Origin of the sequence: Streptomyces sp. RKAG293 (genome assembly GCF_023701745.1) — a bacterium.
In the GTDB taxonomy this organism is placed as follows: Bacteria; Actinomycetota; Actinomycetes; order Streptomycetales; family Streptomycetaceae; genus Actinacidiphila.
Genome location: NZ_JAJOZB010000001.1, coordinates 7,068,543 through 7,125,241, shown reverse-complemented (window position 1 = coordinate 7,125,241; position 56,699 = coordinate 7,068,543). Strand labels below are relative to the sequence as shown.

The 56,699-nt window shown below is 72.7% G+C and carries 51 protein-coding genes, 1 tRNA gene and 1 pseudogene (2 of these 53 cut by a window edge); 30 read left to right on the top strand and 23 right to left on the bottom strand.

The window, feature by feature from the left end; genetic code table 11:
- Nucleotides 1–15: the 5' end (the start) of a chorismate mutase gene (locus tag LNW72_RS31555; RefSeq protein WP_250978472.1), read on the bottom strand. 360 nt of this gene lie to the left of the window's left edge; only the first 15 of its 375 coding nucleotides appear in the window; it begins with the start codon at nt 13–15; its stop codon lies off the left edge, out of view.
- Nucleotides 16–175: 160 nt separating this feature from the next.
- Here LNW72_RS31555 and LNW72_RS31550 point away from each other — a divergent pair.
- From LNW72_RS31550 to LNW72_RS31535, 4 genes and pseudogenes are all read left to right on the top strand, one after another.
- A pseudogene (locus LNW72_RS31550) lies at nt 176–304 on the top strand (Fe-S-binding domain-containing protein); the annotation flags it as partial.
- A 6-nt stretch (nt 305–310) separates the two neighbouring features.
- Nucleotides 311–1,183 (top strand): formate dehydrogenase accessory sulfurtransferase FdhD, encoded by an 873-nt coding sequence (fdhD, locus tag LNW72_RS31545; RefSeq protein ID WP_250978471.1) that lies wholly within the window; start codon nt 311–313, stop codon nt 1,181–1,183.
- A gap of 98 nt (nt 1,184–1,281) precedes the next feature.
- The gene (locus LNW72_RS31540; RefSeq protein ID WP_250978470.1) at nt 1,282–2,133 is read left to right on the top strand and encodes a thioesterase family protein; all 852 of its coding nucleotides are present in this window, start codon (nt 1,282–1,284) and stop codon (nt 2,131–2,133) included.
- Between the two features lie 8 nt (nt 2,134–2,141).
- Nucleotides 2,142–2,513: a hypothetical protein gene (locus LNW72_RS31535; protein ID WP_250978469.1), complete on the top strand. Its 372-nt coding sequence runs from the start codon at nt 2,142–2,144 to the stop codon at nt 2,511–2,513.
- On the opposite strand, the gene LNW72_RS31530 is transcribed toward LNW72_RS31535, so the two are convergent.
- Nucleotides 2,417–3,511: a bile acid:sodium symporter family protein gene (locus LNW72_RS31530; RefSeq protein WP_250978468.1), complete on the bottom strand. Its 1,095-nt coding sequence runs from the start codon at nt 3,509–3,511 to the stop codon at nt 2,417–2,419. The genes LNW72_RS31535 and LNW72_RS31530 overlap by 97 nt on opposite strands.
- A gap of 132 nt (nt 3,512–3,643) precedes the next feature.
- On the opposite strand from LNW72_RS31530, the gene LNW72_RS31525 reads away from it, so the two are divergent.
- Nucleotides 3,644–4,525 carry a LysR substrate-binding domain-containing protein gene (locus LNW72_RS31525; RefSeq protein WP_250978467.1) on the top strand — a complete coding sequence of 294 codons (882 nt, stop codon included), beginning with the start codon at nt 3,644–3,646 and terminating at the stop codon, nt 4,523–4,525.
- 28 nt (nt 4,526–4,553) lie between these two features.
- Here LNW72_RS31525 and LNW72_RS31520 read toward each other — a convergent pair whose 3' ends face one another.
- On the bottom strand, nt 4,554–5,531 hold the full coding sequence (locus tag LNW72_RS31520; protein ID WP_250978466.1) for an Lrp/AsnC family transcriptional regulator: 978 nt from the start codon (nt 5,529–5,531) through the stop codon (nt 4,554–4,556).
- Nucleotides 5,532–5,671: 140 nt separating this feature from the next.
- Here LNW72_RS31520 and LNW72_RS31515 point away from each other — a divergent pair, with 140 nt between their 5' ends.
- The 6 genes from LNW72_RS31515 (at nt 5,672) to LNW72_RS31490 (ending at nt 15,227) form a co-directional block, all read left to right on the top strand.
- Nucleotides 5,672–7,228: an MFS transporter gene (locus tag LNW72_RS31515; RefSeq protein WP_250978465.1), complete on the top strand. Its 1,557-nt coding sequence runs from the start codon at nt 5,672–5,674 to the stop codon at nt 7,226–7,228.
- 214 nt (nt 7,229–7,442) lie between these two features.
- On the top strand, nt 7,443–9,266 hold the full coding sequence (locus LNW72_RS31510) for a long-chain fatty acid--CoA ligase (protein WP_250978464.1): 1,824 nt from the start codon (nt 7,443–7,445) through the stop codon (nt 9,264–9,266).
- Nucleotides 9,267–9,414: 148 nt separating this feature from the next.
- Nucleotides 9,415–10,671, top strand: coding sequence for an ABC transporter substrate-binding protein (locus tag LNW72_RS31505; protein ID WP_250978463.1), 1,257 nt, complete (start codon nt 9,415–9,417; stop codon nt 10,669–10,671).
- 82 nt (nt 10,672–10,753) lie between these two features.
- Nucleotides 10,754–13,510: an ATP-binding cassette domain-containing protein gene (locus LNW72_RS31500; protein WP_250978462.1), complete on the top strand. Its 2,757-nt coding sequence runs from the start codon at nt 10,754–10,756 to the stop codon at nt 13,508–13,510.
- Nucleotides 13,500–14,273, top strand: a complete 774-nt coding sequence (locus LNW72_RS31495) for an ABC transporter ATP-binding protein (protein ID WP_250978461.1) — start codon at nt 13,500–13,502, stop codon at nt 14,271–14,273. The genes LNW72_RS31500 and LNW72_RS31495 overlap by 11 nt, the downstream gene beginning before the upstream one ends.
- Before the next feature lie 168 nt (nt 14,274–14,441).
- On the top strand, nt 14,442–15,227 hold the full coding sequence (locus LNW72_RS31490) for an aldo/keto reductase (protein ID WP_250980395.1): 786 nt from the start codon (nt 14,442–14,444) through the stop codon (nt 15,225–15,227).
- 72 nt (nt 15,228–15,299) lie between these two features.
- On the opposite strand, the gene LNW72_RS31485 is transcribed toward LNW72_RS31490, so the two are convergent.
- From LNW72_RS31485 to sph, 4 genes are all read right to left on the bottom strand, one after another.
- Nucleotides 15,300–15,995: a hypothetical protein gene (locus LNW72_RS31485; RefSeq protein ID WP_250978460.1), complete on the bottom strand. Its 696-nt coding sequence runs from the start codon at nt 15,993–15,995 to the stop codon at nt 15,300–15,302.
- 88 nt (nt 15,996–16,083) lie between these two features.
- Nucleotides 16,084–17,895 (bottom strand): hypothetical protein, encoded by a 1,812-nt coding sequence (locus LNW72_RS31480; protein WP_250978459.1) that lies wholly within the window; start codon nt 17,893–17,895, stop codon nt 16,084–16,086.
- Nucleotides 17,892–18,953 carry a MoxR family ATPase gene (locus LNW72_RS31475; protein WP_250978458.1) on the bottom strand — a complete coding sequence of 354 codons (1,062 nt, stop codon included), beginning with the start codon at nt 18,951–18,953 and terminating at the stop codon, nt 17,892–17,894. The genes LNW72_RS31480 and LNW72_RS31475 overlap by 4 nt, the downstream gene beginning before the upstream one ends.
- A gap of 153 nt (nt 18,954–19,106) precedes the next feature.
- On the bottom strand, nt 19,107–20,111 hold the full coding sequence (gene sph / locus LNW72_RS31470; RefSeq protein WP_250978457.1) for a sphingomyelin phosphodiesterase: 1,005 nt from the start codon (nt 20,109–20,111) through the stop codon (nt 19,107–19,109).
- Nucleotides 20,112–20,238: 127 nt separating this feature from the next.
- Here sph and LNW72_RS31465 point away from each other — a divergent pair, with 127 nt between their 5' ends.
- The 3 genes from LNW72_RS31465 (at nt 20,239) to LNW72_RS31455 (ending at nt 22,603) form a co-directional block, all read left to right on the top strand.
- Nucleotides 20,239–21,072 carry a hypothetical protein gene (locus tag LNW72_RS31465; protein WP_250978456.1) on the top strand — a complete coding sequence of 278 codons (834 nt, stop codon included), beginning with the start codon at nt 20,239–20,241 and terminating at the stop codon, nt 21,070–21,072.
- A 72-nt stretch (nt 21,073–21,144) separates the two neighbouring features.
- Nucleotides 21,145–21,849, top strand: coding sequence for a triacylglycerol lipase (locus LNW72_RS31460; protein WP_250978455.1), 705 nt, complete (start codon nt 21,145–21,147; stop codon nt 21,847–21,849).
- 22 nt (nt 21,850–21,871) lie between these two features.
- Nucleotides 21,872–22,603, top strand: a complete 732-nt coding sequence (locus tag LNW72_RS31455) for a class I SAM-dependent methyltransferase (RefSeq protein ID WP_250978454.1) — start codon at nt 21,872–21,874, stop codon at nt 22,601–22,603.
- Between the two features lie 88 nt (nt 22,604–22,691).
- Here LNW72_RS31455 and LNW72_RS31450 read toward each other — a convergent pair whose 3' ends face one another.
- Entirely contained in the window at nt 22,692–23,408 is a 717-nt protein-coding gene (locus tag LNW72_RS31450; RefSeq protein ID WP_250978453.1) for a Clp protease N-terminal domain-containing protein, read from the bottom strand.
- A gap of 139 nt (nt 23,409–23,547) precedes the next feature.
- On the opposite strand from LNW72_RS31450, the gene LNW72_RS31445 reads away from it, so the two are divergent.
- The 8 genes from LNW72_RS31445 to LNW72_RS31410 all read left to right on the top strand — a co-directional run bounded on the left by LNW72_RS31445 (nt 23,548) and on the right by LNW72_RS31410 (nt 29,498).
- Nucleotides 23,548–24,006, top strand: coding sequence for a hypothetical protein (locus LNW72_RS31445; protein ID WP_250978452.1), 459 nt, complete (start codon nt 23,548–23,550; stop codon nt 24,004–24,006).
- Nucleotides 24,007–24,067: 61 nt separating this feature from the next.
- Nucleotides 24,068–25,342, top strand: a complete 1,275-nt coding sequence (locus LNW72_RS31440; protein ID WP_308402060.1) for a histidine kinase — start codon at nt 24,068–24,070, stop codon at nt 25,340–25,342.
- Nucleotides 25,339–25,986 (top strand): response regulator transcription factor, encoded by a 648-nt coding sequence (locus tag LNW72_RS31435; protein WP_250978451.1) that lies wholly within the window; start codon nt 25,339–25,341, stop codon nt 25,984–25,986. The genes LNW72_RS31440 and LNW72_RS31435 overlap by 4 nt, the downstream gene beginning before the upstream one ends.
- Before the next feature lie 100 nt (nt 25,987–26,086).
- Nucleotides 26,087–26,590 carry a GNAT family N-acetyltransferase gene (locus LNW72_RS31430; RefSeq protein WP_250978450.1) on the top strand — a complete coding sequence of 168 codons (504 nt, stop codon included), beginning with the start codon at nt 26,087–26,089 and terminating at the stop codon, nt 26,588–26,590.
- 67 nt (nt 26,591–26,657) lie between these two features.
- Nucleotides 26,658–27,239, top strand: a complete 582-nt coding sequence (locus LNW72_RS31425) for a TetR/AcrR family transcriptional regulator (protein ID WP_250978449.1) — start codon at nt 26,658–26,660, stop codon at nt 27,237–27,239.
- 83 nt (nt 27,240–27,322) lie between these two features.
- Nucleotides 27,323–27,922 (top strand): MFS transporter, encoded by a 600-nt coding sequence (locus LNW72_RS31420; protein ID WP_250978448.1) that lies wholly within the window; start codon nt 27,323–27,325, stop codon nt 27,920–27,922.
- Nucleotides 27,919–28,740, top strand: a complete 822-nt coding sequence (locus LNW72_RS31415) for an MFS transporter (RefSeq protein ID WP_250978447.1) — start codon at nt 27,919–27,921, stop codon at nt 28,738–28,740. The genes LNW72_RS31420 and LNW72_RS31415 overlap by 4 nt, the downstream gene beginning before the upstream one ends.
- Nucleotides 28,737–29,498 carry an SDR family NAD(P)-dependent oxidoreductase gene (locus tag LNW72_RS31410; RefSeq protein WP_250978446.1) on the top strand — a complete coding sequence of 254 codons (762 nt, stop codon included), beginning with the start codon at nt 28,737–28,739 and terminating at the stop codon, nt 29,496–29,498. Before LNW72_RS31415 ends, LNW72_RS31410 begins: the two co-directional genes overlap by 4 nt.
- 354 nt (nt 29,499–29,852) lie before the next feature.
- On the opposite strand, the gene LNW72_RS31405 is transcribed toward LNW72_RS31410, so the two are convergent.
- Together LNW72_RS31405 and LNW72_RS31400 are read right to left on the bottom strand one after the other, a co-directional pair.
- A tRNA-Trp gene (locus LNW72_RS31405) sits at nt 29,853–29,926 on the bottom strand.
- Complete coding sequence (locus tag LNW72_RS31400; protein ID WP_250978445.1) at nt 29,917–32,007, bottom strand: phage holin family protein; 2,091 nt, start codon at nt 32,005–32,007, stop codon at nt 29,917–29,919. Before LNW72_RS31400 ends, LNW72_RS31405 begins: the two co-directional genes overlap by 10 nt.
- 282 nt (nt 32,008–32,289) lie before the next feature.
- Between LNW72_RS31400 and LNW72_RS31395 the strand changes: the two genes are divergently transcribed.
- Both LNW72_RS31395 and LNW72_RS31390 read left to right on the top strand, forming a co-directional pair.
- Nucleotides 32,290–33,063: an MBL fold metallo-hydrolase gene (locus LNW72_RS31395; RefSeq protein ID WP_250978444.1), complete on the top strand. Its 774-nt coding sequence runs from the start codon at nt 32,290–32,292 to the stop codon at nt 33,061–33,063.
- A complete protein-coding gene (locus tag LNW72_RS31390; protein WP_250978443.1) occupies nt 33,060–33,698 on the top strand; it encodes a VTT domain-containing protein in 639 nt (212 codons plus the stop codon). The genes LNW72_RS31395 and LNW72_RS31390 overlap by 4 nt, the downstream gene beginning before the upstream one ends.
- Before the next feature lie 24 nt (nt 33,699–33,722).
- Here the strand turns inward: LNW72_RS31390 and LNW72_RS31385 are convergent, their stop codons facing one another.
- The 3 genes from LNW72_RS31385 to LNW72_RS31375 all read right to left on the bottom strand — a co-directional run bounded on the left by LNW72_RS31385 (nt 33,723) and on the right by LNW72_RS31375 (nt 36,840).
- Nucleotides 33,723–34,718 carry an MBL fold metallo-hydrolase gene (locus LNW72_RS31385; protein ID WP_374117361.1) on the bottom strand — a complete coding sequence of 332 codons (996 nt, stop codon included), beginning with the start codon at nt 34,716–34,718 and terminating at the stop codon, nt 33,723–33,725.
- Nucleotides 34,719–34,791: 73 nt separating this feature from the next.
- On the bottom strand, nt 34,792–35,967 hold the full coding sequence (locus LNW72_RS31380; RefSeq protein WP_250978441.1) for an aminotransferase class I/II-fold pyridoxal phosphate-dependent enzyme: 1,176 nt from the start codon (nt 35,965–35,967) through the stop codon (nt 34,792–34,794).
- A 216-nt stretch (nt 35,968–36,183) separates the two neighbouring features.
- Entirely contained in the window at nt 36,184–36,840 is a 657-nt protein-coding gene (locus tag LNW72_RS31375) for an HAD family hydrolase (RefSeq protein WP_250978440.1), read from the bottom strand.
- A 60-nt stretch (nt 36,841–36,900) separates the two neighbouring features.
- Between LNW72_RS31375 and LNW72_RS31370 the strand changes: the two genes are divergently transcribed.
- Entirely contained in the window at nt 36,901–38,388 is a 1,488-nt protein-coding gene (locus LNW72_RS31370; protein ID WP_250978439.1) for a bifunctional phosphatase PAP2/diacylglycerol kinase family protein, read from the top strand.
- Nucleotides 38,389–38,491: 103 nt separating this feature from the next.
- Here LNW72_RS31370 and LNW72_RS31365 read toward each other — a convergent pair whose 3' ends face one another.
- Nucleotides 38,492–38,944, bottom strand: a complete 453-nt coding sequence (locus LNW72_RS31365) for an SseB family protein (RefSeq protein ID WP_250978438.1) — start codon at nt 38,942–38,944, stop codon at nt 38,492–38,494.
- 117 nt (nt 38,945–39,061) lie between these two features.
- Between LNW72_RS31365 and LNW72_RS31360 the strand changes: the two genes are divergently transcribed.
- Nucleotides 39,062–39,664: a GNAT family N-acetyltransferase gene (locus LNW72_RS31360; protein WP_250978437.1), complete on the top strand. Its 603-nt coding sequence runs from the start codon at nt 39,062–39,064 to the stop codon at nt 39,662–39,664.
- 48 nt (nt 39,665–39,712) lie between these two features.
- Here LNW72_RS31360 and LNW72_RS31355 read toward each other — a convergent pair whose 3' ends face one another.
- Together LNW72_RS31355 and LNW72_RS31350 are read right to left on the bottom strand one after the other, a co-directional pair.
- A complete protein-coding gene (locus tag LNW72_RS31355) occupies nt 39,713–40,780 on the bottom strand; it encodes an RNA ligase (ATP) (RefSeq protein WP_250978436.1) in 1,068 nt (355 codons plus the stop codon).
- A 111-nt stretch (nt 40,781–40,891) separates the two neighbouring features.
- The gene (locus LNW72_RS31350; RefSeq protein ID WP_250978435.1) at nt 40,892–42,283 is read right to left on the bottom strand and encodes a M48 family metallopeptidase; all 1,392 of its coding nucleotides are present in this window, start codon (nt 42,281–42,283) and stop codon (nt 40,892–40,894) included.
- 163 nt (nt 42,284–42,446) lie between these two features.
- Here LNW72_RS31350 and LNW72_RS31345 point away from each other — a divergent pair, with 163 nt between their 5' ends.
- Nucleotides 42,447–43,481, top strand: a complete 1,035-nt coding sequence (locus tag LNW72_RS31345) for a ketopantoate reductase family protein (protein ID WP_250978434.1) — start codon at nt 42,447–42,449, stop codon at nt 43,479–43,481.
- A 16-nt stretch (nt 43,482–43,497) separates the two neighbouring features.
- Here LNW72_RS31345 and LNW72_RS31340 read toward each other — a convergent pair whose 3' ends face one another.
- Together LNW72_RS31340 and LNW72_RS31335 are read right to left on the bottom strand one after the other, a co-directional pair.
- Nucleotides 43,498–45,540, bottom strand: coding sequence for a DUF5107 domain-containing protein (locus LNW72_RS31340; protein WP_250978433.1), 2,043 nt, complete (start codon nt 45,538–45,540; stop codon nt 43,498–43,500).
- 127 nt (nt 45,541–45,667) lie between these two features.
- The gene (locus LNW72_RS31335; RefSeq protein ID WP_250978432.1) at nt 45,668–45,844 is read right to left on the bottom strand and encodes a hypothetical protein; all 177 of its coding nucleotides are present in this window, start codon (nt 45,842–45,844) and stop codon (nt 45,668–45,670) included.
- Here LNW72_RS31335 and LNW72_RS31330 point away from each other — a divergent pair.
- Nucleotides 45,843–46,256 (top strand): ankyrin repeat domain-containing protein, encoded by a 414-nt coding sequence (locus LNW72_RS31330; RefSeq protein WP_250978431.1) that lies wholly within the window; start codon nt 45,843–45,845, stop codon nt 46,254–46,256. The two genes, LNW72_RS31335 and LNW72_RS31330, sit on opposite strands and share 2 nt — an antisense overlap.
- A gap of 96 nt (nt 46,257–46,352) precedes the next feature.
- On the opposite strand, the gene alc is transcribed toward LNW72_RS31330, so the two are convergent.
- From alc to LNW72_RS31310, 4 genes are all read right to left on the bottom strand, one after another.
- On the bottom strand, nt 46,353–47,501 hold the full coding sequence (gene alc, locus LNW72_RS31325) for an allantoicase (protein ID WP_250980393.1): 1,149 nt from the start codon (nt 47,499–47,501) through the stop codon (nt 46,353–46,355).
- 78 nt (nt 47,502–47,579) lie between these two features.
- Complete coding sequence (locus LNW72_RS31320) at nt 47,580–48,503, bottom strand: LysR family transcriptional regulator (RefSeq protein ID WP_250978430.1); 924 nt, start codon at nt 48,501–48,503, stop codon at nt 47,580–47,582.
- 43 nt (nt 48,504–48,546) lie between these two features.
- Nucleotides 48,547–49,959 carry a DEAD/DEAH box helicase gene (locus LNW72_RS31315; RefSeq protein ID WP_250978429.1) on the bottom strand — a complete coding sequence of 471 codons (1,413 nt, stop codon included), beginning with the start codon at nt 49,957–49,959 and terminating at the stop codon, nt 48,547–48,549.
- A 158-nt stretch (nt 49,960–50,117) separates the two neighbouring features.
- Nucleotides 50,118–50,321, bottom strand: coding sequence for a cold-shock protein (locus LNW72_RS31310; protein ID WP_069779708.1), 204 nt, complete (start codon nt 50,319–50,321; stop codon nt 50,118–50,120).
- A 344-nt stretch (nt 50,322–50,665) separates the two neighbouring features.
- Between LNW72_RS31310 and LNW72_RS31305 the strand changes: the two genes are divergently transcribed.
- Complete coding sequence (locus LNW72_RS31305) at nt 50,666–51,700, top strand: esterase family protein (RefSeq protein ID WP_250978428.1); 1,035 nt, start codon at nt 50,666–50,668, stop codon at nt 51,698–51,700.
- Nucleotides 51,701–51,716: 16 nt separating this feature from the next.
- Here LNW72_RS31305 and LNW72_RS31300 read toward each other — a convergent pair whose 3' ends face one another.
- Nucleotides 51,717–52,679, bottom strand: a complete 963-nt coding sequence (locus LNW72_RS31300; RefSeq protein WP_198359525.1) for a helix-turn-helix domain-containing protein — start codon at nt 52,677–52,679, stop codon at nt 51,717–51,719.
- Nucleotides 52,680–52,776: 97 nt separating this feature from the next.
- On the opposite strand from LNW72_RS31300, the gene LNW72_RS31295 reads away from it, so the two are divergent.
- Nucleotides 52,777–56,699 carry the 5' portion of a S8 family serine peptidase gene (locus tag LNW72_RS31295; protein ID WP_285369840.1) on the top strand. The gene runs 271 nt beyond the window's last position, so only the first 3,923 of its 4,194 coding nucleotides appear in the window; it begins with the start codon at nt 52,777–52,779; its stop codon lies beyond the right edge, outside the window.

Below are 56,699 nucleotides of genomic sequence, written 5' to 3'. Positions count from 1 at the left end.
CGGCTGCTCACTCATGTCGTCTCTCGCGTTTCCGGGTCGGTCCCTGCCGGCCCGGTCGACCTGAGCGGCGAGCCCGGCCAGACATTCGGGCCCGGGAAATCGGTTTCGTCCGCAGTCTACTGAGTACATCCTGCGACATACGTCGTCGAGGCCGCCGACGCGATCACCCTGGCACCGGTCTGACCAGGCGGTCAAGGTGACCTCGCCGCACGACGACCCGGTCACCCATGGCAACCTCTGTATCAAGGGCCGATTCGGATATCGGTTCGTCGGACGCATCCAGCACGTACAGAACCGGGACTGATCAGCTATGGGACGGGTCACCGAGCGCCGCCGCGTACTCCGCATCAGGGACGGCGTGGCAGGACACCGCGCCGACACCCTGGTGGCGGAGGAGCCACTGGAGATCCGGCTGAACGGCAAGGCGCTGGCCATCACCATGCGCACCCCGGGCGACGACTTCGCACTCGCCGTGGGGTTCCTGGCGAGTGAGGGCGTGATCGGGCGCGCCGACGAGATCGCGAACATCGTGTACTGCGCGGGTGCGACGCTGGGGGTCCCCCCAGCGGTAGCTGGGGGAGGCGCCAACACGTACAACATCGTCGACGTCCGGCTGGCCGAGGGCGTCACCGTCCCCGACATCACGCTGGAGCGGAACGTCTACACCACGTCCTCGTGCGGCCTGTGCGGCAAGGCCAGCCTGGACGCCGTGCGCACCAACGCCCTCTGGAAGATCGGCGACACTCCCCCGGTCCGTATCGGCACGGATCTGCTGGCCGTCCTCCCCGACCGGCTCAGGGCGGCCCAGCAGGTCTTCGAGCGGACCGGGGGGCTGCACGCGGCGGCGCTCTTCACGGCGGACGGGGAGATGGTGGACGTCCGGGAGGACGTCGGCCGGCACAACGCCGTCGACAAGCTCGTCGGCCGGGCCCTGCAGCAGGACCTGCTGCCGCTCTCGGAGTCGATCCTGCTGGTCTCCGGCCGAGCTTCCTTCGAGCTGGCCCAGAAGGCGGTGATGGCCGGCATCCCGGTGCTGGCCGCGGTCTCCGCGCCGTCGTCGCTGGCGGTGGACCTGGCGGCCGAGTCGGGGCTGACCCTCGTCGGCTTCCTGCGCGGCTCCTCCATGAACGTGTACGCGGGCGAGCACCGGATCATCCTGCGGACCGCGGCCGACGGAGACTGAGGCCGTCCGCGCACACGGGCGGGGACCGGCCGGCGGGGTGCGCCCCCTGCGCCGGCCGGTCTCCGAAGTACCGGAGGTCCTGTCGTACGCTGCGCGGTGTGACAGACCGTGAGACTGATCAGGGGTACGAATTCGACCGCGGAACCGCTGTGGTGGCGCGGTCCGGGGAGCCGTCCGTCTTCGATGCCGAGCTCGACGGCGGCTGGCGGATCGGCAAGGGCATCAACGGGGGTCTGCTGCTGGCGCTCGCGGCCCGCGCGCTGGCCGCCGAACTCGGCGGCGGGGAGGACGGGCACAGCGACCCGTTCTCCATCACCGCCTACTACCTGTCCACGTCGACCGCGGGCCCGGCGGAACTGCGCACCGAGACCCTGCGGCGCGGCCGCACCGTCTCCACGGGCACCGTCTCGCTGCTGCAGGGCGGCGAGGAGCGGCTGCGGGCCATCGCCACGTACGGCGATCTGGAGCGCCACGCGGCCGGTGACATCCGCACCAGCGCCACTCCCCCGAACCTTCCGCCGCCCGAGAAGTGCGTCGGCGCCGAACTGGCGCCGCCGTCCTTCGTCGAGCAGGCGGAACTGCTCAGCCGGCTCGATCTGCGGCTCGACCCGGACACCGTCGGCTGGGCGATGGGCGCACCGTCCGGCCGGGGCGTCATCCAGGGCTGGCTGCGGATGCCGGACGGGCGCGAGCCCGACCCGCTGCTGCTGCTCCTGGCGGCGGACGCGCTGCCCCCGACCAGCTTCGACCTGGGCATCGGCGGCTGGGCCCCGACCCTGGAACTGACCGTGCACGTACGGGCGAAGCCCGCCCCGGGCTGGCTGCGCATCGTCCACTCGACGCGCAACTTCGCGGACGGCTACATGGAGGAGGACGCCGAAGTGTGGGACTCCTCGGGCCGGTTGGTCGCCCAGTCCAGACAACTCGCCCGCGTCCGCACCCAGCGCTAGGGGATCCGGTGTTCACACTGACCGTGGTGCTGACGGTCCTGCTGCTGTGTGAGGTCGTCCCCTCCGCGGTCGTCGCGCTGTTCCGTGCGAGAGTCGGCCTCGTCCGGCTCGATGAACTGACCCGGCTGGGCGTGCTCCAGGGGCAGTTCCTGTGGGTCGTGTCCCTGCTGGGTGTGCTGCATCTGTTCGCCACGGTCGCGGTGATCGTCGGCCTGTGGGTGCCGGCGCTCGGGGTGGCGGGCGCGGCCGTCGAAGCGGTCATCTTCGGCTGGGTGCTGTCGCGTCAGCTCCGGGCGGGCGACCGGGGGCGCTCGCTGGGCGCGTATCTGCTCTTCCTGGCGATGGCCCTGGCGGTGCTGGTCGTGAACCTCCTGCGCTGACCCTGCGGGGAGACCGGGTCCGGGTCCGGGCCGCCGTCCCGCCGCGCCCAGCGTTTGGCGATCACCGCGCAGACCATCAGCTGCATCTGGTGGAAGAGCATCAGCGGCAGGATCGTCAGGCCCGCCTGCGCGCCGAACAGCACGGTGGCCATCGGCAGTCCCGACGCGAGGCTCTTCTTCGATCCGGCGAAGACGATGGTGACGCGGTCCGCGCGGTCGAAGCCGAGCCGGCGGGCGCCGTACGACGTCAGGGCGAGCATCACCGCGAGGAGCACGGCCTCCACGACGAGCAGTTCCAGCAGCCGCACGGGAGTGACCTGGTGCCAGATGCCCTGGGCCATCCCCGCGCTGAACGCGGTGTAGACGACCAGCAGGATCGAACCCCGGTCGACGTAGCCCAGGGCCTTCTTGTGCCGGGTCAGGAAGCCGGTGGTCCAGCGGCGCAGCAACTGCCCGGCGAGGAACGGCGCGAGGAGCCGCAGCACGAGGTCGAGCACCGAGTCCGCCGAGACCCCGCCGCCGCCACCGAGCAGCAGGGCGGCCAGCAGCGGGGTCAGGAAGACGCCGATGAGGCTGGAGAACGAGCCCGCGCAGATGGCGGCGGCCACGTTGCCGCGGGCGATCGAGGTGAAGGCGATCGACGACTGGATGGTGGAGGGGAGCAGGCACAGGAAGAGCAGTCCGGTGTACAGCTGCGGTGAGAGGGCGAACGGAACGAGGCCGCGGGCGGCCAGTCCGAGCAGCGGGAAGACCGCGAAGGTGCAGGCGAGCACGGTCAGGTGCAGCCGCCAGTGCTTGAGGCCGTCGAGGGCCTCGCGGGTCGACAGCCGGGCGCCGTAGAGGAAGAAGAGCAGCGCCACCGCCGCGTCGGTCGCACCGCCCGCGACGGTGGCGGCGCCGCCGGTGGCGGGCAGCAGCGCTGCGAGCAGGACGGTGCCGAGGAGCCCCGCGATGAACGGATCGACCGGGAGCCAGGCGGGGTACGTGGGGTGGCGCATTGCTCCTACTTCGTGGGGCGGCCCGGCCTCTGGGTGCGGGCGGGTTGCCTCCCCAGCCTCCTCCGGATCATGGCGATCGGGAATCCCTCTGGCCGCTCTGACTGTTATCACGTTCCGCGATAACCTGGCACCGTGTACGACCCCGCGCAGTTGAAGACGTTCCTGACCGTCGCGCAGACCCTGAGCTTCACGCAGGCCGCCCGGCGGCTGGGTCTGCGGCAGTCCACGGTGAGCCAGCAGGTGCGGCGGCTGGAGGAGGCCACCGGGCGCCGGCTCTTCTCCCGCGACACCCACAGCGTCGCTCTGACCGAGGACGGCGAGGCCATGCTCGGCTTCGCCCGCACCATCCTGGAGGCGAACGAACGGGCCGCCGGCTGGTTCGCGGGCACCCGGCTGCGCGGACGGCTGCGCTTCGGCGTCTCGGAGGATCTGGCGACGCCGCGGCTGCCGGAGATCCTGGAGCGCTTCCGCGGCGACCACCCCGAGGTGGACCTCGAACTGACCGTCGAGCTCTCCGGCACCCTGCACGAGCGGCTGGCGGCCGGCCATCTGGACCTGGTGCTCGCCAAGCGGCTCGGCGAGGGCGGGCCGGGGCAGCTCGTCTGGCGCGACAAGCTGGTGTGGATCGCCGCCGAGGGCCGGCGGTTGCGGCTGGATCCCGACCGGCCGGTGCCGCTGATCGTCTATCCGCCGCCCGGCATCACCCGGGCCCGCGCCCTGGACGTCCTCGGCCGGGAGGGCCGCGCCTGGCGGATCACCTGCACCAGCCGCTCCCTGAGCGGGCTGACCGCCGCGGCCCTCGCGGGGCTCGGCGTGATGGTGCACGCCCAGGGGCTCATCCCGCCCGGCCTGGCTCCCGTCCCGCCCCGGGCGGGCCTGCCGGAGCTCGGTGGCGTCGACTTCGTCCTGCTGCACGGCCGCCGCCGCGGCTCGGCCCCGGACACGGCCGATGCCGCGGACGCGCTCGCCGCCGCGATCCTGGCCGCGGGCGACCGGCTGCACCGGGCGGTGTGATCGCACGCGTCGAGGAAACCCGGCCGGCTCAGCGCCGCCGCTCCTCGTACGCCAGGTGCTTGACGCGGCGCAGCGTGGGCGCGGTCTCGACGTGCTGGACGCCGTCGAGCGCGCCGATCTTCTCGCTGAGGTAGCGGTAGAGGTGCGCGGTGTCGCGGCACAGGACGGCGGCGAAGAGGTTCGACGAGCCGGTGGTCGCGCAGGCGAAGGCGACCTCGCTGTGCTCGGAGAGCGCCTGGCCGACGGCGGACAGGGCGGACGGCCGCACGGTGAGCCAGAGCACGGCGTGCGCCCGGTAGCCGAGCTGGTCCGCGTCAAACTGGACGTCCATGAAGAGCGCCCCGATCCGGCGCAGCTGCTCCAGCCGCCGTTTGGCGGCCGACTCCGACAGCCCGGTGAGCTGCTGGAGTTCGGGGTAGGTGGCCCGGCCGTCGCGGCCCAGCGCGTCGATCAGCCGCTCGTCCTCGGCGTCGAGCGTGATCACTTCGGTGAACGGTTCGGCCGGCGGCGGGGTGAGCGCCTCGACCTCGGCGGGGGTCAGCCCCTCGCCCTTGGCGAACCAGCCCAGCGGGCCGCCGTAGAAGGTGTGCAGCAGGCACAGGGCGCTGATCTCCAGAATGCTGGGCGTCCGCGGGAGCTTGCCGAGCATCAGTGCCGCGTGGTCGTCCCGGGTGCGGGGTTCCGCGACGCAGAGCAGTTCGGTGCCGCCGGAGGTCAGCCCGATCCACTTGGTGTCGGGCCGGCGGGCGAGCGCCTGGGCGATGGCCTCCGCGGCGTCGGGCGCGCAGCGCAGCCGCAGCAGCCAGCTGGTGCGGCCGAGCCGTTCGGCGTCGGCCACGCCGACCACCCGCAGCCCGCCGTCGGCGTGCAGCCTGCGGAAGCGCCGGGCGACCGTCTGGTCGGAGACGCCGAGGACCGCGGCGATCCGGCTGAAGGGCGCCCGTCCGTCGAGCTGCAGCGCCTGGATCAGCTTGAGGTCCAGCTCGTCGAAGGACGGAGAATCCACCGCTCAAGCCCTCCTTGATGTCGGAAAGCGACGCTTGGTCCGCCGTCGCTGGTGGATGCGTCCGCCGCTGTCGATCGTAGGGCGAGTCGCGGGGTCAACGGGCGCCGGACCGGGAGAACCGAAGAGAACGAGGAATCGCGATGCGTAAGTGGGGACCGCTGGTAGCGGTCTGTCTGGGTACGTTCATGCTGCTGCTCGACGTCACGATCGTGATCGTCGCGCTGCCCGACATCACCAGCTCGCTCGGCGCGTCGCTGTCGGACCTGCAGTGGGTCATCGACATCTACGCGCTGGCGCTCGCCGCCCTGCTCATCGGCGCCGGATCCGCGGCGGACGTGGTGGGCCGGCGGAAGATGTACGTGGCGGGGACGGTCGTCTTCGCGGCCGCCTCGCTCGCCTGCGGTCTGGCGCCCAACACCACGGTGCTGGTCGCGATGCGCGCGGTCCAGGGGATCGGCGCGGCCGCGATGTTCGCGACGACGCTCTCCCTGCTGGCCGCCGTCTACCAGGGCAGGGACCGGTCGGTGGCGCTCGGGGTGTGGGGCGCGGTCAGCGGCGGGGCGGCGGCGCTGGGCCCGATCGCCGGCGGGCTGCTCACCCAGGGGTTCGACTGGCGGTGGATCTTCTTCGTCAATCTGCCGGTCAGCCTGGTCGCGGTGTGGCTGACCCTCAAGGTGGTCCCCGAGTCGCGGCGGGAGGGCGCCGGGCACCGCATCGACTGGGCGGGCACCGCCACCTTCACGCTCTTCGCGGGCCTGGCCACGTACGCGGTGATCCGGGCCGACGCGGTCGGCTGGGGTTCGGGGCGCACCATCGCCACGCTGCTCGCGGCGGTCGCGGCGCTCGGGCTGTTCATCGCGGTGGAGCGCCGGTCGGCGCATCCGCTGCTCGATCTGAGCCTGTTCCGCAACGCCTCGTTCGTCGGGGTGATGGCCGGCGCGCTGGCGCTCAACGCCGCCGCGTTCGGGTTCCTGCCGTACACCTCCCTCTGGCTGCAGACGCTGCTGGGGCTGAGCCCGGTGCTCGGCGGCCTGGTGCTGGTCCCGCTGGCGGCGGCGGGGTTCGTCACGGCCGCGCTGGGCGGCAAGTTCCTGCACGGTGCCCCGTACCGGCTGGTGATCGGGATCGGGCTGGTGCTGATCGGGCTGGGCGCGTTCGGCCAGAGCCTGCTGGACGCCGGTTCGGGCTGGGCCTCGCTCACCGCGGGCCTGCTGGTGGCCGGGGTCGGCGTCGGGCTCGTCAATCCGGCGGTGGCGGGCGCGGCGCTCGCCTCCGTACCGCCGCACCGCGCGGGCATGGCCAGCGGCGCCGTCAACACCTTCCGCCAGCTCGGGTACGCGCTCGGGGTCGCGGTCTTCGGCACCATCGTCGCCTCCCGGATGGAGACCTCGCTGCGCGGTGCGGTGCCCGACGCGCACGGCACGGCGCGGGCCCTTGCGGGCGGCGGCGCCCAGGGCGTGCTGGGCCGGACGCCGGCCGGTCAGCGGGCGGCCGTGGACCACGCGCTGCACTCGGCCTTCGCGTCCGGGCTGAGCACGGCGGCCATGGTGGCCGGTGTCATCGGGGTGCTGGCCGGCATCGCAGTACTGCTCCTCGTGAGGACTCCCGCGGCCCGGCCCGTGGTGCCCGCTCCGGCGGGCGCGGGAGCGGCTTCCGGGACGGAATCGGGGTCCGTCCCCGCTGTAGAGCGGCGGTAACCGGTTGGCGCAGATTTGGTGGAGATCGGCGGGGCCGGACAACCTTCGGGGGTCCGGCCCTCCGGCGTAACTCCTTGCCACAGCCGGGAACCAGTGCCCTACCAGCACAGATGTCCGAAGGTACTGGTGCGGACCAAGCCTTCCCGCCCGGTCGGCGGATCAGGTAGCTTACGGCCCGCCCGCCGGACAGGCCCAGCGGCTCGAGGAGCACCAGTTGCGCGAGTTCACCGTTCCCCCGATGGCCACGGCGCCCCAGGTCGGAGGACTGGCGGACGCGGTGTTCAACAACGCTGCCGACCACCCGGACCAGGTGGTGCTCGGCCGCCGGGTGGACGGGCAGTGGCAGGACGTGACCGCGCTCGAGTTCCGCGACGAGGTGGTGGCCGTCGCGAAGGGCCTGCTCGCCAACGGGGTGCGCTTCGGCGACCGCGTCGGGATCATGTCCCGCACCCGCTACGAGTGGACCGTCTTCGACTTCGCGCTGTGGACCATCGGCGCCCAGCCGGTCCCCGTGTACCCGACGTCCTCCCTCGACCAGGTGCGCTGGATGCTGCACGACTCGGGCGCGGTCGCCTGCGTCGTGGAGCACGAGGACCACGCGATGACGATCGGTGCCGCCGTCGACGAGCTGCCGCAGCTGAGCCGGCTGTGGCAGCTCGACGCGGGCTGTGTCGAGGAGCTCGCCGCGGCCGGCTCCCACATCGGCGACGAGGTGATCGACCGGCACCGGCTCGCGGTCACCCCGGACGCGACGGCCACCATCATCTACACCTCGGGCACCACCGGCCGGCCCAAGGGCTGTGTGCTGAGCCACGGCAACTTCATGGCCGAGGCGGACAACGTGGTGGCCCGCTGGGAGACGGTCTTCGCGAACAAGCCGGGCGAGGAGCCGTCCACGCTGCTCTTCCTGCCGCTCGCGCACGTCTTCGGGCGGATGGTGGAGGTGGCGTGCGTCCGGCACCGGATCCGGCTCGGGCACCAGCCGAGCATGACCGCCGCCGACCTGCTGCCGGACCTGGCCGTCTTCCGGCCGACGTTCGTGCTGGCCGTCCCCTACGTCTTCGAGAAGGTCTTCCAGGCGGCGCGCCGCAAGGCGGAGGCGGGCGGCAAGCTCGGCCCGTTCGACAAGTCGGTGGAGATCGCCGTGCGGTACGCGGAGGCGGTGGAGGCCAAGGCGTTCGGCACCGGGCACGGCCCGAGCGCGGCCCTGCGGATGCAGCACCAGATCTACGACAAGCTCGTCTTCAGCAAGGTGCGGGACGCGCTCGGCGGCCGGGTGCGGCACGCGATCTCCGGCGGCTCGGCGATGGAGCGCCAACTGGGGCTGTTCTTCAGCGGCGCGGGAGTGACGATCTACGAGGGCTACGGGCTCACCGAGACCACCGCCGCCGCCACCGCCAACCCACCCGAGCAGACCCGCTTCGGCACGGTGGGGCAGCCCGTGCCGGGCACCACCGTGCACATCGCGGAGGACGGCGAGATCTGGCTGAGCGGCGGCCAGGTCTTCCAGGGGTATCTGAACAACCCGCGGGCCACCTCCGAGGTGCTCGGCGACGGCTGGCTGGCGACCGGCGACATCGGTGCGCTCGACGAGGAGGGCTATCTGACCATCACCGGCCGCAAGAAGGAGATCCTGGTCACCAGCGGTGGCAAGAGCGTCTCGCCGAGCGGTCTGGAGGACCGGGTGCGGTCCCATCCGCTGATCGCGCAGTGCGTGGCGGTCGGCAACAACCGGCCGTTCATCGCCGCGCTGGTGACACTCGACCCGGACGCCGTCGGGCACTGGCTGACGATGCGCGGCAAACCGCGGCTGCCGGACGAGGAACTGGTCCACGACCCGGATCTGGAGACCGAGATCCGGCGGGCGGTGGTCGCCGCCAACACCCTGGTCTCGCAGGCCGAGTCGATCCGTACGTTCCGGATCCTGGCCGCCCAGTTCTCCGAGGAGCGCGGGCTGCTGACGCCGTCGCTGAAGCTGAAGCGCAAGGCGATCGAGAAGGCGTTCCCGGAGGAGATCGAGGCGCTCTACCGGGGCTGACGCCTCCCGGACCGGCAACCGACCCGGAGCCGTCCGGAGCGCGGATCCACATCTGATGGATCGTCACATGATGTTGGATTATTCATTGACGGACCGTCAGGTCGACCGCAGAATGCAGGAACTCATCCGGCCCCGGAGGGATCCTGACGTGTCGCGACCGATCCGCTTCCTCGCCGCAGCCGCGGCCTCGCTGCTGCTCGCCACCGCCTGCAACTCCGCCTCCACCAGCTCCTCCCCGCAGGACAAGGCCGGTGCGTCCGCCCGTGGTGTCACCGCTGACTCGATCACCGTCGGCGGCATCGTCTCCAAGACCTCGTCGAGCGGGTACAGCAAGGCCGACACCGACCTCGGGGCGAAGGCCCGCTTCCAGCGCGCCAACGACGAGGGCGGCGTCAACGGGCGGAAGATCGACTATCTGGGGGCGGAGGACGACGGGCAGGACCCCAGCCGCAACCTGGCCGCCGCCCGCAAGCTCGTCCAGCAGGACAAGGTCTTCTCGGTCGTGCCGATGAGCTCGGTCACCTTCTCCGGCGCCGACTTCCTGCAGCAGCAGAACGTGCCGGTCTTCGGCTGGGGCACGCTGCCCGCCTTCTGCGGCCCCGCCACCACCTACGGCTTCAACGGCTGCCTGGTCCCGAGCCCCGGCGGCACCATCACCCAGTCCTGGCCCGAGGGCCTGGCCCAGGCGCTCGGCGGCGCGAAGGACCGGAGCGTGGCGCTGATCGCCGCCGACAGCGACGCGGGCAAGTTCGGCATCAGGACGTACACCCAGGGCTTCACGGCCGCCGGCTTCAAGGTGACGTACGCCAAGGCCTCGGTCCCGGCCGCCGCCGCGCCGAGCGACTGGTCCGCGTACACCGGCGAGATCCTGAAGAGCAACGGTGGCAAGGCACCGGACGCGGTCGTCTCCGTGATGCAGACCCCGCAGAACATCGGCCTGTTCACCGCCCTCAAGCGGGCCGGGTTCCACGGCGCGCTCTCCGACCCGACCGACTACGACCCGGGGTTGCTCGCCAAGGCCACCACCGCGCAGGCGCTCGACGGCGTCTACGTCCTGGTGCAGTTCGAGCCCTTCGAGTCGACGAGCCCGGCCATCGCGCAGTTCCTCAAGGACGTCAGGAAGATCGGCGGCGCGGATGTCCGCCCCAACCTCCATATGATGACCGGCTATCTGTCGGCCGACCTCTCCCTGGCCATCGCGAAGAAGACGGGCCGGGACCTGACCACCGCCACCTTCCAGAAGGCGGCCGACAGCTTCTCGGACACCGGCGGCCCGGCGGGCGAGCGGAGCTTCCCCAAGGGACACACCCAGGGCTTCGGCTGCGGCAGCCTGGTGCGGCTCAAGGGCGGGACGTACGAGGTCGCCGTGCCCTTCAAGTGCTACCCGGCGATCCCGTTCAAGTAGGGCGGCGACAGGTGCTGGGCCTGCCCCGCACCACCTCCTCAGGTAGTCACGTAGTCATGAGCGACCGCGGAAGGCAGTGGCCATGGGAGACCTGCTGGGTTTCGTACTGAGCGGCCTGGTGTCGGGGGCGCTCTACGCGCTGCTGGCGACGGGACTCGTCCTGTCGTACTCCGCCTCGGGCCTGTTCAACTTCGCGCACGGCGCGACCGCGTACCTGTGCGCGCTGGGCTACTACGAACTGCACTCCGGTTTCGGCTGGCCGGCCGTCCCCGCGGCGCTGCTGCTGGTCGTGGTCGTCGCGCCGGCCACCGGCTGGGCGCTGGACCGGGCGATGTTCCGGAAGCTGGCGAAGGCCGGGGAGACCGCGCAGATCGTGGCGACGATCGGCCTGCTCGTCGCACTGCCGGCGGCCGGGCTGTGGGCCGTGGAACTCCTGCGGGACGCGGGGGTCTCCGTGCAACCCGCCGAGAACCAGTTCGGGCTGCCGGGCGTCGGGCCGAGCCCTGCGAGGTCCTGGCAGCTCATGGACGGAGTGGGCGTCGACTCCGACCAGCTGATCACCTGGATCACCACGGCCGTGGTCGCGTTGGGCCTGTGGGTGCTGCTCCGGCACACCACCCTCGGCCTGCGGCTGCGCGCCGCCGTCGACAACCGCTCGCTGACCGAGCTGCGCGGGATCAGCGCGGACCGGCTGTCGTCGATCGCCTGGATGCTGTCCTCGGCGCTGGCCGGACTCGCCGGGGTGCTCGCCACCCCGCTGCTCGGCCTGTCCGCGCACGACTACACGCTCTTCCTCTTCGTGTCCGCGACCGCCGCCGTCCTCGGCCGCTTCGCGTCGATCCCGCTCGCGTTCGCGGGCGGCCTCGCGCTCGGCGTCCTGCAGAACCTGGCCGCCGGATACGCCTCCTTCGCCGACCGGATCACCGGATTCCGTAGCGCCGTTCCGTTCTTCCTGCTCTTCGCGGGACTGCTGCTGATGGCCCGCCGGCAGCGCGCGGCGGGCACGGCCGCGGCGGACGTCACCACCCCGGACTATCTGGCGGGTGCGTCCTGGGCGCGGCGCTGGGGGCCCTGGACGGCGGCCGCCGCGCTGCTCGCCGTCGCCTTCTACACGGTCACCACCCCGTTCTGGAGCGGTCTGCTGACCCAGGGGCTGGCGATCTCCCTGGTGTTCGTCTCGTTCACCCTGGTCACCGGGCTCGGCGCGATGGTGAGCCTCGCGCAGGCGACGTTCGTGACCGGCGCCGCGCTGGTGGCCGGGCTGCTGATGAGCCACGGCTGGCCGTTCGTCGCGGCGGCGGCCGTCGGGACCTGTGTCGCGGCGGTGCTCGGTGCGCTGGTGGCGCTGCCCGCGCTGCGGCTGGGCGGCCGGAGCCTCGCCCTCGCCACGCTCGCGCTGGCCTTCCTCGCCGACCAGGTGCTGTTCCAACTGGGCTGGCTGCGCAACGGCGACGCGGGCTGGTCGATCCCGCGGCCCGTCCTGGGCCCGGTCGACCTCGCCGACGACCGGGCGATGGGCGTCGCCCTGATCGTGCTGCTGTCCGTGGTCGTCGCGGCGCTCAGCGCGCTGCGCGGCTCGGCCACCGGCCGCGCGATCCTCGCGGTGCGGTCGGCGCCCGCCGCCGCCATGGCGTCCGGGGTGTCGGTGGTCCGTACGAAGCTGGTGCTCTTCGCCCTGTCCGCGGGGCTCGCGGGCTTCGGCGGCGTCATGTACGCCTCCTACAACACCCGGATCACCGCGACGGACTTCACCGCGCTGACCGGTCTGGTCTGGCTGGCGGTGGTCGTCGCCGCCGGGTTGCGGAGGCCGCAGTTCGCGGTGGTCGCCGGGCTGGTCTTCGCGATCGTCCCGCACCTCTTCCAGACCTACGTCACCGACTCCGCGCACCTGCCGGTCATCCTCTTCGGCCTGGCCGGACTCGCCCTCGCCAACGACCCCGACGGCTACTGCGCGGCGGTCTCCGTACGGCTGCGCAGACGGCGGGCGGAGGGGGCGGCACGGATCGAGCGGACCGTGCAGGAACCTCCCCCGGCCGCACCGAAACGCCCGCTCGCCCCGGCCCCCGCCACCTCCCGGCCGCCCGCGCTCGAACTGCGCGGCGTGCACGCGGGATACGACGGCGCCACCGTCCTGCACGGGGTGGATCTGACCGTCCGGCCCGGTGAGATCCTGGCGCTGCTGGGGCCCAACGGGGCGGGCAAGAGCACCATCTGCCGGATCGCCGCCGGCATCCTCGCACCCGCGCACGGCTCGGTGCTGACGCACGGCAGGGACGGCACCCGCGAGGGTCCGGTGCGGCGCTCCCGCGACGGAATCCTGCTCGCCCCCGAGGGCCGCGGGATCTTCCCCGCGCTGACCATCGAGGAGAACCTGACGCTGTATCTGCCCGGCAGGACCGCGCGCCGGCAGGTCTACGAACGCTTCCCGCAGCTCGCGGCCCGGCGCGGAGTCCTCGCCAGGTCGCTGTCCGGCGGCGAGCAGCAGATGCTGGCGCTGGCCCCGCTGCTGCAGCGGCCGCCGAAGGTCCTGATCGCCGACGAACCCTCGCTGGGCCTCGCCCCGCGCGTCGTCGACGAGGTCTTCGCCGTACTCACCGAACTGCGTGCGGCGGGCACCGCGCTGCTGCTCGTCGAGGAGAAGGCGGCGGAAGTGCTCGGCCTCGCCGACACCGTCGCGTATCTGTCGTCCGGCCGGGTGTCGTGGTGCGGCCCGCGCGCGGAGGTCGAGACGGACCGGCTGACCGAGGCGTACCTCGGCATCGCCGCCCCGGCGGTCACCGGCCTGGGCGCGAACACCGATGTGGACGTCGACGGAGAGGTGGCCGGCCGTGACCGGTGAGGTGCTGCGGGCGGACGGCATCGGCGTGCGGTTCGGCGGCGTCCGCGCCCTGGACGGGGTCGGGCTCGGCGTCCGCGCGGGCGAGGTGTGCGGGCTGATCGGCCCGAACGGCGCGGGGAAGACCACGTTCTTCGACGCCGTCTCCGGCATCCGCCGCCCCGACGCGGGCCGGGTGCTGCTCGACGGCCGGGACATCACCGGCCGCTCCCCCGTCTGGCGGGCCCGGCACGGCCTGCGCCGCACGTTCCAGCGCCAGCAGCTGTTCGGGCAGCTCACGGTCATCGACAATCTCGTCGTCGCCCAGGAGTGGGACGGCGGCGGAGGCGGTCTCGCGGCCGATCTGGTGTCGGCGCCGTCCCGGCGGTCGCGGGAACGGGCCCGCCGGTCCCGGGCCGAGCAGGTACTGCGCCAGTGCGGTCTGTACGACCTGCGGTCGGTGTACGCCGGAACGCTCCCGGTCGGCCAGGCCCGGATGGTCGAGGTCGCCCGCGCGCTGGCGGACCCGCCCCGGGTGCTGCTGCTGGACGAGCCCGCCTCGGGGATGTCGGGCGCGGAGCGCGAGCAGTTGGCCGGCGTCGTGCGGCGGCTCGCCGGGCAGGAGGGGTGCGCGGTGCTGCTCGTCGAGCACAACGTGGCCTTCGTGATGCAGTTGTGCGCCCGGGTCGTCGTCCTGGACCTCGGAACCGTGCTCGCGCAGGGCAGCCCGGCTCAGGTGAGGGCCGATCCGGCGGTACGGGACGCCTACCTGGGGACGACGGTCTGACCGGCGGGTTCCCCGGGGTTTCCCGGGGGATCCCGGAAACGTTTCCGGTGAACGGGAATGGAGGTTCTGACGACATGGTTGGACCTAGGACCCCCATGAACGTCAACGTTAGGATCGCCGCTCGTGAGCAGCAAGGTCCCCTTCATCACCCTCAACAACGGCGTCCAGATGCCGCAGCTCGGTTTCGGTGTCTGGCAGGTGCCGGACGACGAGGCCACAGCCGCTGTCACCACCGCGCTGGAGGCCGGGTACCGCAGCATCGACACCGCCGCGATCTACGGCAACGAGGAGGGCACCGGCAAGGCGATCGCCACCTCCGGTGTGCCGCGCGAAGAGCTCTTCATCACGACGAAGCTGTGGAACAACGCGCACGGGTTCGACAAGGCCCTGGCGGCCTTCGACGACTCGCTGGCCAAGCTGGGCCTGGACTACGTCGACCTGTATCTGATCCACTGGCCGACGCCGGCCCGCGATCTGTACACCGACACGTGGCGCGCCCTGGAGAAGATCCACGCGGACGGCCGCGCCAGGACCATCGGCGTCTCCAACTTCGGCCCCGCGCAGCTGCGCCGCGTCCTGGACGAGGGTTCGGTCGTCCCGGCCGTCAACCAGGTCGAGCTGCACCCGGACTTCGCCCAGGCCCCGCTGCGCGCCGTCCACGCCGAGCACGGCATCGCCACCGAGGCGTGGTCGCCGCTCGGCCAGGGCAAGGGCCTGCTGGACGAACCGGTGATCGGCGCGATCGCGCAGCGGCTCGGCCGCACCCCGGCCCAGGTCGTGCTGCGCTGGCACCTCCAGATCGGCAACGTCGTGATCCCCAAGTCCGTGACGCCGTCGCGGATCAAGGAGAACATCGACGTGTTCGACTTCGAGCTGACCGACGCCGACATGACGGCTCTCGCCGGTCTCGACGCGGGCAACCGCATCGGCCCGGACCCCGAGTCGGTCAACTGACCGCATGATCCGATGGCGGCACCCGTCCGGGTGCCGCCATCGGCATGTCCGGTGCAGATCCCTGCGCGGGGGCTACAGCGTGAAGGTCTCTCCGGCGCGGTAGGACCGGACGGTCGTCGTCTCGCCCGCGCGCACCAGGTGGACGCGCCCGAGGCCGGAGACCGCGCAGTGCGCGCCGTCCACCGTGAGCAGCGTGTTCTCGTCGATGGCGACGCCCACGGCGACATCCCCGCGGGCCACCGTCTCGACGATCCTGGCCAGAGTTCCCCACTGGGCCGCGTGGACCTCGACGGTGCACGGGACGAGGCCGAGCCCCGGCCGCAGGGTGATCTCGTCGAGGTCCTCTGCGGTCTCCTCCGGGCAGACCGGGATCCCGTCCGCGAGCCAGCCGCCGACCAGCGCGAGGTCCGCGGCGACGGCCGCGCCCGCCGAGAATCCCGCGTACGGGACCGAGCGCAGCAGGCCCGCGTGGGCGGCGACGACGTCGCCGTAGGCGGGGGTCAGACCGCCGCAGACCAGCACCGCGGCCGCCCCGTCCAGCGCGGCGGGGTCCAGTTCGCCGCCGGGCGGCACCAGGACGGGGTAGGGCCGGCAGGGCGCCACGGCCCGCAGCACCGCCTCGTACCGGCCGAAGTCGGCCGCCCCGAAGCCCTCGTCGATCAGCAGGCACGCGACGACCGGGTCGGGGCCCGCCGCGGCGAGGAACGGCCCGTACACCACGGGCGCGGCCGCTTCGTCCCAGCCGCCGCCGATCAGATACGTCTCCATCCGGCCGAGTCTGCCGCCCCGGCCGCCGTACCGCACCACATTTCACGGCCCGCACGGCCCGCCCGCCCGCACGGCCTGTCGGCGGGCTTCACACCATCCGGAAGACCGGGCCCTTCGGGGTGAACGGGAGAACCGCGCCGCGCGGTACGAGGTACGCGTGCTCGCGGCGCGGGCGCAGCACGTCGCACTCGGCGTCGGTGATGATCAGGACGGGCGCGGTCGGCGGGAAGTCGTCCGCGCGGCGCAGGAGGTCCAGCGCGGGCTGGAGCACGGTGCCGCCGCGCCCGTGGATGCGGACCCGGCCGGCGATGTCCGCGACCGGGACGTACCCCGCGTCGTGCGCCGCCGCGTCGCACATGATGACGCGGGCGGCGGGCACGTCGCGGGCCGCGGCGTACGAGGCGATGGCGCCCAGCGCCTTGCCGATCAGCGTGGTGCTCATCGATCCCGAGGTGTCGAGGACGACTCCGAAGGTGCAGCGGGCCACCTCCTCGGGCGGGAAGTACCGCCCCGCGCGCGGGATGTCGGGGGTGGACGACTGGCGGCGGGAGGGGCGGGCGTAGGAGCGGACCGGTTCGGGACGGGGGACGTACTCGTCGAACCAGCGGGCGAGTTGGGCGTCCCAGGCCAGCGGCGGGTGGCTGAGCGCGTTGATCTCCTCCACGAGCCCGGCCGGGAGCAGCCCGCGCTCGCGCGTCGAGTGCAGGTCGAAGCCGGTCATCAGACCGCGGCGGTAGAACTCGTCGAGGTCGACCCACTCCGCCGGCCGGGCGGGACGGGGCAGCGGCTCGCCGAGGATGTCGCCCTTGCCCTTGCCGCGCAGCGTCGCCAGCCGCCGCATCCGGCGCAGGTCGGTGGCGATGCGGTCGTAGACCTCCTCGGCGGACAGGCCCTGGAGTTCGGGATCGTGCAGCAGTCCGGCGGGCATCTCCCCGACGTCCATCTCGATCAGCCAGGCGTTGATGACGTAGTCGGCGGCGACGTTGAACAGGTACGGGTCGCGGCCGCCGCAGCGCTCGCCGTGCCGCAGGGCGGCGTGCAGCATCTCGTGGCCGAGGATGAAGCGCCATTCCTCGTCCGTGTGGTGGAGCAGCGGGTTGATGTAGATCTCGGCCGCTTCCGGGCTGACCGCGGCGATGGAGATGCCGTGCGCACGGGCGAGTTCGGCGTCCGCGACCAGCGTCATGCCGGCGGCGATCCCGCCCAGCAGCGGGTACGAGGACACGAACCAGTTGAGCGCGCGCTCCCAGGGCCGCTGCTCCACCCGGGCTCCGGTGAGGGTGTCGCGCCGGCCGCCCGCCATGTCCATCGCGGCCGACACCGTACGGGTCAGGGCGTGCGCGAGGGCGTTGCTCCAGTCCGGCGGACTGCCGCGCCAGGAGATCCACTCGGTGAGCAGCTGGTCGGGCTCGCCGGGGCCGGCGGTGCCGCAGTCGGCGTAGGCGGGCGGAACGCCGTCCCGGCGGAAGCGTTCGGCGAGCTTGTCCTCGTCGCCGTCCGGCCAGCTGCGCGGCAGGTGTTCGGGCGCTTCCCCGACGGGCATCGCGGCCAGGAAGCGGTTGACGACGACGCAGCGCGCGGCGAGGTCGAAGGCGTCGGGCTGCTCGCGCGGCCCGGCAGCGGCGGGCACATGGCCGAAGCCGAGGTGCAGCAGGCAGTGCGCGAGCGCCCAGGCCCAGGCGCCCGGCTCGGCACGGCGGTACGGGTGGGCGTGGACCGTGCCGTTGGAGGTGACCACGGCCAGGCCGCGCTCCGGACGGTGCTCACACGCGGGCAGCCGGCAGAACGAGACGTCGAGGGCGGACAGCGCCGGGTGCGCGGCGACGATCGCACACCCCTTCAGGTACGCCGCGTCGGCCAGTTCCCGCTGCTTGTCGGGCCGCTTCGCGCGGGCCTTCACCGGCGCGCCTCGACCAGCCGCGGCATGTCGCGGGCGGCCTCGACGAGGAACCAGGCGGGCAGCACGGGATTGCCGTCCATGTCGTCGGCGATGACGGTCTGGGCGACCTCGACGGAGATCTCCGCCAGCTGCACGAGCAGCGCCTTGGAACGGTAGGCGGTCTGCCGGACGGACTCGGAGGTGTGCTCCTTGCGGTCCGGCAGCTCCTTGGCGAGCCGGCCGCGGAACGCGTCGGCGAGGTAGTAGAGCAGATCGCGGTCCTCGATACGGCGCGGCCAGGGGGCGTCGCCCTTGATGATCGCGTCGATGCCGTAGGCGTTGCGGACGATCTTCGCGTAGCCGCAGAACGAGACGGCGTGCGCGGGGGTGAGCGTGCCGTGCGTGATGACCTTGAGGGTGTCCTCGTCGAGCGTCGGGCCGAAGGAGTGCAGCGCGTCGGAGAGCATGTGCCACGAGCGCGGGGTGGAGAACGCCTCCTCGGTCTTCGGCGCCTTCGACCACAGGTGGTCGGGCCGGTCGGTGAGGTACTCCGTCACCCACGGGTGGATGCCGTTCTCGCCCGCCCACACCAGCCAGTCCTTCGCGGAGGCCTGCAGGTGCACGTGGGTGAGGCGGTTGATGAGCGCGGACGCGATGGGGCGGGCGAGCGCGTTGTCGGTGGACCGGTTGCCCGCGCCGATGACGATGGAGCCCGCGGGCAGCTCGTAGGAGCCGATCCGGCGGTCCAGGATCAGCGAGTAGAACGCCTTCTGGACGTCGGGCGTCGCCGCGTTGAGCTCGTCCAGGAACAGGCAGTACGGCTCGTCGCGCGCGATGGCCTCGGGCGGGCAGAAGCGCGTCCGCCCGTCGTGGATCTGCGGCACGCCGATCAGGTCCTCCGGGGCCAGCTGGGTGCCCAGCAGCGAGACGCACTCCAGGCCGAGCGATTCGGCGAAGGCCCTGACCAGCGAGGACTTGCCGATCCCGGGCGCGCCCCAGAGGAACACCGGACGCACGGTGGCCAGCCCGAGCAGCAGCTCGGGTATACGGGTGGGCGTGACGGTGATGGCGGACTGCACGGTGCGGGCTCTCCGGGGAGGTGAGTGGGGCGGCGGGGTGACTGGTTACCCAGCGTGACGGTCGACGATGGTCCGCACAACTGGTTTTCCGGCCGCCGCACCGCCGCCGCACCCCCGCCGCACCCACTCCTCCTTCGGAGGGGGCGCCGCCGGTTACACGTCGCCGGCGACCAGCGGGTAGTGGTCGGAGTAGTCGGTGTACGAGTACGTGGTGCCCCAGCTGGAGACCGACCACTTCGGGGAGTGCTCGTCGACGACGCGGTTGTTCCAGTGGGCCGGCCGGGCGTGGCCGTTGCGCAGCAGCGCGTGGTCCAGGCGCTGGGCCGGGTCGTTCGGGTAGCGGTCCCGGGCGACGGAGTTGGTGACGGGGTCGAAGCTGTTCGCGGGGCCCGGACCGGCGTCGGGGGCGGCCGCGTCGAGGTCCGCGAGCAGGCCCGGGTAGTCGCTGCCGTGCGCGTCGATGTTGAGGTCACCGGCGATGATGACGGGTTCCGCGGCGGGGATGTCGCGGGCGTCGAGGAAGGCGTCGATCTCCTGGTCCTGACCGTGCCGGATGCTCGCGGCCTCGCCCGATCCGCAGGAGGAGTCGTCGGCCTGGGTGTGGGTGCCGACGACGTGCACGCGGGTGCCGTTCACGTTCAGGACGACGTACACGAAGCCCTTGTTGGAGTAGTAGTCCGCGCCGCAGCCGTCCGCGTAGACGTGCTGCACCTTCTCCAGGATCGGCCACTTGCTGACGACGGCGACGCCGCCGTCCTCCGGCGTCCAGGAGCTGTACGCGCCCTCGGTGCGGTCCCAGCCGCTGGTGGAGCGGCCGAGCACGGGCGTCTGGTACGGGTAGCGGCCCTTGACGTTGCCGAGCAGCCGGTCGGAGGCGGCGTTGTCGAACGCCTCCTGGAATATGACGACATCGGCGTTCTGCGTGTAGCCCGCGTTCGCGATCAGGTCGGCGCGCTGCAACTGCCCCCAGTTCGGGTACAGGTTGCGCGACAGCATCATCACGTTGCTGGTCACGAGCTTGATCTGGGGGACCTGCGGGCTCTGCGCCGTGCCCGCCGCGTCCGCCGTACCGGCGGGGGACGCGACGGCGGGCGTGGTGGCGGCGGAACCGAGCAGGAGCACGAAGGCACAGGCGGTGGCGGCTCGGGCAAGTCTCACGGAACACTCCCGGTGAACGTGGGTGGAGAAGCAGCGGAAGCCTAGGCGGACATGGTTACCGAAGGGTAGATACGTGCGGACATCCGGTCTACGATCTGCCCCCAGATGTCAATCTGACGGAGGATCAGTGACCGCCAAACCGCTCCATGCCGCCGCCGTACTGGTCGGTGCCATCGCCCTCACCGTCGTCGGCTCCACCGCGTCGGCCGCCTCACCCGGCGGCTGGACCGAGTCCGGCACCTCGTACACCGGCTCCCTGACCGGCGGTGAGGGCGTGGCCAGCCGCGCCGACGGCTCGCTGCTCTACCGGGGTCTCGGCTCGATCCCGATCGCCCTGCGCATCAAGGGCTGGAACCACGTCGGCGATCCGGACATCGCCCAGGGCCATGTCTTCGACGCCTACCAGGGCGGAGACGGCGCGACGTCGAAGATGTACGCCGTCACCACTCCCGGCGGACAGCGCTACGAGTACGTCCACCCACTCGACCCCGGCGAGGCGCTCAACAACTCCTTCGCCACCGTCTCCCCCGACGCGCAGTGGCTGGTCTCCGGCGAATGGGGCACGCAGAACCGGCTCCAGGTCTTCCCGGCACCGCTGCTCAACCCGTCCACCCCGCGCACCGGCGGCACGCTCGCGCAGGCCGGGCAGATCACCCTGGACCGCGCGGTCGACAACATCCAGGGCTGCGACTTCGTCTCCGGCACCCGCCTGGTGTGCGTCTCCGACGACGACGCCAAGGACCTGGTGCAGGTCGACCTCCCGCACGCGCTCGACGGCACCGCGGTCACCGGCCAGGTGACGACGCTGCTCCAGCTGCCGAAGCGCAGCATCTGCTCCGGCACCTTCGAGTCCGAGGGCATCGACTTCGACCCGCGCACCGGCACCCTGCGCGCGGAGGTCGTCCAGCCGGGCATCTGCATGGTCTCCACCTCGGTGTACTCCTACTCCCCCACCACGTAGGAGCGGCCGGCACCCGCGCAGGCGCGGCCGGCACCACGGCCCGTTCATCCCCCCACCCGTAGGAGGCAGTTCATGCGTCTCATGCGTCGCCGATCGACCGTGCTCCTGTCCGTACTCGGCGCCCTGGCCCTGCTGTTCGGCGCGGCGCCCGCGTCGATGGGCGCCCAGCCCGCCGGCCCGCCCGCGCACCATCCGGTGATCTTCGTCCACGGCTACAACGCCGACCCCGGCGTGTGGGGCGGGATGATCGCCGACTTCAAGGCCGCCGGGTACACCGACGACGAGCTGTTCAGCTGGGGGTACGACACCCACCAGTCGGTCAACGAGGTGCTGGCCGGCCGGTTCACCGACTACGTCAACAGCGTGCTGAGCAGGACCGGCGCGTCGAAGGTCGACCTGGTCGCGCACTCCTTCGGCAGCCTGACCACCCGCTGGTACGTCAAGTTCCGCGGCGGCACGGCCACCGTCGACCACTGGGTCTCGCTCGGCGGCCCCAACCACGGCACCTACACCTCGTGGGCCTGTGTGATCTGGGACCAGGCGTGCCGTGACATGTCGCCGGGCTCCTACGTGCAGAACCAGCTGGCGGCCGGGGACGAGACGCCGGGCGCCGTCAAGTACGCGACGTTCTGGTCGGAGTGCGACGAGGTCATCAACCCGGACAGCAGCGTCGCGCTCAGTGGCGCCGTCAACACGGACGCCGGGTGCCTGAAGCACAATGACCTGCTGGGGGACGACGGGGTATCGCAGGGAGTACGCGATTTCCTCGCCGGCTGATGACTCCCCGTAGGCTGCCCGTGTGCTGAACTACGACGCAGAAGCCGAACGGTACGACGCGACCCGCGGAGGCGTCCCCCGGGCGGAAGCCGCGGCCCGCGCCGTACTCCAACTGGTGCCGGACCGGGCCCGCACCCTGCTCGACGTGGGGTGCGGGACCGGTCTGGTGACCGAGCGGCTCGCCCGGCCGGGGCTGCGGGTCCTGGGCGTCGACGCGTCGGCCGGCATGGCGTCGGTGGCCGCCGGCCGGATCGGACCCACCGTGGTGCTCGGCGACAGCCGGCGGCTGCCGGTCGCCACCGGGTCCGTGGACGCGGTCTGTGCCGTCTGGCTGCTGCATCTGCTGCCGGACGCGGCGGAGGTCGTCGCCGAGTGCGCGCGGGTGCTGCGGCCCGGCGGGGTGTTCATCACCACCGTCGACAAGGACTTGGCGCACGGGGTGGACAGCGACATCGACGTGCTGCTCGCCCCGCACCTCATCCCCGACGCCTACGACGAGGCCGCGGCCGTCGTCGGCTGGGCGGCGGGCCACGGGCTGCGCCCCGGCGCGGAGACCTCCTTCACCGGCCACGGCCAGGGCCGGTCCCCGGCGCTGACGGTCGAGAAGATCCGCGCCGGATACTTCGCCTCCGCCCTGGAGTTCAGCCCGCGCCAGGCCCAGGGCGTCATCGAGGGCCTGGGCGCGCTGCCGGGCCAGCACACCCCGCGCCCCGACCCCGTCTACCGGCTGCTCACCCTGGGCAAGGACGCCTGACGGCCTCTTCCGCGCGGCCGGAGGCCGGTGGGCCGGCGGTTGGCGGGTCGGCGGGTCCGGCGGGTCGGCGGGTGGCGGGTCGGCGGGGCTACTGCGACAGTTCGTGGAGTGTCGCGACGACCCACTCCTCCGTCAGTCCCTTGGTGACCCCCAGGCCCACCAGGGCCTGGGCGGCGGGGTCCTGTTCGTCGCTGAGGACGCCGAGCAGGATGTGCTCCGTGCCGATGTAGTTGTGCCCGAGGCGCAGCGCCTCGCGCAGGACGAGGTGCAGCGCCTTCTTGCCGCCGGCGGTGATCGGCATATGGCCCTGCACCGGTTCTGTCTCCCCGCCGGGGGTGCCGACGGCGGCGCGGACCGCCTCCGGCGGCGCGCCCAGTTCGACCATGGCGCGGCAGGCCAGCCCTTCCGGCTCATGGAGCAGGCCGAGGACGAGGTGTTCGGTGCCCAGGCTCGTGTGCAGCGCGGCGCGCGCCTCCTCCTGGGCGCTCTTGACCGTGTTGCGGGCGCGGTTGGTGAAGCGGCCGAAGAGGGAGTCGAGCGGCAGGTCGAGGTCGTCGGGGGTTCTCGGTACGAAGCGCTTCTGTACGGCCTGCTTGCTGACGCCCATGTTCTGGCCGATGTCGGTCCAGGAGGCGCCGGCCCTGCGGGCCTGGTCCACGAAGTGGCCGATCAGATGGTCGGCGACTTCGCCGACGTGCTCCGCCAGGGTCACCGCGTCGGAGAGGTTCTGCAGCGGGTCGCCGTCCGGGTGCCGTTCCTTGACGTGGGAGATGAGGTCGTCGAGTCGTACTGGATGTCCCGTCATGCGTCAACTTTAAGTTGACGATCGGAGGGCGTCAACCCTTGGTTGACGATTGCCGCGGCCGACAGGTCCCCCGTTCCGGGGATGCGGATCGTCTTCCGGCCGGACGTGGCGGCCCGGCCCGGCCGGGAGCGTGGACGGTATGGAAACCACCGTGCTCGGCCAGCAGTCCCCGCCCACCGCCTCGCGGCGGCGGACCGCGCCGGCCCGCCGCGCCCTGCGGGCCGTGGCCATCGCCGCCTGCCTCCCGTATCTCGCACTCAAGGTCACCTGGCTCTCCGGCAGCACCGTCGGCATCCCGGCCGGCAGTTCGCTGCGCGGCAGCCTGGAGGACAGCGCCTTGTACGCCGTCAACGTCCTGACCGTCGCGATGGACCTCGCGTCGTCGCGCTCGCCCTCGTCGGAGGCGTGGGGCGGCTGGATGCTGCTGGCCGGGATCGTCGCACCGGACGACTCAGGCGATCCGGGGACGTCCCCGCTCATGGACCTGACCTACGCTGTGCAGATGCTCCTCGGGATGCTCGTTCTCGTCGCCGGCGCCCATCTGCTCGCGGAACGCGCGGCGGCACGCGGCACGACCGCCGCCTCCCGGCGTGACTGACCGAACGGACCGGCGGATGCGGGGGCCGACGCCCAGGACGGCAATCGATCCGACGCGGTCGGTGTCCCAAGCGGCCGGCGCGCTGTCCCGGGCCGCCGGCGCGCTGTTCGGCCGGCGGGCCCGGCTGCGCTGGGTCCATCTCATCCTCGGCGGCGCGTTGTTGATGCCGTTCTACCTGCTGACGAACACCGCGCTGAACGTCGTCGCGCACGCCGACGAGGGCAGCGCCGCGTGGGTCGCGCAGCAGTTCGGCGCCTTCGCCCTCGCCCTCCCCATCGCGGCGGCCGCCGCCGCGGCCTTCCCCCTCGTACGCGATCTGGAGGGCTCGGCCGCGCGGGCGCTCGGCGCCGGCCCCGAGGGCGGGCCCGCGCCCTCGGAGGACCGGACGTGGGCGGCGCGGGCCCGGACGTCCTGCTGGTTCGTGCTGCACGTGGGGCTCGGCGGCATCGTCAGCGGAATGACCCTGGCCGTTCCGCCGGGCGCCGTGGTGCTGCTGGCGCTGCCGTTCTCCGCGCGGCTGCGCGAGAACGAACTCCCCTGGTCCCGCCCGCTCACCCTCGGCCATCACGTACTGACCCCGTTCGCCGCCGTGCTCCTGCTGGCCGCGCTCGCGCTCACCGCCAAGGGCGCGGCGGCACTCCTGGCGCGCTGCTCCCCCGAACTGCTCGGGCCGACCCCCGTCGACCGGCTGGCCGCCGCCGAACAGCGCACCGTACGGCTGGCCCTGCGCAACCGGCTGGCCCGCGAACTGCACGACTCGGTCGGTCACGCGCTGAGCGCGGTGACGCTGCAGGCCGGCGCCGCGCGCAAGGTGCTCGACCGCGATCCGGAGTTCGCCCGGCAGGCCCTGGCCGCCATCGAGGAGACCACCCGGCGCGCGGTCGCCGAACTCGACGACGTACTCGGCCTGTTGCGCGAGGACGGCGACGGCTCGACCGCTCCCCCGGGGCCCACCCTGGACGGCCTCGACGCCCTGCTCGGGCAGACGCGGGCGGCGGGCGTCCCGCTGGACGCGTCCGTCGAGGGCGATCTCGGCGCGGTGCCGCCGATGGTCTCCCGCGAGGCGTACCGGATCGTGCAGGAGGGTCTCAGCAACGCGCTGCGGCACGCGGGGCAGGTCCCGGTCCGGCTGCGGATCTCCCTGACGGACGACGAGTTGGAGATCGAGATGATGAACCCGGTGACGGCGGTGCCCTCCCGCAGAACAGGTGGCGGACGCGGCCTGATGGGCGTCGAGGAACGCACGTCCGTCCTGCGCGGCCGGTTCGAGGCGGGAACCGACGGCTCACGGTGGCGGCTGCGCGTCACCCTGCCGCTGGGGGCGGGGACCCGATGAACCTGCGGATCGTCCTCGCCGACGACGAGCGGATGGTGCGCACCGCGCTGCGCGCGATCCTGGAGAGCGAACCGGACATGGAGGTCGTCGGCGAGGCCGCCACCGGCGCCGAGGCCATCCCTCTGGTGCGCGAACTGCGGCCGGACGTCGTCCTGATGGACGTCCGCATGCCGGAGATCGACGGCATCCGCGCCACCGAGCAGCTGGTGCGCACGATGCCGGATCCGCCGCGCATCGTCGTCGTGACGACCTTCGAGAACGACGCGTACGTCTACGAGGCGCTGCGCGCCGGCGCCTCCGGCTTCCTGCTGAAGCGCGCCGGGGCGGACCAACTCGTCCAGGCCGTACGGCTGGTGACCCGCGGCGATTCCCTGCTCTTCCCGGCGGCCGTACGCGCCCTCGCCGCCCGCTACGCCCCGGTCGACCCCTCGCATGCCCTCCGCGACCGCCTCACCGAGCGCGAGGCCGAGGTACTGCGCCTGATGGCGTCGGGCCTGTCGAACGCGGAGATCGCCGAACGTCTCGGCCTCGGCCCCGAAACCGTCAAGACCCACGTCGCCCGGGTCCTCGCCAAACTCGGCGCCCGCGACCGCACTCAGGCCGTCATCGCCGCGTACGAATGCGGCTTCGTGGTGCCCGGTTGATGCAGGTTGGTGGTGCCGGCCGAGGAAGTAGGCTTCGGTCCGGTAACGGCCCGGTCTCGATTCGGGGAACCAATGGCCGTCGTTCTGCGTCATATTCAGCATGAATGATCTTCCTGTACGCATACGCCCTGCCGAGATGGACGACCTGGACGCGGTCGTGAGCATCCACACGGCGGCGTGCGCCGCGGCGTACCGGGAGGGCGCCGCGGCCGGAGCGGAGCCCGATGCGGCGGGCGGGCTGCTCTCGCGGTTCAACGGGTGGGCGCGGGCGATCCAGTTGCCGGGGAAGACGACGCTGATCGCCGAGGCCGACGGTGAGGTGGTGGGCGTGCTCTCCATGGAGTCGGACGCACCCGGCACCGCACTGGAGCTGTCGCAGATCCATGTACGGCCCGGCCAGTGGCGGCGCGGGATCGGCGGCCGGCTGCATGCGGCGTACGTCCAGTCCCTGCGCGAGACGGGCGTGCTCACCGGGCTGTCCGGGGTGTGGGAGCACAACGACCGGGCGCGGGCGTTCTACACCCGGCTCGGGTGGCGGCCGGACGGAACGGTGGAGACGAACGGGGACGGCCTGCGCCGTCTGCGGCTGCGTCTTGAGGTCTGATGGCCGTCCTTCGTTTTTGACCGATCGTTCTTGACCGATCGTTCTCGATACAGGTAGCGTCCTTCTCGTGGCCAGGACCAAGGAATTCGATCCGGACGCCGCGCTGCAGTCGGCCCTTGAGCTGTTCTGGCGGCGCGGCTACGAGGCGACGTCGATGGCCGACCTCGTCGAGCACCTCGGCATCGCCCGCGCCAGCATCTACGGGACGTTCGGCAGCAAGCACGGGCTGTACGTCAGGGCGCTGGAGCGGTACGGCGAGCTCTGCGACCCGGGCCTGATGGAAGAGCTGTCCCAGCCGGGACCGGCGCTGCCCGCGGTCCGTTCCGTGGTGACGCGCTTCGCGGAGGAGTCCGCCTCCGACGACCTGCGGCGCGGCTGTTTCATCACCAACACCGCGGTCGAGCTGGCTCCGCACGACCGGGTCGCGGCCCGGCGCGTCGAGGCCAGCTGGGACTGGCTGGAGACGGCGCTCACCTCGGCCCTCACCCGCGCCGGAGCCCAGGGGGAGCTGCCCGAAGGGCGCGATCCCCGGGCGCTGGCTCGGCTGTTGCTGGTGCTCATGCAGGGCATGCGGGTGGTCGGCAAGGCCGGCCAGGACCCGGCCCGCGTCAGGGACGCGGCGGCACAGGCCCTCTCGCTCCTCGACTGACCGACCGGGTCCGGAGTGGACCCTTGCCCGCCTCCATTCGAGAATGATCGATCCAATATCAGGCCAGAAGGGCGCAGGGGGACATGTCGTCGAAGCACGGCTTCGCGCTGCTCGGAACCATCCAGGCCACACTCATCTTCACCATCATGATCCTCATGGTGCCGCTCCCCCGGATAGCCCGGGAGTTCGGCCTCGACCCGTCACAACTCCTGCTGCTCAGCGCCGCGTACGGACTCTCCTTCAGCGGACTGCTGCTCCTCGGCGGCCGGCTGGCCGACCGGCACGGCGGGCGACGGATGCTGGTGGTCGGTCTGTCGGTCTTCGCCGCCGCCTCGGCGGCGGGCGTCCTGGCGCCCGGCTTCACCGTGCTGACGGCCGTCCGGTTCGCGCAGGGGCTCGGCGCCGCACTGACCGCTCCGGCCGCGATGGCCCTGGTACGCGCCCTGTTCCCGGCCGCCACCGGCTACGACCGGGCCATGGCGACCTGGGGCGGGCTCTCCGTCCTCGGCGCGACCGCCGGTAGCCTGTTCTCCGGTGCCGTGACGACCTGGGTCTCCTGGCGGCTGACGTTCCTCGTCCCGGTGCTCGTCGCGCTGGCCGGGCTCGCCCTCGCCCCCGGCTGCTGCCCGCCGACCCGCCCCGCGCCGACGCACCACCACCGCTCGACGTACGCGGCGCCGTGACGGCGACCGCCGGCATCACCGCGGCCGGCTACGGACTGGTGGCCGCCGGGGAACGCTCCTGGTCGTCGGCCGCCGTACTCGTGCCGCTGGCCGCGGGCCTGCTCCTGCTCATCGCCTTCGTACTCGTCGAACGCCGGGCCCGCGAACCGCTGCTGCCGCCCGGCTTCCTCCGCGACACCCGGCGCGTCACCGCCCTGGCCGCCATCATGATGACCGCCGCGGGCACCGCTCTCACCTTCTTCCTACTCGCCCTCTACCTCCAGCAGGTGCGCGGCTGGACCCCGCTGCGGACCTCCGCCGCCTTCGTTCCGTACGCCGCCGCCCTCGTCGGCTCGGGCCGCGCCGCCGGTCCGCTCATCAGGCGGTACGGGGCCCGCGCGGTCACCGCGGGCGGACTGGCACTCGGCGCCGCCGGGCTCCTGCTGCTCGCCGGCCTCGACGCGCGGTCGCCGTACGCGACGGGCCTGCTCCCCGGCCTCCTCCTGCTGCCCGCCGGAGCCGGCCCCGCGTTCGCGGGCGCCACCGTGCTCGCGACCGCCGGGGTGCCACGCCGGCGGACGGGGCTGGCGGCCGGCGTCATGAACACCGCCATGGAACTGGGGCCGACCATCGGCCTGGCCGCACTGATGTCGGTCGCGGCCACCCGTTCCACACCCGTCGCCGGCTACGCGGCGGCTTTCGGCGCCGCCGGCATCGGCTACGCGCTCACCGCGGTGGCCGCCGCGCTGGCCCTGCGCCCGCGCCCCGTACCGCCGACCCCCGCGACCCCACCCACCACTCCCCTCCCACCACTCACCACCAAGGAGTTGTCGTCATGACCGCACGCTTCACCGGCAGGACCGTCCTCGTCACCGGTGCCGGATCCGGTATCGGCCGGGGCATCGCCCTCGCCTTCGCCCGGGAGGGGGCCAGGGTCGCCGTCGCCGGACGCACGGCGGAGCCGCTCAAGGAGACCGCCGCGCTCATCGAGGCCGAAGGCGGCGAAGCCGCCGTCGTCACCGCCGACATCACGCGCTCTCAGGACGTACAGCGCCTGGTCCAGGACACGGTGGAGCACTTCGGCGGACTCGACATCGCCGTCAACAACGTCGGCATCCTGACGACTCCCGCCCCCGTCGCCGACATCTCCGAGGACGACTGGCGGGCGAGCCTCGACACCAACCTCACCGGCACCTGGCTCTCCATGAAGTACGAGATCGCCCACATGCGCGCCCACGGCGGCGGCGCCATCGTCAACGTCTCCTCCAACCTCGGCGCCCACGGCCGCGGCCGGAACCTGGGCGCGTACGTCGCCGCCAAGGCCGCCGTGAGCGCCCTCACCCGCAACGCCGCCCTCGACCACATCGCCGACGGCATCCGCATCAACGCGGTCAGCCCCGGCCCGGTCGACACCCCCATGTCCACCCGCCCCGGCGAGACCCCCGCCGACAAGGCGGCCCGCATGCGCCGCGACGTCCCCGCCGGCCGGGCCGGCTCCCTCGACGAGATCGCCGCCGCGGTGCTCCATCTCGCCTCCCCCGAGGCCGGGTTCACCGTCGGAGCCGACCTCGTCCTGGACGGCGGCCTCACCGCCTGAGCCACAGAAATCCGGGCGACACCCAGCGATCACCCGTCTAAGCTGACGTCGTCCAGGTGCGCAGGCAACGGTTACTTCCCTTCAGGAGGACGTGGTACCGGGTTCGACTCCCGGTCGGCGGCCCAGCCGCCGGTAGCTCAACGGATAGAGCGCGTTTGTCACCGTCGCCGACTCAGATCTCTGGACACCTACGCGAACAGGCGCCCCCTTCCGCTCCGGCGGAAGGGGGCGCTCTGCTGTCCGGGACGCCGGCCACCGACGCCGGAAGGGCGGCACCCGGTCTCCGGGTGCCGCCCTTCCGATGTGCAATGAACTCCGCAGTGCAATGAACTCCGCTGTGCAGTGAACTATGAGCAAGGGCGGCAGGAATTGAACCTGCGACATCTGGTTTTGGAGACCAGCGCTCTGGCCATCTGAGCTACGCCCCTTGGTGTTGGGGCAACTCTCCCGGTTCCGGCAGGTCCGGTGCAAACGGGTTTTCGGGGAGGGGCCGGTCGGGGCGCTCGGCGAGCCAGTCGCGCAGGACGCCGTGGAGGGTTTCGGCTCCGGCCAGGGGGTGTTCGGGCTCGGTCAGGGTGCCGGGGAAGAGGAGGAAGGGGCGGCTCTGGTCGCCGCCGAGGCCGCCGTGGGAGCCCGCTTGCTCTTCGAAGGCGTGGACGGCGCCGGTGGCGGGGTCGTAGGAGGAGTTGACCATGAGGTCGGCGACATGCGGGAAGCCGTCGGTGCGGCGGACCGTTTCCGCGGCACCCTTGCCGAACGGGGCGAGAGGGTCGGCGCCACGGATGCGGCCGGTGTCGAGTTCGTGTTCCGAGCCGCCCGCGCCCAGCGCGAGCGGGCCCCGGGTGGCGCTGCGGACGAGGACGAAGCCGATGCCCGGGTGGTCCACCAGGGTCTTCAGCAGGGTGGGGTGGCGCTGGTCGATCTCCTCGCGGGTGACGCGGCCGGGGAGGTCGGGGAAGGTGACGAGGCCGAGGTTGCCCGAGGCCAGGACCACCGGGTCGGAGGGCGGGCCCGCGCACTCCTTCTCCTCCTCGGGGTGCCGGCCGCGTTCGTCCCGGTGGAGCGCGGTGCGGGCCGCCGTCCTGGCCTCCGCGCCGCTCACGCTGCGCCCGGCACGGCGCGGTACAGGGAGGTCGCAGCCCGCGCGGACGAGTTCCTTCAGGGTCAGTCCGTACGCGTCGGCGAAGGTCTGGCCGTGGCTCTGGCCGTGGTCGGAGAGCAGCACGATCCGGTACGGGCGCGGGGCGTAGCGGGCGGCGTCGGCGATGAGCCGGATCGAACGGTCCAGCCGGTTGAGCACCTTGAAGGCGTCGCGGCTGCGGGGCCCGGAGTGGTGGGCCACCTCGTCGTACGCGACGAGGTCCGCGTAGACCGCGGTGCGGCCGGCGAGCATGTCGCCGATCACGGCGGCGACGGCGACATCGCGTTCGATGACGGTCGCGAAGGCGCGCAGCAGCGGGTACAGGCCGCCGCGTTTGATGCGCGGCCGGTCGCGGCGCAGCCGGGAGGCCGTCGACTCGACGATCTCGCGGGCGACTTCGGCGACGAAGGACCAGGCGGTGCGTACGGCGTTGGCGGGGTCGGAGAAGTACGCGAAGTAGCCGGACCGGGAGCGGCGGAAGGTGCCGCGCCGGGCCGCCGCCGACATCACCAGCGCCATCTGGTCCGCGCCGCCGCTGAAGAGGTTGCCACGGCTCGCGCCGTCCTCGGCGAGCAGGCCGCGCGCGCCGGTGCGCTCGACCGCCCGGCGTTCCAGTTCCGCGGCGCTGGAGGGCCGGTTGCAGACCATCAGCTGCCCGGTGTCCTTCTCGAACCAGCGGAAGGCGGGCACGTCGTGGTTGGAGCCGTGCAGGATGCCGAGCTGGCTCGCGCCGGTCTGGCTGCTCCAGTCGGTGCGCCACGGCAGCAGCCGGTGGCTGCTGTCCAGCCACCCGGCGACGGTCTCCATCGCCGGCGGTCTGGTCCGTCCACCGCGCTGCGAGGGGCGGACGGCCTCGCGCAGTACGTCGTGGCCGACGCCGTCGAGCTGGAGGAAGAGCGTGCCGGGGGGCGCCGGCCGCCCCGCCGCACCGCGCTCGGGCCTGCGGCGGCCCGCGAGCCGCGCGAGCCGTCGTCCGTACGCCTCGTCGTCGCGCACCGCGAGCGCGGTGCTGGTCGCCGACGACGTCGCCGACATCACGGCGGCGATGACGACGGCGGTCGCCGGGGTGACCTCGCCGTGCGGGGTGAGCCGCAGCGCGATCAGCAGCAGCGACCCGTTGAGGAAGAAGACCAGCATGCCCAGCACCAGCGCCGGGACCATCAGCAGGGCGCGCACCAGCACCGGCCAGACCAGGGCGCTGAGCACACCGAAGGCGCCCGCGCCGATCCCGGCCGTCACCGCCATCTGCGGGGGGTCGTCGCCCTTCGGCGACTGGATGCTGAAATCGGGCAGGATCCCCGCCAGGACGGCCAGCGTCGCCGCCGACACCGCCCAGACGATCACCACCCGCGCGACGGCCCGCCCCATGGACCGCCACCGCCACCGCCGCAGCACGCCCAGCTCACCTCACGTCCCGTTCGCGGCCCGGTCACCGGTACCGCCGGTTCCGGGAAACTGCTCCACGCCGTCCACCCTGCCACAACGCCCCCCGGCCGCCGCTCAGGCCACCCCCGGCGGGCAACCCGGCGGGCACCTCGGAGGGCACCCCGGCGGGCACCCGGGAGGCGCCCCCGCGCCCGCCCGGTGATCGGCATAGGGTCGGGGACAGCGGGCAGGGGCGGACGAGGGCACGGCGGAAGGACGGTTCCGGTGGCGGTGGAGATCACGTGGTGGGGGCATGCCACGGTGACCGTGCGGGACTCGGGCGTCCGGGTGCTGACGGATCCGCTGTTCGTGAGCCGGCTCGCGCATCTGCGGCGACGGAGAGGGGCCGTGCCACCACCGGAGGCGGCGGTCGCGGACGTCGCCGTCGTCTCCCATCTGCACGCCGACCATCTGCATCCCGCCTCCCTGGCCCGGCTCGCGCCCGGCACGCGGGTACTGGTGCCGCGCGGCGCTCCGCAGGCCGTGCCGGGGCTGCGGCGGCTGCGGGCACTCGACCTGGTCGAGGTGGTGGCGGGCGACGAGGTACGGGTCGGCCCGCTGACGATCCGCGCGGTGCCCGCGGCACACGACGGGCGGCGGCTGCCGTACGGTCCGCACCGCGTCGCCGCGCTCGGGTACGTCGTGCACGGTGAGGCCCGGACGTACTTCGCCGGGGACACCGGGCTGTTCGACGCGATGGCCGACGAGGTCGGGCCCTGTGACGCGGCGCTGCTGCCGGTCGGCGGCTGGGGCCCGTTCCTGGGCACGGGGCACCTGGACGCCGGACGGGCCGCGCAGGCCCTGGCCCGGCTCGCGCCCGGAGCGGCGGTCCCGATCCACTACGGAACGTACTGGCCGGTGGGCATGGACGCGGTCCGGCCGCATGAATTCCACTCCCCGGGCACCGAGTTCGTCCGGCAGGCCGCGCTGCTCGCGCCGGAGGTGGCCGTGCACCGGCTGGACCACGGCGAGAGCGTACGGCTGGCGGCGGCACGGTGATCCGCTTTCTCGCGGAGACGGCGTCGTCCCCCACCTCGCAGACCACCCAGCAGGCGGTCGGCTATCCGACGCTCTTCCTGCTGGTGGTGCTCGGCTCGCTGGTGCCGGTGATCCCGACCGGGGCGCTGGTCAGCGGCGCGGCCGTGGTCGCCTTCCACCAGACGTCGCCGTTCGCGCTCGCGCTGGTCTTCGGGGTGGCGGCGCTCGCCGCGTTCCTCGGCGACGTCGGTCTGTACTGGCTCGGGCAGCGCGGGATCCGCTCCAGGAACGGCTCGCGCTGGCTGCATCGTCTGCAGAGCCGGGCGGATCCGGACCATCTGGCCAAGGCCCAGCGGCAGCTCGACGAGCACGGTGTGGCGGTCCTGGTGCTGTCCCGGCTGATCCCGGCCGGCCGGATCCCGGTGATGGTGGCCTGTCTGCTCGGCGAGCTGCCGCTGCGCCGTTTCGTGCGCGGGGACATCGCGGCCTGTCTGGCGTGGGCCGCCGCGTACCAGCTGATCGGGATCGTCGGCGGTTCACTCTTCCCCGAGCCCTGGCAGGGCGTGGCGCTCGCGGTGGGCATCGCCTTCCTCGTCGCGCTCGTGCCGCAGGTGTGGCGCCGGGCGGGGCGGAAGGCCGGCCCGCCCGGCGAATAGCGAATAGCGAATAGCGGCAGTCGGCTACGGCTCGCGGCTCAGTACCCGTGAGGCCCCGACCGGCAGGTCCCAGAGCCCCTCGCGGGGACGTCCGGTGGCGGCCCAGGCCGCCCGCACCCGCGCCAGCGGTTCGAGCGGCGGCTCGGCCGAGAGCAGGAACGTGGCCCAGTGCATGGGGGCCATGGCGGCGGCGCCCAGGTCGAGGCAGGCCTGGACGGCCTCCTCCGGGTCGGTGTGGACGGGGCTGAGCATCGCCCGGGGGTCGTACGCGCCGATCGGCAGCAGCGCCAGGTCGATGCCCGGATGGGCGCGGCCGATCTCGGTGAACCAGTGGCCGTAGCCGGTGTCACCGGCGAAGTACACGCGCTGCCCGTTCCGGTCGGACAGCACCCAGCCGCCCCACAGCGAACGGCAGGTGTCGGTGAGGGTCCGCTTGCTCCAGTGGTGCGCGGGCACGAAGTCGAGGCGCACACCGCGCAGTTCCGCCGCCTCCCACCAGTCGAGTTCCGTGACGTGGGTGAAGCCGCGGCGGCGGCACCAGCGGGCGAGTCCGGCGGGGACGAAGAGCGGGGTGTCGCGCGGCAGCCGTCTGAGGGTGGGCGCGTCGAGGTGGTCGTAGTGGTTGTGGCTGATGACGACCGCGTCGATGTGCGGCAGTTCCTCCCAGGCGACACCCACCGGGGTGACGCGGGCCGGGGTGCCGAGGATCTTCTCCGACCAGACGGGGTCGGTGAGGACGGTGAGCCCGCCGATCCGCAGCACCCAACTGGCGTGCCCGGCCCAGGTGACGGCAACGGTGTCGGAGTCGACGTCCGGCAGCGGGCCGGGTTCCACGGGCAGCCCGGGAACGGTGGCGAGGGATTCGGCGGTGGGGCGCAGGCCGCCCTCGCGCAGGGTTCTGGCCATCTCGCGGAACCCGGGGAGCGGGGCGGTGAGCCGGTCCGCGAAGGATCTCGGCCATACGCGGCGTTCACCGGGCGGACGTGGCTCGGCGAGGGCGCGCTCGGTCTGATCGGTCATCGAGTCTCCCATCCGTTGGCGGCGCGGGCTCGGACGGGCGCGGTGGGACGCGCCCCCGGTCACCGACCGTAGTTCAGCCGGCCGTCAGTTCGGTGAAGGCCACCTCGAGTTCTGTCAACGCTTGGGAGACGTGTGGGACTTCCAGCGGATCGATCGCGTCGAGTGCGGCACGCCGTTCCTGGTCGGTGCCGCCGTGCAGCGGACCGGTGTCGATCCTGACCCGGAGCGCGGCCGGGTCGTCGCCGAACCGGTGGCCGCCGAGGACCCTCCGGCCGAGCCGCAGGGAGAGGTGGCGTTCGAGGGCGGGCGCGTCGGGAAGGTCGTGGGTGTCGTGGGAGGTCAGTTCGGCGTAGAGCTGGAAGCCGGCCTGGGGCGGGCGGCACAGCGCGCCGGCGCCGGTGACGGCACGGTACGCGCCGGCCCCGACGGCGGCGTGCAGCCGGTTCGCGGCGGCGGTGTGGGCGCGTACGTCGTCCGGTTCGGTCAGGGCGTACGACGCCGCCGAGGCGACCGGCGCCAGCAGGACGGCCCGCATCTCGGCGCAGCCCCGCGCCACCCGCTCCCGCAGTCCGGTGCCCTCGTCGGAGTCCGGGAACCTGGCCAGCGCGACCGGACAGCAGGTGGGCGCGAGGGATCCGCCGAGGTCGGTGAGGACGATGGTCCGCTCGGGAAGCATCTCGGCGGGGCTGAGCAGCACCGTGCCGGGGTCGTGTCGGGTGTCGCTGTACGTCTCGTCGGACACCACGATCAGCCCCGCCTCGGCGGCCGCCTCACAGCTCTCGTGCAGCAGCTCGGGCGAGGTGACGGTGCCGGTCGGGTCGTCCGCCGGCGACAGCAGGAGCACCCGCGGGTCCGCGCCCTCCGTCCGCGCCCGGCGGACGGTCTCCAGCAGGGCGAACGGGTCAGGTGCCCCGCCGCCCTCCGCCGGCGTCGGTACGGCGAACACCTCGCGGCCGAGCAGCCGGGCGACGGGCGCCTGCCAGGCGGCGGAGGGCCGGGCGAGCACCAGACCGCCGCCGGTGGCGGCGAGGATCGCGAGCAGCAGCGGCTCGGCGCCGGGCGCGGCCACGATGCGCCCCGGATCGGTCCACAGCCCGCGGCGCCCCCAGTACCCGGCCGCCGCCTGCCGCACCGCCGGGCTGCCGCCGGCCGGTTCCGGCCCGCCGCCGCCCACGAGGTGCGCGGTCCAGTACGCGGGGACGGGCAGCCCCGGATCGGGCCTGAGGTCGTACGGGGTCGTCCCCTGCATCCGTGCCTCCGGTGGGTCAGTGGCTGCGGCCACCTTCCCAGTCGGCGCGCGCGCCACAGGAGTGCCATGCCCTCCCGCCGCACCGCCCACCCGTTTGCGCCGGGGCCGGGTTCCGCTCGATCCGACCGTGAGCGGCTCGGGAGAGACCCGGGTCCGGCTCGGGTGTGACCCGGGGCCCGCTCACGCGCGGCTCCCTCAGAGTCACGCGCGGCTCCCTCAGAACCCGCCGAGCAGGAGTTCCGGCAGGTCGCGCATCTCGTCGAAGACGACCGTCCCCGGGCCTTCGAGCCAGGCCCGCGGCGTGAGCCCGCCGTAGTAGCCGAAGGCGCGCATGCCCGCCGCGCGGGCCGCTTCGACGCCGAAGCGGCTGTCCTCGACCACGACGCAGTGGGCCGGGTCCGCGCCCATTGCGCGGGCCGCGTGCAGGAAGAGGTCGGGGGCCGGCTTGCCGTGCTCGACCTCGGACGCGCTGAAGATCCGGCCTTCGAAGCGGGAGTGGAGGCCGGTGAGCCCGAGCGAGTGCCGCAGTCCCGGGTGGGTGTTGCTGGACGCGACGCAGGTGGGGAGGGTGATCAGGCCGAGCGCCTCGGTGATGCCGTCCACGGCGGTCAGTTCGGCCTCGAACACCGACCGGTACCAGGGCCGGTAGCGGTCGTACCAGCCCTCGGGGAGCGGCCGGCCGAGCTGCTGCTCGATCGCGGCGGTCAGGTCGCGGTGCGAGCGGCCGACGAAGCGCTCGACGATCTCGGCCTCGGTCAGCGGCCAGCCGAGTTCGGCCAGCATCAACGCGTCGACGCGGACGGCGAGGCGCTCGCTGTCCACCAGGACGCCGTCGCAGTCGAAGATCACCAGGTCTATTCGATCATCAGCCACCCGGGCATCCTAGGGGAGCGGGTTGGTATCGATGGCCGCTGCCCGGGTAGCCGCTAGCGCATGAAGCAACGCGCCAGGGCCCAGTCCTTGAAGATGTGGGACCACCAGCTGTTCCACCAGGTCGCCAGCCGTCGCTGGCCGGGCGCCGAGCCCGTGCTGCCCCGGCTGAGCCGCAGCGCCAACCACGGGCTGCTGTGGTTCGGGGTGGCCGCCGGGATCGCCGCGGTCGGCGGAAAGCCCGGCCGGCGGGCGGCGCTGCGCGGGGTGGGGTCGCTGGCGCTGGCCTCCGCGACGGTGAACACCGTGGGCAAGCGGGCCGTCCGCCGGGCCCGTCCGATACTGGAATCCGTCCCGGTGATACGCCGTCTGCGGCACCAGCCCTTCACCACCTCCTTCCCCTCCGGGCACGCGGCCTCGGCCGCCGCCTTCGCGACCGGGGTCCTCATGGAGTCGGGCCGCTGGGGCACGGTGGTGGCACCGATCGCCGCCTCGGTGGCGTTCTCCCGGGTCTACACGGGGGTGCACTACCCGAGCGACGTGGTCGCCGGTGCGGCGTTCGGCATGGGGGCCGCCCTCGTGGTGCGGGCGCTGATCCCCACCTCGAACGGGCCGGCCGCCGACGTGGGCCCGGCCGTGAACGCCCCTTCGCTGCCGGCCGGGCGCGGGCTGTTCGTCGTGGTCAACGAGGCGTCGGGGCCGCCCGCGCTGCTCAACCCGCCCGCCGACCGGATCCGCGCCGCGCTGCCGGAGGCCGGGGTCGCGGAGCGCTCGGAGGACGACGACCTGGCGGAACTGCTGGAGAAGGCCGCCCAGCAGGCGGTCGAGCACGACGGTTCGCTCGGGGTGTGCGGCGGCGACGGAACGGTCACCCTGGCTGCGTCGATCGCCCTGCGGCACGGCCTGCCGCTGGTGGTCTTCCCGGGCGGAACCCGCAACCACTTCGCGCTCGACCTCGGCATCGAAACGGTCGAGGACGCCGCCGCGGCGGTCGTGGCGGGCACCGCGGCGGCCGTCGACCTCGCGACGTACACCTCGTACGACACGCCGGGCGGCGCCGAGGCCGTCCCCTTCGTGAACACGTTCAGCATCGGCTCGTACCCGGAGCTGGTGCGCATCCGCGAGCGCTGGTCGCGGCGGGTCGGCAGCTGGCCGGCGAGCGTGCTGGCGGCGGTGCACGTGCTGCGCACGTCCGAGCCGGTCGACGTCGAGATCAACGGGCGCCGCCGGTCGGTCTGGCTGATCTTCGCCGGGAACTGCGAGTACTCCAGCGTCGGGCTCGCGCCGGTGCGCCGCCGCGATCTGAACGACGGGATCCTGGACGTACGCATCGTGGACGGCGGACCGTTCGCCCGCACACGGCTGCTCGGGGCCGCCGTGACCGGCTTCCTCACCCGCTCCCCCGTGTACTCCGCCGCCAAGCTGCGCCGGCTGCGGATCCGCGGTCTGGCCGCGGGAAGCCATCTCGCCTACGACGGCGAGGTGGTCCCCGCGCCCTCGGAACTGCTGCTGGACAAACTGCCCAGCGCCCTGGTGGTCTACCGGCCGTGAGCCGGCGGGATGCCGGGCGACGGAATGCCGGGTGACGGGACACCGGGCGACCGGACACCGGGCAGGGCCGGGGCCGTCGCGACCCCGGCCCGCCGCATCCGGATCATGCGGCCGGGCCCGCGCCCGGCCCTGATCCCGACAGGGCGGCCAGTGCCCGCACCCCGGGGCCGGCGATGCTCAGCGCGTCCGGGGAGCCGGTGTCGATGGAGAGCGTGAGCTCGTCGGACGGCCAGCTGCCGCTGAGGGCGGACAGCGGCACCAGCCGGTAGCGCTGCGTACCCGGCAGGGCCTGCGCCATCCGCTCCTCGGAGGTGAACACCGGCACCAGCTTGACCCCGTCCTCCTGCTCGTACACGGGCAGCTGGATCCCCTGCGGCGCCGCCGGGTCCTGCTCCGGCGCGTCGGGGTCGGGGTCGCCGGGTCCGCCGGGAACGGGAAGCAGCACGTCACTGAGGGCGAGGGTGCTCAGTGCGATCACGTTCTCGCCGCCCTGGGCGATCTCGTGGAGGGCTTGCTGCGCCGGGGGCAGGGCGCCATTGGAATGGATGTCGGTCATGGCTACGGGTCCTTTCGGCGACTGAACCTCCCGCGTACCCCACCGAGGGCCGGAACATGCCGTCCAGGATCCAGAACCGGCTGGCCGGACCAAGGGCGCTGTGGTTACGGTGCGTGCATGGTTGCCAAGTCGCCTTCACCCACCGTCCTGACCGGCCGCTTCGTCCGGCTCGAACCGCTCGGACCGGAACATGTGCCGGATCTGTTCGCCGCCGGAGGTGGTGACGAGGAGGTGTGGCGCTGGCTGCCCGCGGAACCGCCGCGCACGGAGGAGGAGCTGCGTGATCTCGCGATCACGGTCTGCGCGCAGAGCCGGGAGGCGGGCGGTGTCGCCTACGCCGTGATCGAGCTCGGCAGCGGCCGGGCGGTCGGCTGGACGACGTTCCACGAGGTGAGCACCGTCGACGAGCGGCTGGAGATCGGCTGGACCTGGTACGGCCGCGCCTACTGGCGCAGCCCGGTCAACACCGAGACGAAGCTGCTCCTGATGACCTACGCCTACGAGGACCTGGGCATGGGCCGCATCATGTGGAAGACCGACCTGCTCAACACCCGCTCCCAGGAGGCGATCCTGCGGCTGGGCGCGCAGCGCGAGGGCGTCTGGCGCCGCCACCGGCTGCGGTCGGACGGTGTCACCTGGCGTGACAGCGTCTTCTTCTCGCTCCTCGCGGACGAATGGCCGGACGCGAAGCGCCGGCTCCGCGCCCGCCTGGACGGCTGACGGGCGCGGAGCGGTGCGGACGGGCGCGGTCTCACGCGTCGCACGCTCTCACTCGTACTCGGTGCCGCCCTTGCGCGTCAGATAGGCGTCACTGACGACCTTGGCGATGGCCCGGCCGCCGACCACCGGGCTGTAGCGGTCGTCGGCGGTCCGCACCACGACGCCCTCGCGCACGTGCAGCCCGCGCCCGGAGACCGTCTCCGCGCCCTGGGCCAGCTTCAGCGCCGTGTCCAGGTCGAAGGGGCCGCTGAACAGGACGGGCACCAGCGGCAGTGCCCCCGCCAGCAGCTCGTGCGGATCGAGCCAGCGGACCTGCCCGTCGATCTCGGCCGACACGTCGAAGGCCGCGAAGGCGGGCACGTCGTGCCGGCCGTCCTCCCCGTACCCGAGGTCCTGCACGCCGGCTCCGTAGACCTCACCGAAGATGCCGACCCGGGACGCGCCGAGCCGCGCCGCGAGCCGGGCGGCGACGGCGGGCAGGCCGTGGCCGCGCACGGCGCGCCAGTACAGGTTGCCGTCGGCCTCCTGGAGCGCCAGCCGCTGCGAGCCCAGCCCCTTGGAGGTGACCTGGATCCGGCCGGTGTCCGCGAAGTAGCTGAAGCAGCACGCGGTGCCGTGCAGCTTCTCGGTGATCACCACCTGGTCGCCGGGCGCGAAGATGTCCGGATAGCGCTTGAGGTTCTCGATGTCGGTCCACGGCAGCAGATCCGGCGCGGCCTCGACGTCACCGCTCATCGACACCGGGATCGGCGGCACCCACTTGACGATGCCCAGCCGCTCCGCGAAGTCCTCCCCGTCAGCGGCGGCCCGCTCCAGATCCGTGCCCGCGAGCACCTCCGGCCGGCACACGATGCCCTGCGAGAGCTCACCGCGCAGCCGCACCGCCCGCACCCGGTTGGCAGCCGACCCCGCGAGCCGGCCGGTCAGCCCCAGCTCCCCGATGAGCCCTTCGGGCAGCACGGCCTGCTCGGGTATGTACACCGCGAACTCACCCGTCCGGTAAGCGCCCTTCGCGACGACCGCCCGATAGAGCCCGACCTGCGCCAGCTCCAGCGCGTCCGCGTTCGGGTGCTCGTGGATCGTCAGCCGCTCGGCGCTCACACGCAGCGTGGACATGCGGTAACCCTCCCCCGTCATACGTCAAGGAACCGGCGAACGCGGGCTCCTGCCACCACTCTCGCTGCCGGACCGCCGTCTCGGCCAGCGGATTTCTCGGGGCGGCGCCCGCTACAGGTCCCTGATCACTTCGCGGGCCAGCCGTGTGCGGGCCGGGGCGAGTTCCCCGTCGATGGCGGCGACCGCGTCGGCGTCCAGGACCACCGTGGCGGGGAGTTGGCCACCGTCGGCGATGAGGGAACGGCGCAGATGGGTCGGCGGATGGGTCGCGTCGACGGTGTGTCCGCGCAGCACGCTGACGCGGCGCAGCCGGTCGTACTCCCGGTCGGGGATCGATGCGATGCGGGCGGCGAGATGGGTCCACAGTCCGGCCTCGACGGCCTTCGGGTCGACACCGGGGAGGCGGGTGCGGGCGCGGATCGCCTGCGTACGGAGGTCGTTGCTGACGGACTCTCCCGTCAGCAGCCGGTCGAGCAGGCCGACGGCCGCCTCGCTGGAGCCGGTTCCGGCCGCCATCCGGTCCGCCAGGTACTCGGCCCGCTGGGCGGACCGGACGGTGAGATGGTCGAGGAGTCTGAGGACGCCCAGCACCGCCAGGCGCGGCAGCACCATCAGCGCATCGGCCAGTGCCTCCGCCAGCCGGACCAGCCCGGCCTCGGCCGGCGGCCGGGCCGCGCGCTGCGCGAGCTCACCGAGACCGTCGGCCCTGACCATGCGGCTGTTGCGCCGCGCCGGGGTGAAGACCTCGTACCAGGTGACCAGGGAGCGCAGCGCGGTGTGGATGACGAGCCCGTGCCGGGTGTCGCCGTTGGCGTAGTGACCGAATTCGTGGCCGAGCAGGGCGACGCGCTGTTGCGGGGTGAGCGTTGCCCACAGCGGGAGTCCGATGTCGACCCGGCGGTGGCGGCGCCATCCGTACGCGCTGACGGAGGCGTTGAACCGGGCGTCGATGACGACGGCGTCCGCGGCACGGGTGCCGACCCCGCCGGCGATCTCGTCCAGGAGCGTGAACAGGGCCGGGGCGTCTGCCCGGCGCAGGATGACGCCGTCCCCGGGGAGCCGGCCCAGGCGGGGGCGCAGCGCGAACGCCACCACCAGCAGGACCAGGCCGATGACCGGCTGCACCACCGTCTCCCAGCCGAGCACGACGAGCAGGACGCCACTGACGGCGAGGGCGACCGTGAAGAGATGGACCACGCCCGCCAGCGCGTAGGCAAGGACGCTGTGCGCATCGCGACGCGGCAGCTGTTCACCGCCGCGGGTCAGCTCTTCGTGCAACTGCCCGCCGTGGCGCCGGGCGAGAGCGATCCTGAAGGCGCCGGTCCGGCCGGGCTGCGCGTCCGGCTCACCTGAGTCGGCGTTCCAGCCGCATGCGGCGCACCAGGTGGCGAAGCGCGGGTCCACCGGCACCGTGGCGCCGCAGTCCGGGCACGGATCGTCGGGCTTGCGCAGCGTGTCCCCGGCGTTCGTTCTCTTACTGGTGCTCGCGCTGATGTCGGTCATGGTCCCTCCCCGGACTTCCCCCTGCCGGGCGGCCGAACGTTACACGACGGGCACCGGGTGTCCGCAGGCCGGATCGACGGAGGGTGCGCTGGTCGCCGGGGTACCGGGAACCGGCCGGTGACCACCCTCCGGGAGGACTTGACGTGTGTGCGAGTCTCGGACGGTGCGATACATCATCATCGGCGCCGGCGCGATCGGCGGAACCATCGGCGGCAGGCTCTTCGACAGCGGCCGTGAGGTCGTCCTGGTGGCGCGGGGTGCGCATTACGAGGCGCTGCGGGACGGCGGGCTGCGGCTGACGCTGCCGAGCGGGTCGCTCAAGCTGCCGGTTCCGGTCGTCGACGGGCCGGAGGCCCTCGAACTGCGGGCGGACGACGTTCTCGTGCTGGCCGTGAAGACGCAGGACAGCGTCGCGGCGCTGGACGCGTGGGCCGGGCGGCCGGTCGTGGGCGGGGGTACGGCGGGCGGGCGGCTGGCGGTGGTGTGCGCCCAGAACGGTGTCGCGGGCGAGCGGCTCGCGCTGCGCAGGTTCCGGCGGGTGTACGGGATGTGCGTCTGGTTGCCGGCGAGCTATCTGGAGCCCGGGTCGATCGAGGCGTCGTGCGCGCCGCTGACCGGCATTCTGCACCTCGGCCGCTTCCCGGCGGGAGCGGCGGGCACCTCGGGGGCCGACCCGTTGGCGGAGCGCATCGCCACGGACCTCAAGGAGTCGGGCTTCGACGCGCCCACGCCGCCCGATGTGACGCGCTGGAAGTACGGCAAGCTGCTCAAGAATCTCGGCAACGCGCTGCAGGCCACCTGCGGCCCGCTCGACGGCGACGACGCCCACGACGTGTTGCGGCGCGCTGTCGCGGAGGGCGAAGCGGTGCTGGACGCGGCCGGGATCGACCGGGCGAGCGACGCCGAGCAGACGGCGGTCCGGGGCGATCGCGTCCAGCTCCAGCCCCTCAACGGGGTGACGCGCGGCGGCGGTTCGTCGTGGCAGAGCCTCACCCGGGGCACGGGTTCCATCGAGGCGGACTACCTCAACGGGGAGATCGTGCTGCTCGGCCGGATGGCCGGCATCGACACCCCGGTCAACGCGGCGCTCCAGCAGATCGCCAACGCGTTCGCCCGTGAGGGCCGTCGGCCCGGGGAACTCACGATCCCCGAACTGACGGCCCTCATCGACTCCTACGAGCGGACCCGACGGGACTGACGGTGTGTTCGCGCCGTCAGAGCTCCGCCGCCGGACGCATCCGGTAGTCGTACGCCTCCGGCAGCGGGTGCTCGGCGCGCGCCCGCTGCCTGATGTCGGCGGTCACCGGGCCGTCGCCGGCGATCAGCCGTTCCGCGATGGTGTACCAGGTGTCGCTGAGCGACTCCTCGGCCTCGCGGAGGTCGTCGACGACGAAACCCGCGTCGAAGATCGCCCGCGCGGCCGGCACATCGCCCTGGGCGAGCCGCACCTGTGCCTCCAGCAGCCGGAACCGCCCGCGCCCGGTCTCACCCGGCACATGTTCGGCGAGGACGAACGCCGCGTCGTCGGCGCGGCCCACCGCGAGGAGCGCGGTGACCGCCTCCCGGGCGAGCCCGACCGAGACTGCCCACCAGGCGTCGTCGTCGAGCACCTCGTAGTGCGCGATGTCCGAGGCGCCCAGGAAGCGGTCCGCGGCCCGTTCGAGGTGGCCGTCCTCCTGGTCGGCGACGGCCAGACAGCGCAGCACCGGCCAGGTCTCGTGCTGCGCGGCGGAGCGTTCCCAGCTCCTGATGGCCTGGGCGCGGTCGCCCGCGTGCCACTGGGCGACGCCGAGGAAGTAGTCCCGGTACCACTCGTTCCCGTCGTAGGTGTCCGCGGCCTCCAGGAGTTCGCGCCACTCCGGTGCCACGAGCGCGGGGCCGGGCGGCGCGTCCGCCACCGGTCGCGGGAACATGCCGGCGACCAGCAGCTCCAGCCAGGGCTTCTGCTGCGCGCCCAGCGTCGCGGGATCGAACGGCGTGCCCGGCAGCGCGAACCGGGCCCGCTCGACCTCGAGCGCTCCCCAGCCCGAGCCGGTGGCGATGACGTCCTTCGGCTCGGTGTCCGCGTGCGGCAGCCATGCGGCGTAGGCGGCGTCGACGTCCGCGCGCGGCAGGACGCTCTCCAGCCGGTCCTCCACCGCGGCGCGGGCGGCGCTCCAGTCGTCGCCGTGGACGGCGGCCGGGTCGGCGGCGAGCGGACCGTAGGCCTCCAGCCAGGAGAACTCCGCGCCCGCCTCCATCGGTATGTGCTCCAGCTGGGTACGGGCCAGGCCCGCCTGGATCTCCAGATAGCCGCCGGTGCCCGGCTCGGTGAGCCACTGCTGCCAGCGCCGGCCGCCGCGCCCGCTGCCCCAGAGGAAGAGCTTGCGGCCGCGCAGCCGGTCGGTGGAGGTCTGGACGAGGCCCTGCCCGGCATCGTCGAGGGCGGTGACCCAGCGGCGGTTGCCGTCCGCTACTTCGTAGAAGTAGTCGGCAGGGTGCTCGGACCGGGTCGGGTACGTGACGTCCGTACCGTCCCATTCGGGGACCGGTACGCGCCGCAGGGAGCGGGCGTAGCCGAAGTGCCACGCCTCGTCGGCGGGGGCCAGTACGCGGGTGCCGTCGGTCTCCGGGACGGCGATGTTGGACCACCAGTAGACCGGCACGGTGCGGTGGTGCGGGTTGCGGATCCGGACGCCCACGTATAGGAAGTCGGAGTCCGCCGGCAGCCACATGTCGATCTGGAACGGCAGGTCGCGCAGCCGCTCCCACTCCCACAGCCGCAGCATCTCGCCGCCGTCGGGGGCGGGTACGCGGGCGGCGTGCAGGGGCGCGCAGGTGAGGGTGGTGTGCCCGGTCGCCCCGAGGTTCCACTCGACGCCGCCGGAGAACCAGGCTCCGGCCAGCCCGAAGTCGGCCGGCTGGACGACGGGGTTCCGGTAGAGCAGCTCACGGCCGGTGGACTTCTGCACGAGCGAGTGCAGCCGGCCGCCGAGGCCGGGCAGGACGGTGGCACGTACCCGGTCGTTCTCGATGACGACGGCCTCGAACCCGGCGGGGGCGCGCTCGCGGCCGTACCCGTCGAGGAGCCGTACCGGCAGGACGGAGTGCAGCGGCGCGTAACCGACCTGGCGTGCCATGTCGGCCGGGAGTCCGGCGCGTTCGCGCGGATCGAGCTGGTGCACCTCGTCGAGGGCGCGCAGCGCGGGCAGCGGGTTCTCGGGGCCGATCGGGGCAGCCGGGATGGTCACAGCGATACGTCGCACGGTCGTAGCCAAGGCCACCTCATCCAGTCACGCGGGGCCGCCGGGGAACAGGCGGCCGTCTGATGACCATGGAACAGGGTTACGGCGCCGCTGAACAGGCCCTGCCTCGGTCAGGGTTGGGCAAAGCCCACGCAATCGGTCAGAAGATCGGCTGCCCGGGACCGTCCTCGACCGTCCCGGCAGCCTTCCCGGCAGCCTTCCCGGCGGGCTTCCCGGCGGCCTTCCCGGACGGTCCGGCGGACGTCCCGGACCGTCCGGAAACCGGCGCGTTCCACGACAGGCCGTGCACGGTGATCGCCACGTAGGGTGTTCGCATGACGGATGCGAACCCCGACACCGAGCCCGCGCACGACCCCGAGGTGCTGCAGTTGGCCGGCCAGGTCTTCGACCTCGCCCGTGAGGGCGGCACGGCGACCCTCGCCGCGTATGTGGACGCGGGCGTCCCCGCGAATCTCACCAATGACCGGGGCGACACGCTGCTCATGCTCGCCGCCTACCACGGGCACGCCGACGCGGTCACCGCCCTGCTACAGCGCGGCGCCGACCCCAACCGGCCCAACGACAAGGGTCAGACCCCCCTGGCCGGAGCGGTCTTCAAGGGCGAGGACGCGGTCGTCCACGCCCTGGTGGCGGGTGGCGCCGATCCGTCCGCCGGCACGCCCAACGCCATCGACACGGCCCGAATGTTCGGCAAGGACGAGCTGCTGAAGCTCTTCGGCGCGCAGTGATCCCCACCGGGATTCCGGCCTGACCAGGCGGTGGCCGTCATGTGCGTGACGGCCACCGCCTCACTGCCTCACTGCCTCGCTACATCGCTACATCGCTCAGCTGATTTCTTCGGTGCGGGTGGTGAGTTGTTCGGCGCCCCGCGCTGTGAGGGAGCCGTGCAGGCGCAGGCGGGAGATGCCACCGTCGGGGAAGATGTCGATCCGCACCCTCGTGGCCGGGACCGGGTTGACCAGGAAACGGTGCACCGTGTCGGGCTGGAGCTTGGTCCGCGGCAGCAGCTGCGTCCACTCGTCCGACCCGTCGTCCTGCACGAACAACGCCGCCCAGCCCGCCGAGTTCCCCTTCAGATACGCGGTATCGATCTCCACCGCCCGCACCACACCCTGCGCCACCAGGCGGTACTGCACCCAGTCATTGCCCTTGTCCCGGCGACGACGCGTCTCCCACCCGTCATCCATCTTCCGCGACCGCCCCGGAAGGATCGTGTTGACCGGCGAGGAGTAGAAGCGATCCGACGCGTCCTCCACCGTCCCACCGTTCTCCAACGCCACCAGGTCGAACGTGCCCAGCTCCGCCAGCCACCCCGGATCCGGCGCCACCTCCCCATACACCCGCAACCGGGCCACACCACCATCCGGGTGCTGGTTCAACCGCAGATGCGTGAACCGACGATCCACCTCCACCACGAAGCCGTTCGCCGCATGACCACCCACCGCAGTACGCGGCACGATCGTCGTCCACTCCACACCCTCGGCCAGCAGATCCTCCGGCGACGCCGACAACGAGTGCGCCGTCGCCTCGATCGACACGGACTGCGGGTAGTTGCCCCGGAAATGCGCGGTGTCCACCACGATCCCCCGGATCACACCCGGCGCACCCAACCGGATCAGCGCCCAGTCATGATCCGCGTCCACCGGGTGCGGGGTGTCGGTGCCGGTGCCCCGGCGGCGGCGGGTCTCCCAACCGTCCATGATCTTGCCCTTGTGCCCGAAGTGCTCCGGATCGAAATGCGCCGGCTCCGGGATCAGCAGATTCTCCCGCTCCGCGAAGAACTCATCATTCGCCGCGATCACCCCCGCACCCAACCGCCGATCCGCCAAATCCACCAGATCCGTGAACGGCAACTCCACACGACGGTAATCCCCATACGGATCACCCCCACCGAACGGCCGCGCATCACCGGTGAAAGAAGTCGAGGAGGAGGCGGAGGAAGGGGTGCCGGAAGGCGTCCTTGATGTCGTCATGCCTCTACTGTGAGCCGACGACACCGTTCACGTCCATCGAAAGTTTCTGAACCATACTTTCAGTTGAACTGAACGTTCTCAGTCGGCGTCCACCGGCACCGCGGGCTCCTCCGCCACCTGGCGCAGCACCCGGATCACCCGCCGCAGCAGCGGCCCCTCCTCGGATCCGCTCCGCACCACACCCACCACATGGCGGCGCGGCCGGTCGGCGTCCAGCGGGCGGATCGCGACGTGCTGCCGCTCCCCCACCGTCGCCATCCGGGGCACCAGCGCGACACCGAGGTCCGCGGCGACCATGGCGAGGATCGCCGACCAGTCGGTCGCCGCGTGCGCCTGTTCCGGGACGAAACCCGCGTCGGCGCAGGCCGCCAGGGTGATCTCCCGCCAGGGGCCGCTGCTGCCGAAGATCCACGGTTCCTGCGCGAGGTTCGCCAGCCGCAGGCCGGGCCGGGCCGCCCAGGAGTGGCCGGCGGGCAGGGCCACGTCGAGCGGATCGGTGAGCAGCGCGATCCGGTGAAAGCGTGGGTCCCGCGCCGAGGGCGCGTGCACCGCCAGCGTCACGGCGAGATCCACGTCGCCGCCCGCCAGTTGCTCGTAGACCTCGGCGGCCTCGGCCTGCCGGACCGACAGGGTGATGCGGGGGAAGTCCTGGCGCAGCAGCCGGGACGCGGGGACGACCAGCCGGGTGATGGCCGTGGCGATGGCACCGACGCGGACCTCGCCGGCCTCGCCCTGCGTGTAGCCCTCCAGCTCGGCTCCGGCGCGCTCCAACTGGGCGAAGACGACGTCGGCGTGGCGCAGCAGGACGTGGGCGGCGCCGGTCAGCCGGACGCCCCGGCCCTGTGCCTCGATCACCGGGGTGCCGGCCTGCTTGGAGAGCGCGGACAGCTGCTGCGAGACGGCCGACGGCGTCATCCGCAGTGCGGCGGCCGCCGCGGTGACCGTCCCGGTCTCCTGCAGAGCCCGGAGGATCTGCAGTTTCCTCAAATCCCAGTCCTTCATGAAGGCAGCCTAAACAGCCGGCTGCCGTCATCAGGACACGGACCTACGCGGCGGCGGGCCGCCGGCGCTGCGTGGGGCGGCCACCGCGGCCGCGGCTGCCGTACGAGGTGCGGCGCACGCGTTCGGCCGCCGGGGGTGCCGCGATGACGACCGGCACCCCGGAGGGCTCCTGCGCGCCGGTGATCCGGGCGAGCTCGTCGTCGTCCGCGCTGACCTGGGTGGTCTGCGGGGTGATGCCGGCGTGCGACATCAGGCGCGCCATCTCGCGGCGCTGGTTGGGCAGCACCAGCGTGACGACACTGCCGGACTCACCCGCACGGGCGGTGCGGCCGCCGCGGTGCAGGTAGTCCTTGTGGTCGGTGGGCGGATCCACGTTGACGACGAGGTCCAGGTTGTCGACGTGGATGCCGCGCGCGGCGACGTTGGTCGCGACCAGGACCGTCACGTGTCCGCTCTTGAACTGGTCCAGGGTGCGGTTGCGCTGCGGCTGCGACTTGCCGCCGTGCAGCGCGGCGGCCCGGACCCCGCTGGCCAGCAGGTCCCGGGTCAGCAGGTCGACGGCGTGCTTGGTGTCCAGGAACATCAGCACCCGGCCCTCGCGGGCGGCGATGCGCCGCGTCGTGGCCTGCTTGTCCGCGCTGGCCACGTGCAGGACGTGGTGCTCCATCGTGGTGACCGTGTTGGCCGAGGGATCCACCGAATGGACGACGGGATCGGTGAGGAACTGGCGCACCAGCCGGTCGACGTTGCGGTCCAGCGTGGCGGAGAAGAGCATCCGCTGACCGTCCGGGCGCACCTGCGCCAGCAGGGCGGTGACCTGTGGCATGAAGCCCATGTCCGCCATCTGGTCGGCCTCGTCCAGCACGGTGATGGCCACGTGGTCGAGCCGGCAGTCACGGCGTTCGATCAGGTCCTTGAGCCGTCCGGGCGTCGCGACGACGACCTCGGCGCCGCCGCGCAGCACGCTGGCCTGGCGGCCGATCGACATGCCGCCGACGACGGTGGCCATCCGCAGCCGCAGTGAGCGGGCGTACGGGGTGAGCGCGTCGGTGACCTGCTGGGCCAGCTCGCGGGTCGGCACCAGCACCAGCGCGAGCGGCTGCCGCGGCTCCGCGCGCTTCCCCGCGGTGCGGGCGAGCAGCGCCAGGCCGAAGGCGAGGGTCTTGCCGGAGCCGGTACGTCCACGGCCCAGCAGGTCCCGGCCGGCCAGCGAGTTCGGCAGCGTCGCGCCCTGGATGGGGAACGGGACCGTCACACCTTCGTGGGTGAGCGTGTCGAGCAGCTCGGACGGCATGTCCAGGTCCGCGAACGACTCGACCGGGGGAAGGGACGGCGTGGTGCTGACGGGGAGGGCGAACTCACCCGGCGCCGCCATGGGGCGGCGGCGCGGCGCGGACTGGCTGCGGGAATACGACGGGCGATTGCGCGCGGGAACGGAGCCGGAGGAGCGGTACAAAAGAAGGCCTTCCTCGGAACGGCACGTGTCCGGGAAGACTCCGCAAAATGAAAACCGGGCGAAGAATCGCAAAAACGAGCCAAAGCAATACCGGAAAAAAACGAATTGGGGCCCGCACCCTCAGGTGCGGGCCCCAACTACGTGGTGCGCGTCAAACGTCAGGCGGGAACGATGTTCTCGGCCTGCGGGCCCTTCTGGCCCTGCGTGACGTCGAAGGTCACCTTCTGACCTTCCTGGAGCTCACGGAAGCCCTGGGTGGCGATGTTCGAGTAGTGGGCGAAGACGTCAGCGCCGCCACCGTCCTGCTCGATGAAGCCGAAACCCTTTTCCGCGTTGAACCACTTCACGGTGCCAGAAGCCATGTCAATCTCCTCAATAGGTGCAGAGCCGGAAATCTGCACTGCGCAGATTCCTCGTCGCCGCATTGTGCCCATCCGGAGATGACCGGTAAAAACAAGAGTGCGCCTGAGGGTTACATCCCGTCAGGCGCACACAAAGTTCATGGGTACCAAAACTGCAACTGGGATCAAGGTAGCACGGCTGCTGCCCGTATGGGGGTTTCCCCGGTGTCTCCCGGAGTGGCGCGGGAAGCCTCGCGCGTAGACCGCGCGCGCGGCGCGCGCGTCGCGCGGGAACCAAAGCGTGCGAGCTGCTCTCCTAGAAGGTGCCTTTCGTCCTCGATCTCGCGTTCGGAGCATTTCCCACCATGGATCCGCGTTCCCGGCGTCACCGCCCCCTGGTCCTGCCCGTAGCCGCCGCGCTGCTCGCGCTCGCCGCTCTCGCCGGCTGCGGCTCCTCCGGCGACGGGGGCTCCGCCCCGGCGAACGACCACCTCTCGACCGACGCCGGGAAAGGCGACGGCAAGGGCGGACCGCGGACGCCGACCGCCGCGCCGACGCCGTCGAAGGTGCTGCTGCCGACCGGACCGAAGGCGGAGCTCAAGCTGGCGCGGTCGACGAAGGCCGGCCCGATCATGGTCACCTCGGTGCGCGGGGCGAAGTCCGGCGTCACCGGGAAGGTCTGGGTGTGGCTGCCTCCGGAGTACAGCGACCCGAAGTACGCGGCCTACGGCTTCCCCGTCGTGATGATGTACGCGGGCGGCCAGAGCAACGGCTACAACACCTGGACCGACCCCCAGCTCCCGATCCAGGAGGCCGACGTCAAGCTGAGCCGGCAGGGCAAGGCCCATCCGTTCATCATGATCATGCCGGTCCAGAACTTCAATTCCCACGAGAACGCGGCCCTGGACTGCAGCGACATCCCCGGCCAGCCCAAGATGGGCACCTGGATGGCCAAGGACGTCCCCGACTTCGTGAAGGCGAACTTCCGCACCCTGCGCAGCCGCGACGGCTGGGGCGTCATGGGCGCGTCCACCGGCGGATTCTGCAGCGCGAAGCTCGCCCTCCAGCACCCCGACGTCTTCAGTGCCGCCATCCCGATGGACGCCTACTTCGACCCGGACTCCCGCCTCTGGCGGGGTCACGAGGCCGACCGCCTCGCCAACAGCCCCAACACCCTCATCAAGCAGGGCAAGGCCGACGTCAGCATCCTCGCCACCGCGGGCAGCGGCGAGTCGTACGAGACCAACCTGGTCAAGAACTGGGTGAAGAAGGCCGTCGCCCCCGTCAGGATCGAGTACTACGAGCTCCCAGGGGGCCGGCACTACACCTCCGACTTCAAGAAGCTCATCCCCCGCGCCCTGACCTGGTTCACCGGCAAACTCGCCGGCCCGACCGCGTAGGACGCACGGCGCGCCCTCACAGCCAGCCGCGGCGGGCGGCTATCGCGCCGGCCTGGAAGCGGTTGGCGGCGCCCAGGAGGTCGTGGAGGCGGCTGATGCGGCGGCGCATGGTGCGGACGGACCAGCCGAGCTGGCGGGCTATCGCCTCGTCCTTGAGGCCGCTGACCAGGAGCGTGAGGACCAGGCGGTCCTCCTCGTCGAGGGGGTCGTCGGCGGGGGCGTTCAGCGGCAGCGCCTGCTTCCAGCACATCTCCCAGTAGTCGGTGAGGGCGTCGAGCAGGGTGGACGGCCGGATCACCGCGGCACGGACGTCGTTCAGGTCGAGGGAGAGCGGCATCAGGGCGAGCCTGCGGTCCGCGATGGCGAGTTTGATGCGCAGCCCGGGCAGGACCCTGGCCTGTTCGCCGTGCCGGACCAGCTCACGGATGTCGTCGAGGACGCCCGGCCACTCCAGCGCCTCGGGGGCGTAGACCGCCCGGTACCGGACGCCGCGGCCGAGCGCCGTGGCCTCCACCGGGTTGGAGGTGGTCAGGGCGTACGGCGGCCGGTCCAGGGTCATGACGTCCTCGCGGGCCTCCTGCTGGAGGCGGACGAACCAGCGGCCGAGGGCCTCGCTGCCGGTGGTGATCTCCACCTCGTCCTCGTCGGTCGCGCCGGTGCGCGCGGCGGCGAAGAGCCGGGACAGCTCGGCGGCGGCCGAGCGGACCCGTTCCAGGTCGTTGCTCCTGGCCCGCACCAGCGCCTCGACCGCGGCCCCCGGCTCGATCGCGGCGTACCGGCGGCGGGCGCCGGCGAGCCGGCCGACCAGCCCGTGGTCGCGGAGCCGGTCCAGCGCCCGGGCGACCCGCTCGGCCGAACAGCCGAGGTCAGCGGCGAGTTCGGCCGGAGCCGCCGTACGCCGGGTCAGGACGGCGCGGTAGACGCTCTCGTCGAACGGATCGATGCCTGCCGCCGTGAGTTCCGGCGTCTCGGGAGTCATGGACGGATGGTGGCCCAGTTGTGCCAGCGGCAGCAATGGGCCACGAAGATTCATTGTGCGGCAAGTGCCCATACCACTAGGACCTTTACGTATGGCAATGAACTCACGAAGATCGCGTCATGCCGGTCTCGCCGCCGTCGTACTCGCCGGCACGTTGGCGGCGATACCGGGTGCCGCCACCGCGTCCACGCCCGACCCGTCGCAACGAGTGATCGTCGAACTGTCCGGGAACGCCGCGGTCACCGCCGCGCCCGGTGGCTCGCTGCTGTCCGCCGAGGCCGCTTCCGGCGTCGGTGCCGCCCGCCGCGCGCTGGACGCCCGGCAGGAGACCTTCCTCGGCTCGGCGAAGAACGCCGGGCTGCATCCCTCCTCGACCCGCAAGCTCGGTCTGCTCATCGACGCCGTCGCGATGACGGTGCCGGGGTCCGAGGTGGCGCGGCTGGCGAAGCTGCCGGGCGTCACCGCCGTCCTGCCCGACACCCGGGTGCTGGCGAAGACGGATGTGAGCGTGCCGCTGATCGGCGCGCCCGACGTGTGGCAGCGCAAGGACGCCGCCGGCAGCCGCGTCACCGGCAAGGGGACCACCGTCGCGATCCTGGACAGCGGGGTGGACTACACCCACCCCGATCTGGGCGGCGGACTCGGCAAGGGCCACAAGGTCGTCGGCGGGCACGACTTCGTCAACGGTGACGAGGACCCGATGGACGACAACGGCCACGGCACCCACGTCGCCGGCATCATCGCGGGGAAGGCCGCCGAGAAGGGCGGCATCACCGGCGTGGCGCCCGACGCGAACCTGCTGGCCTACAAGGTGATGGACGCCGAAGGCGCCGGCTACACGTCGGACATCATCGCCGGGATCGAGGCGGCGTCCGATCCGGCCAACCCGCACCGTGCCGATGTCATCAACATGAGCCTCGGCGGCCCCGGAGACGGCACCGACCCGCTGGGCCTGGCCGCGACCGCGGCCGTACGGGCCGGTGTGGTCGTGGTGGCCGCGGCCGGCAACGACGGCCCCGGCCTGGGTACGGTCAGCAGTCCCGGCACGGCCGACGGGGTGATCTCGGTCGGCGCGTCGACCAGCAACCTCCGGCTGCCCAGCGCGTATCTGGCCGGCAAGAAGCCCGAGTTGATCCAGACCTACCGCGGCATCCTGTCCGCGAACCCGCCGGTGCGCCCCGTCACCGCGCAGCTCGTCGACGTCGGCGAGGGCACGGCGGAGGACTGGGAGCGGGTCGGCGACGTCCGCGGGAAGATCGTGCGGGCCCAGTTCCTCGTCGCCTCCGACGTCCAGGACCTGTCGGGCAGCGCCGTGGAGTGGGCGCAGGAAGCGGAGAAGCGCGGCGCGCTCGCCGTGCTGGCCGGCCTGCCCACCAACGACGGCCCGGTGTTCGCCGCCGGAACGCCCGGGGCGGGCGTGGCCCAGGTGCCGTCCTCGCCCGCGCGGATCGACGCCTCCGGCGACTCGTTGCGCATGGACCACCTGGTGGTCATGGGCATCGACGCGACCCAGTACACGGAGTTGAGCTCCCGGCTCGCCGCCGGGAAGGTCTCGGTGACGCTGCGCGGCACCGACACCACCGACCAGATCGCCTCGTTCTCGTCCCGCGGCCCCACGCAGAGCTTCGGCCTCAAGCCCGATCTGGTCGCGCCCGGTGTGGAGATCCGCTCCACCATCCCCAAGTCGCTGTACGGGCCCGGCCAGTACCGCATGTCGGGCACGTCGATGGCGACCCCGCACGTCGCCGGCGCCGCGGCCCTGCTGCGCCAGCTGCACCCGGGCCAGGCGCCCGCCGAGGTGAAGGCCGCGCTGGTCGGCACCGCGAAGCCGCTGCGCGACAGCGGAACCACGGCGCAGGGCTCGGGCCGGCTCGATGTGGCCGCGGCCGCCTCGGCCACGGTCAGCGCCTCACCGGCGTCCGTGTCCTTCGGACTCGCCGACCTGTCCCGGCGTGACGTCGGCGGCACCGCGAAGGTGACGCTGCGGAACTCTGGCAACCGGCCGGTCACGACCACGCTCAGGACCGACGGGCCGGCCACGGTCTCGCCGAAGCGGGTCACCGTACCCGCCGGAGGGACCGCGACCGTCACGGTCTCGCTGCGCGTCGACCGTCCGTCCGGCAACACCGAGATCAGCGGCCGCCTCACGGCGACTCCGGACCGGGGACCGGCGATCGGGGTGCCCTATCTGCTCGCCGTCCGGTACCTGGCGGTCCAGGCCGCGCCCGACCCGAGCGACGGTCACTCGACCGTGCACATCGCCCCGCCGACCCGGCTGGCCGCACCGCCGGTCGTCACGGTCACCCCGCCGCGCGGCAAGGCCGTCGACGTCGCCTCCCGCCTCGACCCCGCCACCGGCTACTACCAGGCCGAGGTGACCGGCAGCGTGGCCGGCGCCTACCGGGTCTCGGTGCGCGGCACCGCCGGCTCCGGGCAGCGCCTCATCGGCTCCAGTGCCTTCGAGGTGACCCCGGTCGACACCCGTAAGGACCGTTGGGAGCCGGTCGGTCCCAACAGCGAGGCCGGCTGGGTCGCCCTCTCGCCGAACCGGCCGGGACAGGCCGTGCTCACCCAGTACCAGAAGGCCGCTCCCTGGCTGACCACCGACAACGGCGCCACCTGGCGCCAGTTGAGCCGGCTGCCGGTCGCGGACGGCACAGGACCGCTCCTGGTCGACGCGAAGAATCCGGACCGCTGGTGGTACGCCGTGAACAGCGTTCACGACTTCAGCCGGCAGGGCGCCATCCTGCGCACCGACGACAACGGGCGGACCTGGCGCAAGCTCGGCGTCCCGGACACCCGCATCACGGCGTTCACCGCCGATGAGCAGACCCGCACGCTGGTCGCGGTCGCCTCCGGCTCGCTGCTGGTCAGCACCGACGCGGGTGAGCACTGGACCACGTACCCGACGGGCGTCACTGGCGACGTCACCAGCGCCACCGTCACCGGTGACACCCTCTACATGACGACGCCCCGCGGCGTCTGGGCCCGTTCCGGCATCGGCTCGGGCAACCCCGGCGAGGCACGCCGGCTGTTCGACTCGGTCGACAAGAACGTCGGCGGGCTGGCCGCCGACTCCTCGGTCCTGGCCGTGTACGTCCTGGGCACCGGAGTCGTCGGTTCCCACGACGGCGGGAAGACCTGGTCCACGTTGCTGCCCATGGCGGAGGGCGGCCTCGGCCTGACCGTCTCGGGCGGCGACCTGTACCTGAGCACGCTGACCGGCAGCGGCCGGCTCAGCCACGACCACGGACGGACGTGGACCACGGTCGCGGCGCCGGCGCGCGCGGCGGTACCGATGGACTACGACCGCTGGAGCGATGGTTCCGTCTCCGTCTCCATGGAGCAGGACGGCCTCTACCGGGGTGCCGCGAACGGCACCGGATACCGGCGGATCGGCGTCCAGGGACTGACCGTCAACGATCTCGCGATCACCGGCGGCCATCTGCTGGCCGCCACCGACAGCGCGATCTACCGCACCGCCCTTCCCGTCGCGAGCCCCGAATGGGGCCAGTCCGGTGGTGAGGGCAGGGTCGGCGTCAGGGTCTCGCAGCTCGCGGTCTCGGCCAAGGAGCCGAACGTGATCTGGAAGGTCCGGCGCACCGCGGTCGGAACGTTCGTCGTCCAGCGCAGCGCCGACGCGGGCGCCACCTGGGAGGTGCGCGGCACGTCGTCGGAGGTGCCGACCGCGCTCCTGGTCGACCCCGCCGACCCGAAGCGGGTGATGGTGAGCTTCCGGAGCCTGCTGGGCCAGGGGCTGTTCGCCACCGCTGACGGCGGCGCGACGTGGAAGAACCTCTTCCACGAGCGTTCCTTCGACACCATCGTGGGCGATCCCGCCGATCCGCTGCGGCTGTGGCTCGGCAACTCCGCCGGCCTCTACCGCTCGGACGACGGCGGAGTCACCGTCACCAAGGTCGCCGACGGCCCGGTGGCCGCGATCGACCTCGACGGCAAGCGTCTCGTCATCGGCGGCGAGAACGTCCGCGTCAGCACCGACGGCGGCCGCACCTTCCGCAC

Coding starts and splice junctions, on each gene's coding strand:
- LNW72_RS31400 (WP_250978445.1), bottom strand. CDS start 32,007: ATGGGGCGGGCCGTCGCGCGGGTGGTGATCGTCTGGGCGGTGTCGGCG.
- LNW72_RS31450 (WP_250978453.1), bottom strand. CDS start 23,408: ATGACGGGACATCCAGTACGACTCGACGACCTCATCTCCCACGTCAAG.
- LNW72_RS31515 (WP_250978465.1), top strand. CDS start 5,672: ATGCGTAAGTGGGGACCGCTGGTAGCGGTCTGTCTGGGTACGTTCATG.
- LNW72_RS31485 (WP_250978460.1), bottom strand. CDS start 15,995: ATGGAGACGTATCTGATCGGCGGCGGCTGGGACGAAGCGGCCGCGCCC.
- LNW72_RS31380 (WP_250978441.1), bottom strand. CDS start 35,967: ATGCAGGGGACGACCCCGTACGACCTCAGGCCCGATCCGGGGCTGCCC.
- LNW72_RS31365 (WP_250978438.1), bottom strand. CDS start 38,944: ATGACCGACATCCATTCCAATGGCGCCCTGCCCCCGGCGCAGCAAGCC.
- LNW72_RS31410 (WP_250978446.1), top strand. CDS start 28,737: ATGACCGCACGCTTCACCGGCAGGACCGTCCTCGTCACCGGTGCCGGA.
- LNW72_RS31355 (WP_250978436.1), bottom strand. CDS start 40,780: ATGTCCACGCTGCGTGTGAGCGCCGAGCGGCTGACGATCCACGAGCAC.
- LNW72_RS31320 (WP_250978430.1), bottom strand. CDS start 48,503: ATGAAGGACTGGGATTTGAGGAAACTGCAGATCCTCCGGGCTCTGCAG.
- LNW72_RS31500 (WP_250978462.1), top strand. CDS start 10,754: ATGGGAGACCTGCTGGGTTTCGTACTGAGCGGCCTGGTGTCGGGGGCG.
- LNW72_RS31385 (WP_374117361.1), bottom strand. CDS start 34,718: ATGACCGATCAGACCGAGCGCGCCCTCGCCGAGCCACGTCCGCCCGGT.
- LNW72_RS31430 (WP_250978450.1), top strand. CDS start 26,087: ATGAATGATCTTCCTGTACGCATACGCCCTGCCGAGATGGACGACCTG.
- LNW72_RS31460 (WP_250978455.1), top strand. CDS start 21,145: ATGCGTCTCATGCGTCGCCGATCGACCGTGCTCCTGTCCGTACTCGGC.
- LNW72_RS31435 (WP_250978451.1), top strand. CDS start 25,339: ATGAACCTGCGGATCGTCCTCGCCGACGACGAGCGGATGGTGCGCACC.
- LNW72_RS31350 (WP_250978435.1), bottom strand. CDS start 42,283: ATGACCGACATCAGCGCGAGCACCAGTAAGAGAACGAACGCCGGGGAC.
- LNW72_RS31330 (WP_250978431.1), top strand. CDS start 45,843: ATGACGGATGCGAACCCCGACACCGAGCCCGCGCACGACCCCGAGGTG.
- LNW72_RS31360 (WP_250978437.1), top strand. CDS start 39,062: ATGGTTGCCAAGTCGCCTTCACCCACCGTCCTGACCGGCCGCTTCGTC.
- LNW72_RS31305 (WP_250978428.1), top strand. CDS start 50,666: ATGGATCCGCGTTCCCGGCGTCACCGCCCCCTGGTCCTGCCCGTAGCC.
- LNW72_RS31490 (WP_250980395.1), top strand. CDS start 14,442: ATGCCGCAGCTCGGTTTCGGTGTCTGGCAGGTGCCGGACGACGAGGCC.
- LNW72_RS31300 (WP_198359525.1), bottom strand. CDS start 52,679: ATGACTCCCGAGACGCCGGAACTCACGGCGGCAGGCATCGATCCGTTC.
- LNW72_RS31530 (WP_250978468.1), bottom strand. CDS start 3,511: ATGCGCCACCCCACGTACCCCGCCTGGCTCCCGGTCGATCCGTTCATC.
- alc (WP_250980393.1), bottom strand. CDS start 47,501: ATGACGACATCAAGGACGCCTTCCGGCACCCCTTCCTCCGCCTCCTCC.
- LNW72_RS31370 (WP_250978439.1), top strand. CDS start 36,901: ATGAAGCAACGCGCCAGGGCCCAGTCCTTGAAGATGTGGGACCACCAG.
- LNW72_RS31445 (WP_250978452.1), top strand. CDS start 23,548: ATGGAAACCACCGTGCTCGGCCAGCAGTCCCCGCCCACCGCCTCGCGG.
- LNW72_RS31310 (WP_069779708.1), bottom strand. CDS start 50,321: ATGGCTTCTGGCACCGTGAAGTGGTTCAACGCGGAAAAGGGTTTCGGC.
- LNW72_RS31335 (WP_250978432.1), bottom strand. CDS start 45,844: ATGCGAACACCCTACGTGGCGATCACCGTGCACGGCCTGTCGTGGAAC.
- fdhD (WP_250978471.1), top strand. CDS start 311: ATGGGACGGGTCACCGAGCGCCGCCGCGTACTCCGCATCAGGGACGGC.
- LNW72_RS31420 (WP_250978448.1), top strand. CDS start 27,323: ATGTCGTCGAAGCACGGCTTCGCGCTGCTCGGAACCATCCAGGCCACA.